At 60.0% G+C, this 57,671-nt stretch carries 51 protein-coding genes (2 of these 51 cut by a window edge); 26 read left to right on the top strand and 25 right to left on the bottom strand.

Annotated features, from left to right (window positions below):
* Positions 1-1,146, bottom strand: partial view of a methyl-accepting chemotaxis protein gene (locus RV1423_RS30865; protein WP_051516395.1) — the 5' portion only. It extends 945 nt beyond the left edge of the window; 1,146 of the gene's 2,091 nt are visible here — the first part of the coding sequence; its start codon is at positions 1,144-1,146; its stop codon lies off the left edge, out of view.
* Between the two features lie 108 nt (positions 1,147-1,254).
* On the opposite strand from RV1423_RS30865, the gene RV1423_RS00520 reads away from it, so the two are divergent.
* Entirely contained in the window at positions 1,255-1,797 is a 543-nt protein-coding gene (locus tag RV1423_RS00520; RefSeq protein WP_051516393.1) for a GNAT family N-acetyltransferase, read from the top strand.
* 7 nt (positions 1,798-1,804) lie between these two features.
* Here the strand turns inward: RV1423_RS00520 and RV1423_RS28840 are convergent, their stop codons facing one another.
* Both RV1423_RS28840 and RV1423_RS00510 read right to left on the bottom strand, forming a co-directional pair.
* Complete coding sequence (locus RV1423_RS28840; protein WP_081768625.1) at positions 1,805-4,282, bottom strand: aldo/keto reductase; 2,478 nt, start codon at positions 4,280-4,282, stop codon at positions 1,805-1,807.
* Positions 4,283-4,300: 18 nt separating this feature from the next.
* On the bottom strand, positions 4,301-5,236 hold the full coding sequence (locus RV1423_RS00510) for a glycosyltransferase family 2 protein (RefSeq protein WP_034292484.1): 936 nt from the start codon (positions 5,234-5,236) through the stop codon (positions 4,301-4,303).
* Between the two features lie 588 nt (positions 5,237-5,824).
* On the opposite strand from RV1423_RS00510, the gene RV1423_RS00505 reads away from it, so the two are divergent.
* From RV1423_RS00505 to RV1423_RS00495, 3 genes are read left to right on the top strand one after another with little or no spacing between them, the layout of a single operon-like run.
* Positions 5,825-6,631 (top strand): WecB/TagA/CpsF family glycosyltransferase, encoded by an 807-nt coding sequence (locus RV1423_RS00505; protein WP_231502001.1) that lies wholly within the window; start codon positions 5,825-5,827, stop codon positions 6,629-6,631.
* Entirely contained in the window at positions 6,628-8,034 is a 1,407-nt protein-coding gene (locus RV1423_RS00500; RefSeq protein WP_051516389.1) for an undecaprenyl-phosphate glucose phosphotransferase, read from the top strand. Before RV1423_RS00505 ends, RV1423_RS00500 begins: the two co-directional genes overlap by 4 nt.
* A 14-nt stretch (positions 8,035-8,048) precedes the next feature.
* Complete coding sequence (locus tag RV1423_RS00495; protein WP_034291976.1) at positions 8,049-9,242, top strand: GNAT family N-acetyltransferase; 1,194 nt, start codon at positions 8,049-8,051, stop codon at positions 9,240-9,242.
* Here the strand turns inward: RV1423_RS00495 and RV1423_RS00490 are convergent.
* From RV1423_RS00490 to RV1423_RS00445, 10 genes are read right to left on the bottom strand one after another with little or no spacing between them, the layout of a single operon-like run.
* Positions 9,199-9,972 (bottom strand): polysaccharide deacetylase family protein, encoded by a 774-nt coding sequence (locus tag RV1423_RS00490; protein WP_034291974.1) that lies wholly within the window; start codon positions 9,970-9,972, stop codon positions 9,199-9,201. The two genes, RV1423_RS00495 and RV1423_RS00490, sit on opposite strands and share 44 nt — an antisense overlap.
* 31 nt (positions 9,973-10,003) lie before the next feature.
* Positions 10,004-11,125 (bottom strand): acyltransferase, encoded by a 1,122-nt coding sequence (locus RV1423_RS00485; protein ID WP_034291972.1) that lies wholly within the window; start codon positions 11,123-11,125, stop codon positions 10,004-10,006.
* A complete protein-coding gene (locus tag RV1423_RS00480) occupies positions 11,122-12,510 on the bottom strand; it encodes a hypothetical protein (RefSeq protein WP_051516388.1) in 1,389 nt (462 codons plus the stop codon). The genes RV1423_RS00485 and RV1423_RS00480 overlap by 4 nt, the downstream gene beginning before the upstream one ends.
* Positions 12,511-12,514: 4 nt before the next feature.
* The gene (locus RV1423_RS00475) at positions 12,515-14,881 is read right to left on the bottom strand and encodes a hypothetical protein (protein ID WP_034291970.1); all 2,367 of its coding nucleotides are present in this window, start codon (positions 14,879-14,881) and stop codon (positions 12,515-12,517) included.
* Entirely contained in the window at positions 14,878-16,251 is a 1,374-nt protein-coding gene (locus RV1423_RS00470) for an O-antigen ligase (protein ID WP_051516386.1), read from the bottom strand. The genes RV1423_RS00475 and RV1423_RS00470 overlap by 4 nt, the downstream gene beginning before the upstream one ends.
* Positions 16,235-17,173 carry a glycosyltransferase family 2 protein gene (locus tag RV1423_RS00465; RefSeq protein ID WP_034291967.1) on the bottom strand — a complete coding sequence of 313 codons (939 nt, stop codon included), beginning with the start codon at positions 17,171-17,173 and terminating at the stop codon, positions 16,235-16,237. The genes RV1423_RS00470 and RV1423_RS00465 overlap by 17 nt, the downstream gene beginning before the upstream one ends.
* Positions 17,170-18,459: a lipopolysaccharide biosynthesis protein gene (locus tag RV1423_RS00460; protein ID WP_231502000.1), complete on the bottom strand. Its 1,290-nt coding sequence runs from the start codon at positions 18,457-18,459 to the stop codon at positions 17,170-17,172. The genes RV1423_RS00465 and RV1423_RS00460 overlap by 4 nt, the downstream gene beginning before the upstream one ends.
* Entirely contained in the window at positions 18,432-19,385 is a 954-nt protein-coding gene (locus tag RV1423_RS00455) for a polysaccharide biosynthesis tyrosine autokinase (protein WP_034291963.1), read from the bottom strand. Before RV1423_RS00455 ends, RV1423_RS00460 begins: the two co-directional genes overlap by 28 nt.
* 18 nt (positions 19,386-19,403) lie before the next feature.
* A complete protein-coding gene (locus tag RV1423_RS00450; protein ID WP_034291961.1) occupies positions 19,404-20,786 on the bottom strand; it encodes a Wzz/FepE/Etk N-terminal domain-containing protein in 1,383 nt (460 codons plus the stop codon).
* A gap of 20 nt (positions 20,787-20,806) precedes the next feature.
* Positions 20,807-21,601 carry an SLBB domain-containing protein gene (locus tag RV1423_RS00445; protein WP_034291959.1) on the bottom strand — a complete coding sequence of 265 codons (795 nt, stop codon included), beginning with the start codon at positions 21,599-21,601 and terminating at the stop codon, positions 20,807-20,809.
* Between the two features lie 595 nt (positions 21,602-22,196).
* On the opposite strand from RV1423_RS00445, the gene RV1423_RS00440 reads away from it, so the two are divergent.
* Entirely contained in the window at positions 22,197-23,246 is a 1,050-nt protein-coding gene (locus tag RV1423_RS00440; protein WP_051516383.1) for an LLM class flavin-dependent oxidoreductase, read from the top strand.
* A 164-nt stretch (positions 23,247-23,410) separates the two neighbouring features.
* Here RV1423_RS00440 and RV1423_RS00435 read toward each other — a convergent pair whose 3' ends face one another.
* Positions 23,411-24,559, bottom strand: coding sequence for a glycerate kinase (locus RV1423_RS00435; RefSeq protein WP_034291957.1), 1,149 nt, complete (start codon positions 24,557-24,559; stop codon positions 23,411-23,413).
* 270 nt (positions 24,560-24,829) lie between these two features.
* Here RV1423_RS00435 and RV1423_RS00430 point away from each other — a divergent pair, with 270 nt between their 5' ends.
* Positions 24,830-25,045: a hypothetical protein gene (locus RV1423_RS00430; RefSeq protein WP_034291955.1), complete on the top strand. Its 216-nt coding sequence runs from the start codon at positions 24,830-24,832 to the stop codon at positions 25,043-25,045.
* Positions 25,046-25,410: 365 nt separating this feature from the next.
* Here the strand turns inward: RV1423_RS00430 and RV1423_RS30520 are convergent, their stop codons facing one another.
* Positions 25,411-25,557, bottom strand: coding sequence for a hypothetical protein (locus RV1423_RS30520; protein ID WP_231501999.1), 147 nt, complete (start codon positions 25,555-25,557; stop codon positions 25,411-25,413).
* Between RV1423_RS30520 and RV1423_RS30515 the strand changes: the two genes are divergently transcribed.
* The 10 genes from RV1423_RS30515 to iscX all read left to right on the top strand — a co-directional run bounded on the left by RV1423_RS30515 (position 25,556) and on the right by iscX (position 32,612).
* Entirely contained in the window at positions 25,556-26,008 is a 453-nt protein-coding gene (locus tag RV1423_RS30515; protein ID WP_231501998.1) for a hypothetical protein, read from the top strand. The two genes, RV1423_RS30520 and RV1423_RS30515, sit on opposite strands and share 2 nt — an antisense overlap.
* A gap of 191 nt (positions 26,009-26,199) precedes the next feature.
* Positions 26,200-26,703 carry a Fe-S cluster assembly transcriptional regulator IscR gene (iscR, locus tag RV1423_RS00420; RefSeq protein WP_034291953.1) on the top strand — a complete coding sequence of 168 codons (504 nt, stop codon included), beginning with the start codon at positions 26,200-26,202 and terminating at the stop codon, positions 26,701-26,703.
* 15 nt (positions 26,704-26,718) lie between these two features.
* Positions 26,719-27,972: an IscS subfamily cysteine desulfurase gene (locus RV1423_RS00415; RefSeq protein WP_034291950.1), complete on the top strand. Its 1,254-nt coding sequence runs from the start codon at positions 26,719-26,721 to the stop codon at positions 27,970-27,972.
* Positions 27,973-28,034: 62 nt separating this feature from the next.
* Entirely contained in the window at positions 28,035-28,439 is a 405-nt protein-coding gene (gene iscU / locus RV1423_RS00410) for a Fe-S cluster assembly scaffold IscU (RefSeq protein ID WP_034291948.1), read from the top strand.
* A gap of 38 nt (positions 28,440-28,477) precedes the next feature.
* Positions 28,478-28,801: an iron-sulfur cluster assembly protein IscA gene (gene iscA / locus RV1423_RS00405; protein WP_034291946.1), complete on the top strand. Its 324-nt coding sequence runs from the start codon at positions 28,478-28,480 to the stop codon at positions 28,799-28,801.
* 196 nt (positions 28,802-28,997) lie between these two features.
* Positions 28,998-29,513 (top strand): Fe-S protein assembly co-chaperone HscB, encoded by a 516-nt coding sequence (gene hscB, locus RV1423_RS00400; protein ID WP_034291944.1) that lies wholly within the window; start codon positions 28,998-29,000, stop codon positions 29,511-29,513.
* A gap of 5 nt (positions 29,514-29,518) precedes the next feature.
* Entirely contained in the window at positions 29,519-30,133 is a 615-nt protein-coding gene (locus RV1423_RS00395; protein ID WP_034292471.1) for a LysE family translocator, read from the top strand.
* Positions 30,134-30,140: 7 nt separating this feature from the next.
* Positions 30,141-32,006 carry a Fe-S protein assembly chaperone HscA gene (hscA, locus tag RV1423_RS00390; protein WP_034291942.1) on the top strand — a complete coding sequence of 622 codons (1,866 nt, stop codon included), beginning with the start codon at positions 30,141-30,143 and terminating at the stop codon, positions 32,004-32,006.
* 22 nt (positions 32,007-32,028) lie between these two features.
* Entirely contained in the window at positions 32,029-32,367 is a 339-nt protein-coding gene (fdx, locus tag RV1423_RS00385; RefSeq protein WP_034291939.1) for an ISC system 2Fe-2S type ferredoxin, read from the top strand.
* A 50-nt stretch (positions 32,368-32,417) separates the two neighbouring features.
* Complete coding sequence (gene iscX, locus RV1423_RS00380; protein ID WP_034291937.1) at positions 32,418-32,612, top strand: Fe-S cluster assembly protein IscX; 195 nt, start codon at positions 32,418-32,420, stop codon at positions 32,610-32,612.
* 69 nt (positions 32,613-32,681) lie between these two features.
* On the opposite strand, the gene RV1423_RS00375 is transcribed toward iscX, so the two are convergent.
* The 7 genes from RV1423_RS00375 to RV1423_RS00345 all read right to left on the bottom strand — a co-directional run bounded on the left by RV1423_RS00375 (position 32,682) and on the right by RV1423_RS00345 (position 41,083).
* Positions 32,682-33,992: a DUF1501 domain-containing protein gene (locus RV1423_RS00375; protein ID WP_034291935.1), complete on the bottom strand. Its 1,311-nt coding sequence runs from the start codon at positions 33,990-33,992 to the stop codon at positions 32,682-32,684.
* 19 nt (positions 33,993-34,011) lie between these two features.
* A complete protein-coding gene (locus RV1423_RS00370; RefSeq protein WP_231501997.1) occupies positions 34,012-35,481 on the bottom strand; it encodes a DUF1800 domain-containing protein in 1,470 nt (489 codons plus the stop codon).
* Between the two features lie 148 nt (positions 35,482-35,629).
* Positions 35,630-36,220 carry a hypothetical protein gene (locus RV1423_RS00365; protein WP_051516381.1) on the bottom strand — a complete coding sequence of 197 codons (591 nt, stop codon included), beginning with the start codon at positions 36,218-36,220 and terminating at the stop codon, positions 35,630-35,632.
* Positions 36,207-38,798 (bottom strand): fimbria/pilus outer membrane usher protein, encoded by a 2,592-nt coding sequence (locus RV1423_RS00360; RefSeq protein ID WP_231501996.1) that lies wholly within the window; start codon positions 38,796-38,798, stop codon positions 36,207-36,209. Before RV1423_RS00360 ends, RV1423_RS00365 begins: the two co-directional genes overlap by 14 nt.
* Before the next feature lie 33 nt (positions 38,799-38,831).
* A complete protein-coding gene (locus tag RV1423_RS00355) occupies positions 38,832-39,545 on the bottom strand; it encodes a fimbria/pilus chaperone family protein (RefSeq protein WP_034291931.1) in 714 nt (237 codons plus the stop codon).
* A gap of 137 nt (positions 39,546-39,682) precedes the next feature.
* Positions 39,683-40,363 carry a DUF1120 domain-containing protein gene (locus RV1423_RS00350; RefSeq protein ID WP_034291929.1) on the bottom strand — a complete coding sequence of 227 codons (681 nt, stop codon included), beginning with the start codon at positions 40,361-40,363 and terminating at the stop codon, positions 39,683-39,685.
* Positions 40,364-40,420: 57 nt separating this feature from the next.
* Positions 40,421-41,083 (bottom strand): DUF1120 domain-containing protein, encoded by a 663-nt coding sequence (locus RV1423_RS00345; protein WP_197034844.1) that lies wholly within the window; start codon positions 41,081-41,083, stop codon positions 40,421-40,423.
* A gap of 336 nt (positions 41,084-41,419) precedes the next feature.
* On the opposite strand from RV1423_RS00345, the gene RV1423_RS00340 reads away from it, so the two are divergent.
* The 3 genes from RV1423_RS00340 (at position 41,420) to RV1423_RS00330 (ending at position 44,125) form a co-directional block, all read left to right on the top strand.
* Positions 41,420-42,577 (top strand): EAL domain-containing protein, encoded by a 1,158-nt coding sequence (locus tag RV1423_RS00340; protein WP_231501994.1) that lies wholly within the window; start codon positions 41,420-41,422, stop codon positions 42,575-42,577.
* 158 nt (positions 42,578-42,735) lie between these two features.
* Positions 42,736-43,419: a response regulator transcription factor gene (locus RV1423_RS00335; protein WP_034292462.1), complete on the top strand. Its 684-nt coding sequence runs from the start codon at positions 42,736-42,738 to the stop codon at positions 43,417-43,419.
* Between the two features lie 10 nt (positions 43,420-43,429).
* Positions 43,430-44,125 (top strand): response regulator, encoded by a 696-nt coding sequence (locus RV1423_RS00330; RefSeq protein ID WP_034291925.1) that lies wholly within the window; start codon positions 43,430-43,432, stop codon positions 44,123-44,125.
* A gap of 88 nt (positions 44,126-44,213) precedes the next feature.
* On the opposite strand, the gene RV1423_RS00325 is transcribed toward RV1423_RS00330, so the two are convergent.
* On the bottom strand, positions 44,214-44,678 hold the full coding sequence (locus tag RV1423_RS00325) for a rhodanese-like domain-containing protein (protein WP_034291923.1): 465 nt from the start codon (positions 44,676-44,678) through the stop codon (positions 44,214-44,216).
* Positions 44,679-45,048: 370 nt separating this feature from the next.
* Here RV1423_RS00325 and glnA point away from each other — a divergent pair, with 370 nt between their 5' ends.
* The 4 genes from glnA to ntrC all read left to right on the top strand — a co-directional run bounded on the left by glnA (position 45,049) and on the right by ntrC (position 49,886).
* Positions 45,049-46,464 carry a type I glutamate--ammonia ligase gene (gene glnA / locus RV1423_RS00320; RefSeq protein ID WP_034291921.1) on the top strand — a complete coding sequence of 472 codons (1,416 nt, stop codon included), beginning with the start codon at positions 45,049-45,051 and terminating at the stop codon, positions 46,462-46,464.
* Between the two features lie 146 nt (positions 46,465-46,610).
* Positions 46,611-47,087 (top strand): DUF4124 domain-containing protein, encoded by a 477-nt coding sequence (locus tag RV1423_RS00315; RefSeq protein ID WP_034291919.1) that lies wholly within the window; start codon positions 46,611-46,613, stop codon positions 47,085-47,087.
* A gap of 156 nt (positions 47,088-47,243) precedes the next feature.
* A complete protein-coding gene (glnL, locus tag RV1423_RS00310; protein WP_034291917.1) occupies positions 47,244-48,317 on the top strand; it encodes a nitrogen regulation protein NR(II) in 1,074 nt (357 codons plus the stop codon).
* Positions 48,318-48,395: 78 nt separating this feature from the next.
* Positions 48,396-49,886: a nitrogen regulation protein NR(I) gene (gene ntrC, locus RV1423_RS00305; RefSeq protein WP_034291915.1), complete on the top strand. Its 1,491-nt coding sequence runs from the start codon at positions 48,396-48,398 to the stop codon at positions 49,884-49,886.
* A 188-nt stretch (positions 49,887-50,074) separates the two neighbouring features.
* Here the strand turns inward: ntrC and RV1423_RS00300 are convergent, their stop codons facing one another.
* On the bottom strand, positions 50,075-51,385 hold the full coding sequence (locus RV1423_RS00300) for an MFS transporter (protein WP_034291914.1): 1,311 nt from the start codon (positions 51,383-51,385) through the stop codon (positions 50,075-50,077).
* Between the two features lie 272 nt (positions 51,386-51,657).
* Positions 51,658-53,304, bottom strand: coding sequence for a propionate catabolism operon regulatory protein PrpR (gene prpR / locus RV1423_RS00295; protein WP_034291912.1), 1,647 nt, complete (start codon positions 53,302-53,304; stop codon positions 51,658-51,660).
* Positions 53,305-53,545: 241 nt separating this feature from the next.
* Between prpR and RV1423_RS00290 the strand changes: the two genes are divergently transcribed.
* The 3 genes from RV1423_RS00290 to acnD all read left to right on the top strand — a co-directional run.
* Complete coding sequence (locus RV1423_RS00290; protein WP_034291910.1) at positions 53,546-54,427, top strand: oxaloacetate decarboxylase; 882 nt, start codon at positions 53,546-53,548, stop codon at positions 54,425-54,427.
* 66 nt (positions 54,428-54,493) lie between these two features.
* Entirely contained in the window at positions 54,494-55,654 is a 1,161-nt protein-coding gene (gene prpC / locus RV1423_RS00285; RefSeq protein WP_034291908.1) for a 2-methylcitrate synthase, read from the top strand.
* A gap of 88 nt (positions 55,655-55,742) precedes the next feature.
* Positions 55,743-57,671, top strand: the 5' portion of a protein-coding gene (gene acnD / locus RV1423_RS00280) for a Fe/S-dependent 2-methylisocitrate dehydratase AcnD (protein WP_034291906.1). It continues 681 nt past the right edge of the window; the window shows 1,929 of its 2,610 coding nt (coding positions 1-1,929); the start codon lies at positions 55,743-55,745; the stop codon falls past the right edge of the window.

The raw sequence follows: 57,671 nt of genomic DNA, 5'->3' as shown, positions 1-57,671 counted from the left end.
GCTGAAGGAACCGACCAACTGCGAAATTTCATCCTTGCCGTGCGACACGCTATGGTGGCGCAAGTCGCCGGCGGCCGTACTCTCCACCGCGCGGCCCAGGAAGTTGATCTCCACCTTGAACGAAAGATAGAAACCGGCCAGCAGATAGGCCGCAATTGTCAGCACCGCCAGCACTGCCGCCATGATCACGTTGCGGCGCAGGCTGTAATGGTCTATGCGTTCGCCGAGTTCGGCATTGAGCAATTGCGTTGCCGCGTTCGACAGTGCTTGCAGGCGTTGCACCGATTGCTGACCGGCGGCGAAGAACTGCTCGCCGGAAGTCTGTTCGAGCGACTTCAGGACTTCGTCGGTGGCCCGGTCGAAGAATGCCGACGTCGCCGGCAAGGCCGCCAGTTGCTGGCTTAGTTGCGTCTTCCATTGCGGTGTGTCGTAGAACAGCGCATCGAGCTTGCCCGACAATTGCGTCAGCGCGAAACGCCCCATGGTCACGGTCGAGGCCAGCATCACGTCTTCGTTGGCTTCCAGCAGGCCGGTGTCGATATACGACGCGCCACGGCCGGAAATCGTCAGCAGGTTTTCATTGAGCGCCGGGATGTTGTCCAGCAAGGTCAGGGCCAGGTAATGCGTGTTGGTTTCAGGATCGAGACGCAGGTTGGTGCGGTCGGCAATCCCGGTTTTAAACTTTTGCAGTTGCGCGATCAGGGTCGAATGTGCCGCGTAGCTTTCTTTGGCCTGGATGTCGTTCTTTGCGGCCAGCGCAGTCCAGTCTTTCTTGATGCCGGCCAGCGCGTCGCTCAGCCCGAGTTTGCTGAAGCGCGAACCGTCGCGCTCAAGATCGGCCAGCGACCGGGCAATGGCGTTTTGGATTTGCGCCGTTTGCGGCTGGACCTTGGCGTTGCCGCCCAACGCCATATGGCGCACGGCGCGATGCTGTTGCAGGAGCAGATTGAGATCTTCGGCTTTGGCCACCAGGCGCAGGCCGGTTTGCTCTGCCTTGGTGAGAGCAATCGACTTTTCCAGTTCGTTGAACAATAATCCGGTCACCAGCAACAAGGGCAGCATGAACATGAGCGTCACGAGCAGGAACTTCGGCAGCAGCCGGAGCTGCTCCATCAATCTGGTGGCAGGCAAGAGTACGGCGTTCATGGAAATCCTTTTGCTCATGCAAGGTGCCGTGCAGTATGTGCAAAGAATATGACCGGTTTGTGAACTTGGCGCGAACGTCGCCTGAAAAGACAGGAAAAGTTGTCGAAGATGAAAAACGATGAAGTGACAAGCAGCATGGCGTGGCGACCGATGCAGGAAAGCGATCTTTCCGCCGTCGTGGCGATTGCCGGGCTGGTGCACCCCGATTATCCGGAATCGCCCGAGGTGTTTGCCGAGCGCCTGCGCTTATTCGAACAGGGATGCTGGATTGCCGTCGGCCATGATGACGGCGCGCGAGGCCATGCCCGCGGTTATGCCATCATGCACCCGGCAGTCCTCGGTCAGCCGCCGGCCTTGAATTCGCTGTTGCATCGCTTGCCGGTGCACGCGGATTGCCTGTACCTGCATGATGTGGCGTTGACCGAAGCGGCGCGCCAGTCCGGCCTGGGCGGTGCATTGGTGGAACTGATCCGACAGCAGGCGCTGAGCAGCGGGTATAGTCATGCGGCACTGATCGCGGTCAATGATTCCGCTGCTTACTGGCAACGGCGCGGCTTCTCGCCGTATGGGAATGCCGACGCCGCGCTGGCGAAAAAAATCGCCAGCTATGACGGCAATGCCTGTTATCTGGTATTGAAAATCGATCGCTGACGCGCTGCTATTGCACGGCGCGCGCCAGCGCCGCCACGCGCTCCACACGCCGGGTCGAGACCAGGATGGAGCCGGTGGCGTTGCGTTGCAATGCCTGACGCAAGACGGCAGCGGCATCCGTTTCCGGCTGCGTGCCGCTGGCCAGATAGCCGTAGGTGAATTGCAGCGCGCGCTGATGCCTGGCAAGCACGTCGGCCTGGCGTTTGTCGAGACTGTCGCGCACCTGCACTACTTGCGCCAGCGACGGACTGGCTTCCAGCATCGCCGCAATCAGCGGCGCTTCGCCGGCAATGCCGAAATGCCGGATTTTGCCGGACTGCACCAGGGATTCGAGCCAGCGCTGCCACTCGTCGGTGGCAATCAGCGCCTGCGCCGGTTCATGCAAAAACAGAATATCCAGCCAGTCGCGGCGCAGACGGCGCAGACTGCCTTCCAGACTTTTTTGCGCGCGTGCGATGGTCCAGTCGGCCACCGGTTTGTTGAGGAACGGCAGCGCCTTGCCGGCGATCTTGCGCAGCAGGAGTTCAGGCACCCCAGGACCGGCGCCGTCGGGGCCGTACAGGCCGACTTTGCTGGCGATGGTGATGTGCTGCAGTGCGCTTGCCGGCAACTCGCCCAGCGATTGTTCGGCGAGTCCGAAACCGTAATAGGGCGAGGTGTCGAAATGCGTGAAGCCGGCATCCAGCGCCGCCGTCAACAAGGCTTGCCGTTGCGATTCCTTGAACAGGTGGTGCAGGCTGGCGGTGCCGAAAGACAGGCGGCTGACGTCGAACGCAGTGCCGGGAATGCGGATGGAATGCATGCGTGGAGTTCCTGGTTGGGAGGGGATGGGCGGTTGTTCGGCAAGAGGACCGGCAAGCCGGTCGGATAATCGCGCCGCCAGACGCGCTGCCAGCGCAACCGCGAGGAAGGTCGGATTGGCCTCGCCGGTGGTGGGAAAAACGCTGCTCGACGCGATATGCAGATTGGCCACGCCATGCACTTGGCAATGTCGGTCGACCACACCCAATTGCGGATCGTCATGCATGCGCGTTGTGCCGACCTGATGGAATCCGTCCGTCGCCTGTTCCATGACATGGCCGATGCGCTGCCCGAGAGGGCGGTGATATTCGACTTTTCCTTTGCCGGCAGCGCGCAGCCCCCGATCCAGAATCTCGTGTGCTTTCAGCACCGACTCGGCATCGGCCCTCAGGTAACGGAAATCGATGGTCAGGCGCGGCACGCCATGTGCATCGCATTCCTGATTCAACGTGACGCGGCTTTCCGGATTCGGAATCTGCTCGGCGTGATAGTTCAGCGCATAAGCGCCGCCCTGGTTGCGCAGCACGAAACCCGGCTTGCGCACCGCGGAGAAATAACGCAGGCGCAGTATCGCGACAACGTCGGTGACCGCTTGCCAGGGGCGGCGCAGGATATTCAGAAAATGTGCGCCGTAACGATGAGGCGGCGGACCCAGATGGCGCAGACGGATCGCTTCCGAAATCATGCGCCGTCCGATTGCGGGAAACGACAAGCCGAGGAAGACCAGCGACAACGTCGGATTGCGATGACGTTCGTCATGGAACGGTGGATTGTCCGCGAAGAACGAAGTATTGAATACGTGGTCCCGGCGCTGCGCCGCTGCGGTCAGGGTGAAGCGGCGCCGGACATACGTCCCGCTGTCGTCGGTGAAAAAATCGAGATCGGAAAAATCGTCCGGCCGCGTCAGCACGATGTTCGCGATGCTGCCGAAAATGTGGCCCATGTAATAGCGTCCGAGCGGCCCGCCGATGCCGCCGAACAATGCCGGATATCCTTGCTGCGCCGACAGCAGCAGGCGCGTGGTTTCCATTCCGCCGCCCGCCAGCACGTAGTGCCGCGCATGCACGGCGACCACGGATTTCTTGTGATGGGCCTGCAGGAATTTGACGCTGCGTTCATCGTCCGCGAAGGCGATGCTGGTGACGGTGGCGTTGAACAGGATGTGGATGCCGGGCGAGGCCAGTGCGCGCGGTCCCAGGCGCGGCGCGAGTTTGGGCTGGCGCGTCCAGCGCTCCAGTTGCGACAGTTCGATGTCGTCCATCTCCGGCCAGCGCAGCGGCGCCTTGCGGAACTGTTCGTTGCCGCAGTCGAGGTAGTCGGCGGCTTTGCCGTACCAGGGCAGGACTTCTTCCAGCGTGAACGGCCAGCCGGAGTGCGGCACGTAGTTGCGCGCTTCAAAATCGATCGCCTCGAACGGCACGCAGCGCCCGCCCCACAGCCAGGAACTGCCGCCCAGGGCGCGATTCGAAGCCAGCTCCATGGGCGCATGGGTTTTTTCATCGAGGATGGCGGCGCGCGACCACTCCTGCGTTGCCGGATTGCATTCGGCACTGCCGGATTCCAGCATCAGCACTTGCAGCCCGTGCGCCGCGGCTTCCATCGCCAGCGCAAGCCCGACCGGACCGGTGCCGACGATGCAGAGGTCAAACGTTTGATTGGCCGGCAGCACTGTCAGTATTGGCATGGCGTTCCGAGTGTAAATTTATTTTTTGCCGACAATGAAATTCTTCAGCCGCGCCATTTGCCACTGGCGCAGATAGCGTCGGAATTCGAGGTTTTCATAACGGGGCAGGCCGCGCAGTCCGGACCAGAAATAGCTGAAGATCATCAGCAGGCCACCGATGATCACTGGTTTTTCGCGCATGCGGTTGATGCCGGTGGCGATGGCGTACAACGGATGGTAGCCCATGTACCAGTTGCCGCGTCCCCAGCGCAGCCGGCCTTCATAGATGTGCTTGTCGGACGAGCCCATGATGCGGTGGTGCCACAACCAGGCTTGCGGATCGTAGTAGCAAAAGGTCTTCCAGCCTTTCATCCATGCTGTGTGGACGTCGATGCCGTCCCACGACAGATGCTGGACGAAGCCGCCTATGTCTTCGAAGGCAGTGCGCCGATAGAGCTTGAACTGACCGGCCACCTGCTCGTCGATGTGGCTCTCTTCAATGTACTGGCCGTTCTCATGGCGATAGACTTTGCCGGACACGGCGGCCAGCCCGGGATCCTCATCAAGTTTGCGGAACATATGTTCCAGGTAGTGCGGACCGAACGACATGTCGCCGTCGAGCTTGGCGATGTACTGGTAATCCTTGTGCTCGATATGTTCCATGCCAAAATTGAACGCAGCGATCACGCCGCCGCCCAGTTTGCGGAAGCCGCGATCCTGGCGCGGCAGCAGGCGGATGAAGGGATATTTTTCAACGTATTCGCGCACGATGTCGGGGGTGGTGTCGGTCGAGCCGTCGTCCACCAGTATCCATTCGAGCGGGCGGCAGGTCTGCGCGACCATGGAGTCCATGGTGAGACGCAGATATTGGGATTCATCGCGCACCGGCGAAATGATGACCAGGGGAACGATGCGTGGATTGACCGCCGGCGGCGCCTCCACTGCTTCGAGAGTTTGCTTGTGGACATCTTGCATGAGCGCTTCCTTCTGCATATTTTCCCAATAGTAAATGGATTTGTTGCGGAGGCCCGTTTTGCTTATGCTTGCGTATGCTGTCTGAAGCATGCAGGCAAATCAAGGATCGATGTAAATACGTCGTCAAAAAACGGTACAAATATAGTAATATTGTCAAAATAATATCAAAATAATGATTGTATATGACTAGAACTAATTTCATAAATAGGCATGGGTGTGAGCTTTCCCTGTTTGGGATGAAGTGCAAGGCGCGAATCGGGATCAAGACTGAACGTCTTGACCACGATTCGTAACGCGGCAATTCGCCCAAACAGGCCGCTCCCTTCGGGTTCTTCCCAGAAAGGGCGCTGGCCGCGTTGCGCTCCTTGCCGCATTGCACATTCGGCACCGCCACGCGACGCGTCACGCCCTTGCATGGCGCATCTGCGCTTGCAAGCGCAGACCGTTACGCAGGCGCGCAGCATGCTGCGCGAAATCCCTGCTACACCCTTGCAAGTGCCCTTTCTGGGAAGAACGTATCTCACGTCTATTTATGAAATGAGTTCTAACTAAATTCGTCGCTTGTTCGACTTCTGATTGCCGGAACGAATGAAAAAACAGACCGCATTTCCCACGTCTCATATGTTCGGGCTCGATATTTGCATAACGAGTTTCAACGGCGCGGTGCATCAACTGACGAATCTGGCCGTCCGCCGCGAGGGGCCACCCGCGATTGTGGTTACGCCCAACGTCGATCATGTGGTCAGACTCGACGCCGATCCCGGCTTTCGCCAGTTGTATGTGCAGGCCGATTACATTTTCGCCGATGGCATGCCGCTGGTCTGGGCCAGCCGCATGACCGATTTGCCGTTGCCGGAAAGGGTCACGGGGTCAGACTTGTTCGTCGAACTGGCGCGGATGGCGGCTGCGCAAAAGTTGCCGGTATTCGTCATCGGCGGTATGCCCGGCCAGGAAGCAATGCTGACAGCAGCGTTTGCCCGCAGGTATCCGGGCCTGCCGGTTGAGCTGTATTGCCCGTCAATGCAATTCGATCCCGCCGGTGCGGAAGGACGGGAAGCGCTGCGCAGGGTCAATGCCGCCAAGCCGGGCATTGTGTTCGTTTGCCTGGGGATGCCCAAACAGGAACGCTGGGCTTTTGCACACCGGGACGAGATGCAGGCCGGCGTGGTGATGTGCGTTGGTGCGGCGATGGAATTCGCGCTCGGTTTCAAGTCGCGTGCGCCGCTGTGGATGCAGAAGAGCGGACTCGAATGGTGCTGGCGCCTGGCGTCCGAGCCGCGCCGCCTGTGGCGCCGCTATATCGTGCAGGGTTCGAAGTTTGCCGGCTTGCTGTGCCGGGAGTGGCGACGGCAGCGTACAATCAATGACAACCAGAGGACAGGGAGCGGCCATTGAGCTTTTATACCGATAAGCGCAACCACCACACCACTTTACTCGGCCTTGCCATCGGTGCAGCTTATGCGCTGGCGATCATTCTGACGCTGGAAATCTGCGTCGCGCTGTATCAATGGGCGGAATTCGCCACTTTCAATTTCGTCGCCGCAGTGGCAGGCGTCACCGGTTTCATCGTGTTCAGCGATTTGCGGCGCTATGCCGTGGACAACGCTTCGCTGATGACACATCGTTTCGGCACCATCGTCCGCTTGTGGATCGGTACCTTTTTCGTTGTGGTGCTGTCGCTTTACCTGACCAAGACTGCTGCCGATTTCTCACGTGTAGTCATGATCATGTGGCTAGTCGCTACGCCCTTTACGCTGACGCTGACCTCGCTGCTGTGCCGCTGGTGGGCCTTGCGCATGTATACCGCCAAGGGCGAGCTCCGCACTGCCATTTTCGTCGGCTTCAGCGAAGATGCGCAACGTTTGGCGGAGTCTTTCCAGACCTCGAAAATGCTTGGCATCACGCCGGTCGGTTTTTTCGACAACCGCCAGGGAACGCAGCGCGTCGGTTCCGAGTTGCCGCGCCTGGGCAGCCTGATGGACGCCATCGGCTGGATCGAACGCAATCCGGTGGATGTGGTGTTCGTCGGCCTGGTGCATGCGCGCTCAAGCGATATCGCGCCGGTGGTGGACGCCTTGCACGACTCGGTGGCGTCCGTGTATTTCGTGCCGGATTCCAAGCTGTTCGGCCTCGGCCACATGCAATACGGCGAGATGGCCGGCACGCCGGTGCTGGTGGCCTATGAGACGCCATTCATCGGGGTGGCGCGGCTGCTGAAACGTTTTGCCGATGTCGTCATATCGCTGTTGATCTTGCTGATCCTCAGTCCGGTCCTGCTGGCGATCGCCATCGGCGTCAAACTTTCTTCTCCCGGACCGGTCGTGTTTCGCCAGATGCGATACGGCGTCGGCGGCCAGAAGATCGTGGTGTCCAAGTTCCGCTCGATGCGCAACGATCCCTTGCCGCAGAATGGCGAGGTCCGGCAGGCGACGGTCGGCGACGCGCGCGTGACGCCGTTCGGACGCTTCCTGCGCAAGACGTCGCTGGATGAATTGCCGCAATTTTTCAATGTGCTGGAAGGCTCCATGAGCATCGTCGGCCCGCGTCCGCATGCGGTCCAGCACAACGAGCTGTATCGCAAGCAGGTCAAGGGCTACATGCTGCGCCACAAGGTCAAGCCTGGCATTACCGGCTGGGCGCAGATCAACGGCTTGCGCGGGGAAACCGATACGCTCGACAAGATGCAGCGCCGCATCGAATACGATCTCTATTACATCCGCAACTGGTCGCTGGCGCTGGATTTCAAGATCATTCTGTACACCGTGCTGGTGGTCTTCAAAGACCGCAACGCATACTGACCGGGGCGCCGCGCATGCCGAAGGCCGTATCCCGACACCTGTTGAGCGAACTGGCCCCGGACGTCGCCGGCCGTTTTGGCGACGGCGTTGCAATATGCGTCCATACTGCGTTCGAGCAAGTTGAAGCGCGTTGGCGCGCGGCGCAAACCGATTGCGCGTCTTACGGTTTCCAGGCATACGACTGGCTGGCGACTTGGCAGCGCACGCTCGGGCAAAGGCAAGGCTGGGAAGTTCTGCTGGTGGAACTGACCGACGCCGACGACCGCACGCTGATGCTGCTGCCGCTCGGGCGCCGACGCAAGTACGGCTTGCGCATCGCAGGTTTCCTCGGCGGCGAGATCACCGACTACAACGCGCCGCTGCTGCGCGCAGATTTCGATGTGTCGGGGTTTGCCGCCTTGTGGCCGGTGATCGTGCGTTTGCTGGGAGGCGTCGATGTTTTCCGCGCACGCCGCATGCCGCAGCATATCGAAGGCGTCGCCAATCCGATGGTGGCGCTGACAGGCATGCGCCAGACCGAACAGGCCCATGCGGCAACGCTGACGGTTGGTTATGAAGCGTTCCAGAAGCAGCGCAGCGCCAAGATGTTCGCCGACACGCGCAGGCAGTTGCGCCGGCTCGGCGAACTGGGCACGGTGCAATTGCTGGTCGATACGCCGGCGCCGCAACGCGTGGAGGTGGTGGCGGCCATGGCCCGGCAAAAAGCGCGGCGCTGGAATGAAACCGGCAGCCGCGACTTGTTCGCGGAAGAGGGCTATCTAGCGTTCTATCAGCATCTCGCGGCGCACGGGCTGGGCGGCGGCGCGATTGTCGTGTCGGCGCTGTATGTCGACGAGCACTTGGTCGCCACGCATTGGGGCATGTGTTACGGCAAGCGCTTCTACTGGCTGATGCCAGGCTATCAGGATGGCGAGTGGGCACGCTATTCGGCGGGGCGTATCCTGCTCGATGCCGTACTCAGGCATTGCATCGACAGTGGGTTGGAGATATTTGACCTGACCGTCGGCGACGAAGCCTACAAGCTGCAATGGGCCGATCACAGCTTGCTGTTGTATGCCGGCCAGCAAGGTCATAGCCTGCGCGGCAAGCTTGTGGTGGCACTCGATGAGGCCTATCGAAGGCTGCGGGCGCAGGCACGCGGCAACGAGCGCCTGCGCGGCCTGGTCAGGCGTCTGCGGCGTTGGCGTACTGCTGCCAGTAATCGATAGCGGCATTGACCGGCAACACTTTGCAGCCGGCGGCAAGCGCCGCCGCGATGGCGCGTTCCAACCGTTCCGGCGTGGTTCCATAGCGGCTCGGCGGATTTTCCACATCATGGGTGTTGACGATCAGCCAACCTTTCTGGCGGGAGGTGCGCTCCAGCAGTGTTTCATAATCCTCGGCATCGACCGCAATGTCGTACAGGCGATGGGTTTTCAGCGCATTCAGGTCGGCGTAGTCTTCATGCGCGCCGCCGCCGGTGATGCGGCTGGAGCGGAAGCGTTTGCTGCAGATGCGTTTGGCGTTGTAGGCGTAGGCGCCGAACGGATAGGCAAAATCCAGCGTCGCGGAATCGACGCCGAACTCGGCCAGGAAGGCGGCGTTGCGGTCGAGTTCGCGTTCAAGTTCGGGAGCCGTCAAGGTATCGCAACGGATGTGCGAATAGCTGTGGCAACCGAGTTCGTGGCCGGCGGCCAGCAGCGCCAGCAAATGGTCGCGGGTGTGGCAAGGCTTGCCTTCTTCGAGGCTGCCGGTGAGGCCGCCCGCGACGTAGAAGGTGCCGCGCGCGCCATGCCGCTCGAGCGTGCGTGCGCCGGCTTCGCAGGCCGATGCGGGAGCATCGTCGAACGTGAAGCTGACCACGCCGATATCAGCGCACAACGGCAGCATTTCCTTGTAGGCGTGCTGCGCCAGTCGTCGGCTGATGCGCAGGGCAAGTTTTGAGGCGGAATCTGGCATGGGCGGTTTTTCCGGAATCCCCTGCACCCCGTCAGTCGGCAACGATATGCGCACCGAAACGACGGCGCCAGCGCAGGAAAGGTTTCTCTACAAAATTGTAAGACGCAACGGCCAGCGCAAATGATAGCAGCACTGCGGTCGCGGCGAATGCGGGGTAGGCCTGCCAGCCGATGCGTTGCGGTCCGAGGCTGCCCGGTCCCCACCAGATCTCCGCGGTCACGATGGCGATCGGATGATAAAGATAGAGCGAGTAGGACCACTTGCCGACGCGCCGCGCCGCGCCGGTTTCCAGCAATCGCGTCAGCGGCGCCAGCGCATCGGTAAAACAAAGCGCCGTCACCAGCGGCATCAGCGCCAGCCCTTGCAGCGAATAGCGCAGCGTGTCGCGAAAACCCGGATGCCGCGCCACGAAGCAGATCAGCAGCAGGAGCAGGCAGACCGCTTGCACCAGATGGCTGGCGGAAAAGCGCCGCCAGTGTTTCTGCGTGTCGTTGGCCAGGATCAGGGCCAGCCAGGCGCCATAGAGGATGGAATCGATGCGCGTGTCGGTGCCCATGTAGATGCGGTCGCTGCTGCCGCCGTTGTGATGCAGGACGACGCGCCACAGCAGCACCAGCGCCACGCCGCCGGCCAGCGCCCAGGAAAAACGGCGCAGGCTGGCTGCACCCGCCAGCAGCGCCACGCAGATGAAAGGGAAGACCAGGTAGTACTGCTCCTCCACCGCCAACGACCAGAGGATGCTGAAAGGATCGAAGCCGTCGCGGCCCTGCCCGAAATGGAAGTAAATGCCGTAGTAATTGGCGTAATAAAACAGCGCGGCCGAGACCTTGCCCCAACTCATGATGCCACCCGCGAGGCTGAACGCCAGCGCACCCAGGACGATGGCGACCAGCAGCGCTGGATAGAGCCTGACCAGGCGGCGCGCATAGAATCGTCCGATGGCGATCCTGCCGTTCTGCGCATGTTCGGCCAGCAGCAGGCGCGTGATCAGCAAGCCGCTGATGAAAAAGAACACTGTCACGCCAAAGCCGCCCGGGATCGCCGAGCTGAAACCCAGATGTGCGACCAGCACCAGCAGCACGGCGAATGCGCGCAGGCCGTCGAGACCGGGGATATAGTCGAAGGAAGGCCGTGCACTGGCGGTCAGGGTCATCGCAGATCCTCAATCTGTTGGCGAGCGCGGTTGTAGCCTTGTTGGTTTTCGTAGATGAACGGCCCGGTGATGTTGTCGAAAGTGTAGTTCAGGCTGGCTTGGATGGTGCTGCGCCGGTAGTAGATGTCGCCGCCCGATCTGGACGTGGTCTGTTCGCGTACGGCGTCGAGGCGGAAGGCCAGCCGGCGCGTGATGTCGTAGTCGTAGCGCAAGCCCAGCCGCAGCAATTGATCGTTACCGCCGGTCGGCGTGCTGATCTGGCTGGTGGCGAAGCCCTGGGATTTTTGCGATTCCAGCGATGCCAGCAGCGACACCCGCGTCTTCGGCGTGGCCTGCCAGACGGCGCGGCCCTGTATGCCCTTGGTGATGACATACAGGCGGCTATCGGCCTCGTCGTTGGCTTGCGGACGATCCCAGATGCGGCCATAGAAGGTCGTCTTCGGCGAGTAATGCCAGTCGATGCCGAGTTCGGCCGACACCAGTCGGCTGTCGTGGTCCGTCCGAGTCCTGAAATGCCGTGCGATAGTGCCGAGGTGACCGACGAAAATTGTGTTCTCGGTATAGCGCCAGGCGGTGTCTGTGAATAGTTCGGTATCGGTGTAGCGCGAGTCGAACTCGGCGATCTCGTCGGCTGTGCGGTTGGGAAAGCTCACCTTGTTGCGCCTTACGCCGCCCGAGAAGGTCGATTTGGTGCCGGAGGTATAGCGGATCGCCGCCTGGATGGCATTGCTGTTCATGTTGTACATCTCGACCCGGCCGGGGATCATGTAGCTCAGGGTTTGCTGGGTCCAGGTCAGCGGCACGTCGAAGCGGTTGGTGACGCGGTAGGCGACCTCGATGTTGTCTTCGCGGATATGCGGAAACTCCGGTTCGACGTTGGAAATGTCGCGCGGGGGCGTGCTGTTGCTGCGCGCTATTTCGCCGCCGAAATAGCTGTACAGCCGGTCGTCGGTGCGATGACGGATGCGGCCGCGCAGCAGGTCGCTGTATTCCCAGTTGTAGATGCCTTCGAATTGCTTCTTCGCCTTGTTCAGGCTGTAGGGGCCGCCGCCATTGATCTGCTCGCTGTAACTGCTGAAACTGCTGCCGTAATGCATCTGCGACACCGACGCAGTCAGTTGCAGATTGGTGCGCTCGGTCGGCAGCGGCAGGAACAATGCGCCGCGCAGATCCGTCGACCACGCCGAGTCCGACGTCTTGAGCTTGTTGTTGCTGTTGTTCGGGAACAGGAAGGGATTGTCGATGCGATACCAGCTCAGGCCGCTTTGCAGTGCGTATTCGGCGGTGGCATTCGCTTGCGGCGCGCCAACCAGTAGTGTCGCGAGCGTTGCGCATGCCAGCATGCCGATGCCGCGGAGTCTGCCGGCGGTCCGGGTTGAGGGCATGACGTCATTCATCGGCAACCACCTCGTACCAGGGGCTGGCCTGGGCAATATCGGCCTGGACGTGGATCGTAGCGAGGCCGTTGTTCAGACTGACGCGATTGCCGCCGAGCGCGGCAAGGCGCTTGCCGCTGCCGTCCAGCGGATAGACCGAGATGCGCCTGGCCTGGGTGCGCAGGCTGATGCGCGCTTCATTGCGCTCCATCCAGACCGGACCTTCGACGTCGCGCGGTCCCGACGGCTTGTCGTTCATGCCGGCATCGGGTTCCAGCGTCCACCATGTGGCTTCGCTCTTGTAACGGACCAGTTCTTTCGGGCGCGGCGGCATTGAGCCTGGCTGATTGCCGGTGATGGCGCTGGAAGCGGAGATCAGGATTTGCCGCGACGCAGCCAAAGGACGATTGTCGAGCGCCGTCAGCAGCACGCCGGTGAAGCCGCGGCTCTTGCCGAGCAATTCGATGGCGACGTTGTCGTCGCCGACGCGGCGTTTCATGAGAAAGCCGAAAAAGCCCCGCGCTTGCGGCGTGCGCAACTGGATAGTGCGTTGTTGTGCGTCGAATTCGAACTCGCCGTTAGGAGCGCGTAGCGGCGTTACCGGCGCAGCCTGTGTCGCCAGTTTCGCGGCGCCGCTGAGATCCATGCCCAGGCGCGCCTGCGTTGCCAGTTGGGGCGTGATGCCGTAGCGCACCGACAAATGGGTTTCGAACGCGCCGGGCTCGCGTGCGGCTGCGATCGCGCGGCGTGCATCGGGAGCCAGCGGAATGGCGATCTGGTTCGGCAGGGTCGCCATCAGGCCGCTGCGGAACAGCATCGCGCTTTGCCCGAAGGCGGCATATTTTCCCCAGTCGCCGCTGAGCGTGAACGCCGACGGCGTCGTCGCCCAGTTGTCGCCGTCGAGGTAGTCGAAGAAGAACAGGCCGTCCCAATCCTGGGCGGCGGCAAAGGCCGCCATCAGCGGCAGGATTTCGCTGCCTTGCTTGTTGGGAAAGGGCTGATTGTATTCGCTGACGACGAAAGGTTTGCGCAGGTCGCGGCGCAAGGCCAGCGCCAGCAGTCGGCTCAGTTCGCCGTCGCTGGCCGAACTGTTGCGGATGCGCCAGTCGTTGCGGTCCCAGGCCGGACCGGGGAAGTCGGGATGGTCGATGTAAAAGTGCTCGTCGAGATAATCCATCTGCGTTTGCGAATCGAAATTCAGTACGCCGCCATATCCCATTTGGGTGCCGGTCACCGGCACCAGCGCATCGGTTTCGCTTTGCACCACTTGGCGCATACGGTTGAAATAGGCGCGGTCGGTGTCGGCCAGGAACATCAGGAAGTCGCGCACGCGCAGCGCTTCTCCGGAAGTGTTCGGCGTGCCGGGGTCGCCTGGTCCGAGGATTTTTTCTGTGAGCGACTTCAGCTTGCCGTCGAGGCGGTCGCGCCATTGGCCGACTTGGGAAGCGTCGGTCGGCGTCAGCAACTGGATCGTCGAATCGCTGGAGACGCAGGTATTCCATGCGGCGCAGGCCTTCGCGGTCGAACCGTAACGTTTGACCAGCCAGTCCTGCCATTGCTTGCGCAGCTCGGCTTCATATGCCCTGGGGACGGCGTCGGTCCACTCGCGGCGTTGCCACGCGGCCAGCAGTGAAGACTCGTTGTTGATCTCGACCATCGCCAGCGCCGGATTGTTGCGCAGGCCGAGGCCGCGGATCAGTTGGCGCGCATACTCTTCCTGCAAGGCCACCATGCGCGGATAGTAGACGTGCAGCGGCGCGCCCAGCGACGTTGCTTCGGCCTTGCCGTCCAATGGCGGCAACTGGTCGACGGCGGGGCGGAAACGGTAGCCGACATGCAGGTTGAGATCGACGTAGATGCCCTGCTGCTTCAGCGCGGCGATGAAGTTGCGCAGCCGCGCGACAGCGACCTGGTTGAAGCTGGGATAGGGCCCCGGCGTGAGCAGGCTGCGCGGCGGACTGTCCTGGGTGCCCGGGCTGCTGTCCATGTGATGCAGACGCACCGCATTGATGCCGAGCTTGCGCAGGCGCAGGGCCAGCCGCACGGCATCGGCGTCGGAGGGGAAATTGGTGGCGAAGCTGAGGTTGATGCCGTACAGGCGCACGCGCGTGTCGTCGGCGGTGTTCGGAAGGTTGTCGGCGCCGACGCGATAGAAGTGGCCGTTGCGCACGAAAATGCGCGCCCCGGCGTCGAGCGGGCGGTTCATCCCTGATCGGTCGGGCGCGCCCGCGAGCTTGTCTTCGTCGATGGCGAAGTTGAAATACTGGATGCCGTTATCGCCGCCGGTGAAGCCGCCGGCAACGGTTTGCGTCATTGCCGGCGCCGATGTCGCCAGGCAAGCCGCCAGCAAGAGCATACGCCACGTCGTCGCGCGGTTCATGACGATACTCCGTTGGCATCATTGCCGGGTTCCTGGGCAGGTTTTTCCCGTTCCGCCTGCTCCATGCGATACACGGTCAGGCGTGCCGAAATCTCCGTCGAAGAATAGAGAAAGAAGATGTTCTGGAACAGCACGCCGCGGAACATTTCACTTTCCGACAAGTTGCTGATCAAGATCAGGATCAACATGGTCCAGTGGAAGGCCGCTTCTTCGCGGTCGATGCGCGTCAGTTTCACCAGATTCAGGATATGGACGATGAATACGCCGGCCAAGATCACGAGGCCGACGATGCCCAGTTCGTTGAGGATGTCGACGTAGCCGTTGTGCGCTTGCAGGGGAATCCAGTGCAGGATGTTGATGATGCCCTGCGACGGACTTCCTTCTCCCAGCCAGAATGCGCCGTAGCCGATGCCCAATATCGGATGTTGTCGCACTTCCAGCATCACCAGGCGCCAGATGTCGGTACGTCCGGTGAGGTCGCTGCTCTTGTGGAACAGTGCGCCGAATGGTGCGAACAATTCATCCCATTCGGGCAGGCGTCCCTGGACGACATAGAAAATCTGCAGGCAGAGCAGGGCGATGACGACCAGGCCCAGCGTCACTCGCCGACCGTCGAATTCGCCGGTCAGGTAACGTCGGCGCGCGAGCAGATAGATGCCGGTACCCAGCGTCGCTACCAGGATGGCGGTGCTGCTCTTGGCCATGATCAGCATGAACAGGCTGAACACGATGCCGAAATAGCAGAGCGAGCGCGGGAAGGTCGTGCCCAGGCTTTCCTTGATCCATAGCACGATGCACAGAGCGGAGATCGCGCCCAGCGTATTTTTTTGCGACACTACGCCGCGCCAGGCGCCTCCCAGTTCATAATCGACGCCGATGCTCGGCAGCACCAGCGACACCACGAAAGACAACGCCATGAGCGTCATCAACGTGCCCAGCATGGTGCGGATCAACTGATGTTTGCCGCCGACCGGCGGCGAGATCGCGATGCCGACTAGCGTCAGGCCGATCAATTGGACGCTGCGTTTGAGCGTGACCACCGGATAGGGCGACCACAGCATGGTGATCAGGCAATACAGGATGATCGCAATCAGCAACGGATTGAGATTCTGCGCATGAAGCAGGCTCCAGCGCCAGTTGCGCCGGGCCAGCCAGGCGCCGATCAGGAACACCGATCCGAACTGGATCTGAAACACCAGCGAGCCCTCGGCATAACTGCCCTGCGGATCGATATTGCCCCAGTTCAAACCGGGCGGCAGCAGCGAGAACGTCATGCTCAGGACGACCAGCAGGGACACGACGAAGGTATTGATATGGCCGAATGTCGATGCCGGCCTCGATGGAGCCAATTGTTCAGTTGCCGTATTCATGATAGCGATGGCCCAGAAGGGCGCTTAATTTGCCGCATTGCGCCAGCGTGATACGCAGCCAGCGGATCGACGCGATGCGGGAAAAAGGAAGGGCCAGTAGCGCCACACCGGCGGCGACCGGCAATTGGACCAGAGCGCGCGCGCCGAGTCGGGTTGCGCGCAGGAAACGTCGCATGCCGCCGAGGCGGGCGATTTCCGAGAGCACATATGTTTGCCCCAGGCGATACGAGCGGCGCAGCAGCCAGTTGAGATTGGCGCGCTGCGCCGGCACTTCTTCGCTGACAGTGGCTTCGTCGCACCAGACGAATCTGGCGCCGTGCGCAAGCATGTCGCGAAACAGCATGGTGTCTTCCGCGCCGGTGCGGCCGAAGTCGGCGTCGAAGGGACCGCCTTCGGGGCCCGCCACAGCCATCAGCTTGCTGCGCCGGATCAGTACGTTGCCGGTGCGCGCATCTTTGGTCGTGATGACGCTGCCGGTGGCGAAGCGGCGGCGATTGAAGAAATCGCCGCGGCGAATCCAGGCCGGCGTGTCGTCGCGGTAGCGCGGCAGCACCGGTGCGAATACGGCGTCGGCGTCGTAGCGGCGCTGGGTTTGCGCCAGCTTGCGTATCCAGTCGGCGTCGGGCGTTTCGTCGTCGTCGATGAACAGCACCCATTCACCCTGCGCCGCATGGACGGCGGCGTTGCGCGCCCGGGCGATGTTGGGCGTGGTTTCGTGGCGCGCATGCAAGGGCATGGCCATGCGGCTTTGCCAGTCGCGCAAGAGTTCTGCTGCGGAGCCGGCCGGATCGTTGTCGACCACCACGACTTCCACACGCAGGCCGTCGCAGACCTGTTCGGTCAGTGCCGTGAGCAGGCGGTCCAGCAGCACAGGGCGGCGGAACGTGCAAATGCAGATGCTGATGTCGACAGGAGCGGTCATGTGTTCTTGCGCCTCAGCATGGGCAGGAAGACGGCCCAGATCAGCAGCAGGTCGAAAACTTCCACGATGATCAACGCCAGGATGGCACCCCAGGCGCCGTACAAGGGGATGAAAACGGATGCCGAAATCAGCATGACGATCAGGCAGGCGACGCCGCTGACCAGCAGCAGCCGGTATTGGTCGTTGCTGGTCAGCCAGGACGAGCCGATCCAGCGCGCCGCGTTGATGGCGAAGTAGCCGCCCCAGGCCAGCACCATCGGTTCGAGGCCGTGATACTTGACACCCAGCACATGCGCCTGCAGCCAAGGCAGCGCCAGCCACAAGACGACGACGTAAAGGACGGTGACGATTTCGATGCCTGCCACCGACGCCCATGCGAGGTGGTCGAGATGCTTCCAGTCGCGCGCTGCAGACAGGCGGCTCACCATCGGCCGCGCCACCCGCGACCAGGCCAGCACCGACAAGGAAATCGGCATCAGCAGCAGGCGCGAAGCATTCAGATCGGCGGCCGCCGCCACGCCCAGCATAGCGGCGGCAATATAAAGATAACTGTAGTTGGTGGCCCATGCCACCAGCGCACCGGGCAGGGCCCAGCGGCCGCGCTGCATGACTTCGGCGACGGCGGCGCGGAATGATGCCGGTTCGTGCGCCTGTCGGGCGTAGCCATGGTCGGTGCTGCGCCACATGCCGACAATATTGGCCAATCCCATGACGAGAAAAATCGCCGGCACAGTGAGATAACCGACCAGCAGCAGGATGCCAACGCCGATCGCCGCTGCCAGCGCATAGGCGATGTCGGTGTGCAGTACGCGGCGCGGACGTGCTTCGATGAAACTGATGCTGCGGTGGTATTCGCGCTGGGCGTTGGCGAAGAGATAGACGGCGAAGGCGATGCCGAGCAGGAGCGGGTGCGCGTCGATCCCGGTCAAGTCGGCGACGAAGGCGCTGCCGGCGCCGAACGCCAGCGCCAGGCCGATGCTCAGTTGCCATTGGAAGCGCAGCAGCAAGGTCGCCAGCCGCGCACGCTCGTCCGGCGATCTGCCGGGCGCGATGGTGGTCAGGGGACCGGTGATCAGCGCTTCGATCACGGTGGAGGCGAAAATGCCGGCGACATACAGTTGCGAGTAGACGCCATAGGATTCCTTGGTGGCCAGGCGGATCAATACCAGGCCAAGCGCAAAGTTCAGGCCGCTCAAGAGGGCCTGGTCGATGAGCGAGGCCAGCGAGTGGATCAGCAGCTTCCTGCTGCTGACGCTGCCTACTTCCGGTGCGGGCCGTTCAGCCATTTGCGCAGACGGCGCCATAGTTTTTTGCCTTTGCCCTCAAGCTGCTCCAGCGCGTCCGGTTCCGTGAACTCGTTGTAGACCGTGCCGATGATTTGCGCGCCGGCTGTTTTCATTTGCGCCTGCGTCTGGCGCAGGTCGTCCAGACGGGAGTAGTGCTGGCGCGCCACCAGCAGGCACATGCCGACCTGCTGGGAAATGGTTTGGGCATCCGAGGAGGTCTGCGCCGCCGGCGTGTCGACGATGAAGACGTCGAAGTCGTCGGCCAGTTGCTTCATCAGCTTGCTGAGTGCAGGCTGCAGCAGGATTTCCAGCGGGTTTGGCGGTTGGGGACCGGCGTTCAGAATGTGCAGGTGCGGAAAACCTTCTGCCAAGCCCCCGGCCGAGATGGCGGTGCGTCCTGCCAACATGGTCGACAAGCCGGTTTTGTTTTCAAGGCCGAACAGCAAATGCTGTTGGGGCGAACGCATGTCGGCGTCGATCAGGAGGGTGCGCTTGCCCATTTGCGAGAACGCCAGCGCCAGGCTCGCGGCCAGATAACTTTTGCCTTCGCCTTCGGCGGAACTGACGATGGCGATGGAGATTTTTTCCTGGTGGCTCAGGCGAATCGACAGTTCGGCACGGATCTGGCGGATCGCTTCGGCCTCCATACCGAACGGCGCGAGCGCGATGTCCAGCGAATCGTCGAGGCCGTCGGTCGGCACTAGCGCAGTGGCGTAGTTGAATTGTTTGGACAGCACCGCCTGCACGTTCTGTTCGGTCAACAGGCCGAGGCGTACGGCAGCCTCGCCGAAGCGGATATTGGCTGAATTCTGCAATTCGACGACGCGGGAGACCTGGTCTTGCGTGAGCAGGCCCGCTTCGACGAAGCGGGAGCCCATTTTGTCGGCGCTGGCTGCGTTTTCTGGTGTGGAGTTTTCTGTTGCCATGGTCTTGGATGCCGAGTCTTAGCGAATTCCGATATGGCCGATTAACGGGAGGTGAAGGCCGCGCAACAGATCGTCTGCGCAGCGCACGCGTCGCTGGCCGAGTTCATACAACAGGGCCAGGCAGAAGCCCAGCGCCAAGCCTACCAGGATGCTGGCGACGATATTCTGCAGCAGCAGCGGTTTGGAATGTGTGCTTGGCGCTTCGGCCACGCGCAGCACGGTCAGGTCGAAGGTGTTGATGTTGCTGGCCATCAGGATCTCATCGTACTTCGCCAGCGCGGTGTTATAGACGCGCTCCACGCTGTCGAGCTGGCGCTGATAGGAAGTGATGATGTCGCGATGTTTCTTTTGCTCAAGCAGCCTGACGCGCTGGGTATCGACCTCTTTCTTCAATGCTTCTTCCTGCATGGCCAGGCGGCGCGTATCGATTTGCTGGGCGTCCAGCGCACTGCGCGCTTCGTGCGCAATGCGCGCATTGATGTCGTCGCGTTCACTGATCAGCGCCAGGGTTTTCGGGTGGCGCGGGCCGAGTACGCTCTGAATGTCGGCCAGGCGCTTGTTGACGTCGCTCAGTTTGGATTTCAGGTCGTTGATGTTGGGGCGTTGCGCGATCTCAGGCAGTTCGTCGACGCGCACGCCGCTGCGCACCAGATTGTCGGTGGCGTTCTTGCGCGCCTGCGCTTCCTGCTGCTGGTTCTGGACGGCGATCAGCGAGGTCATCAGGTCGCCGAGCTGGCGCGATTGCAGGTCGTTGCGTTCATTGGGGTCGAGGATGCCGACATCTTGCTGGTACTTGGTCAGTTTTTCCTGAATCGCGTCGGCTTCCTTGCGCAGGTGTTCGAGTTGGGCGTTGTATTGCTCGCGGCGCGCACGGGCCGAGGCCGAGGAAATCTGCTGGTTCAGATCGATGTAGGCACGCACCACGGCGTTGGCCAGGTCGCGTGCCTGCTCCGGCGTGCCGGCGGCATATTCGACTTCGATCACGCGGCTTGAGCGGCGCGTGATTACTCGCGTCTGGTCGTTGATGCGCTTGACCAGTTGCGAATGGGCGCGCGCTTCGCCCTGGCGTTCGACCGCTTCGCGATAGGCGGCGGTGCGTTCCAGGTCCAGGGTTTCGATGACTTTCTCGGCGACGGCCTGGCTCTTGACCATGTCGAGCTGGGTCTGCATGTAGCTCTCATCCATCATTGGCGAGAACAGGCGACCGTTGATCGGATCGTTGCCCTTGTAGTCGAGGAAGACGTCGGACGATGCCGTATAGGTTTTGGGCAGCAACAAAGTGACAACGATGGTGATCGCCATCGTCGCCAGCAGCGTCTTGAATATCGTGCCGCGCCGCGCTGAGATCATTGACGCCAGTTGTCTGGACGACAAACCGGTTTCGGGAGCCTGCAGGTTCACGCTATAGCCTTGATGTTTGATCAGAATAGACTCTCATTAACGTAGACGACGTCGCCGGGCAAGACCGGATCCGCCAATTTCGCCTTCATCTCTTGCACGCCTTTTTCAGGAACTTCGCGATTGATGTAGATGCGGCGCTGCGAGGCGCGCTGGGTCATGCCGCCGCCGAGAGCAATTGCGCGCATGACGTTCATGTCCTGTTCCATCGGGTAGGAGCCCGGGCGATTGACTTCGCCGTGGATGTAGAAGACTTTTTTCTTGTTGACGTAGACGACGTCGCCGACGTTGAGCTCAACGTCCAGCGGGGTGCGTTCGGTGGCGCCGGTTTCGCCCAGCATGATCGGAATGCGTGTGTCGCTTTCGCCGCTGTTGCTCTTGTCGGTCTTGCGACGCAGCAGGGTCACGGTCTGGTCGGCTTGCGGTGTCAGACCGCCGGCGGTGGCCAGCAATTCCAACACGCTCAGATGGCCGGGAATCGGATAACGGCCGGGCCGGCTGACTTCGCCCAGCACCGACACCATCTGGCTGCGCAATTGGACGACTTCTACCGATACTTCCGGATTTTTCAGATATTGGCCCTTGCGCAGACCGTCGGCGACCTTGGCCGAGATTTCGCTGGTGGTCAGGCCGTTCACCTCAATGCCGCCGATCAGCGGCAGGGTGAGGATGCCTTTGTCGTTGACGCCGACTTCCGCCGACAGGTCAGGCTGACCGAAAACGGTCACGCGCAGCACATCGCCGGAGCCGACGCGGGTGTTGGTGACGGCGGATGAGGGAAGCGCCAGCGTCGATAGCACGCCCGGAGGCGCGGACATCAGTTCGCCCGTTCTGGTCGGATCGGTAGGCGCCTGAGCAAGCGCGGAAGCACTCGTCAGGATAGTAAGGAAAGCGGAAATGGATAAAGCGAATCGGCGCAAACTTGACTCCCGTGACTGATATTACAAAACGGTTGCGTGTATGGCACGTCGTTCAACAATAAAACGTGAAATCAGGAGGGCAAAGTTTTGTAAATATGACAACTTAAGTTGTGCATGTTAATCGAAAACTCGCATTTTTCAAAAAAATTCTATTTGTATTTATAAAATTTTGTGAATCAAGTGGTTTTAACGATAAATATTTATTTCAAGAGGGAAATTTTTACCTGATTTCGCCGATAACCCGTCTCCACGCACGGATGTTTGCACGAACTGTGCTGAGAAGGGGAAATATCGACTGTATGGCCAGTTAAGCATATAAATTGCGCGATATCAATTCAATATTGCAATATTGCACTCTTTGGAATGTATGTGCTTTGCCGTCGGATGCAACGTGGACGAAGGTCGGGATGAGTGGCTGAACATCGGAGGGCATAAAAACGTTTTGGCGATTTCGTCTATGCTTGGCGGATTGTCTTTTTGCCAGAGATTTTTCATGTCCGCTTCAACCGCCTCCATTTCCGCCAACTCCGTTTCCGCATCGCTGCGCCTCAGTGTGCTCGACCAGGCGCCCGTTTCCGAAGGCATGAGCAGCGCGCAGGCGTTGAAGAATTCGCTCGATCTGGCGGTACTGGCGGATCGGCTCGGTTATTACCGTTACTGGGTTGCCGAGCATCACGGCACCCAGTCGCTGGCCTGCGCCAGCCCGGAGGTGCTGATCGGTCCAATCGCGGCGGCGACCTCGCACCTGCGCGTCGGCAGCGGCGGCGTGATGCTGCCGCATTACAGTCCGCTCAAGGTGGCGGAATCCTTCAGCATGCTGAGCGGCCTTTATCCGGGGCGCATCGACCTCGGCCTGGGGCGCGCGCCGGGCAGCGATTCGCTGACCGCGTCGGCTTTGCAGCGCGATCGCCGCCAGCGGCCGCAGGATGATTTTCCCGAGCAACTGAACGAGTTGCTGGCGTATTTGTGGAATGAGATGCCGGCCGATCATCCATTCGCGCGTTTGTCCGCCTTGCCGGGCAGCCCGGAGTTGTTGCAACCCTGGATGTTGGGCTCGTCGGCGCAAAGCGGGATCTGGGCTGCCGAGCTGGGGATGCCGTACATGTTCGCCGATTTCATCCAGGCCGCCGGCGAAACCGTGGCGGCGCGTTACCGGCGCGACTTTGTGGCGTCGCCGCACTGGTCGGAAGCACGGCAGGGCGTCGCCTTGCAGGTGATCTGCGCCGACACCGATGCAGAGGCGAAACTACTGGCGGCCAGTTACGGCATGCGCCTGATCCATATGCATAGCGGCCGCCGTCTGGACAAAATTCCTTCGGTCGAGACTGCGTTGCGCTTTTTCGAGCAGCATGACCTGCCGCCATCAACCTTGCCATCCGGGCGGCGCGCAGTTATCGGTTCGCCGGCCAGGGTGCGCGAGCAGATCGAGGAACTGGCCGAGGCGTATGGCGCGGACGAAGTCATGATCGTGACCATCATTTACGATCACGACGCGCGCAAGCGCTCGTATGAGCTGATTGCCCGCGAATTCGGCCTGGTCTGAGAAAAATACGGATGCGCTGAGAAATGCATCCACTTTTGCCAATTCAATAAATCTATTTAAAATCAATTGGATAGTGAGAATTCCTCAAGCTTATCCACAAAGTTACCCCCATTTTTTGTGGGTAACTTTGCAGGGCGCATATCTTCACGGTGCTGACGTCGTTTTCAGCGTTCTTTCCGGCCCGACAGCCACAGGCGCGTCATTTGTTCAGCGCTGTCCCTGAGCAGACCCGTGGCATTGTCGATGGCGTCCTTCAGCGTCGCCGGGCCGAATACGATGGAAAAACACCCCGAGAAACTGGTTTGCAATTGCGCCAGCGAGGCGCGGTCGATACCGCCGGACAGCAGCGATGTCGAGACGCCGGCCAAGCGCGCCCGCTGGGCGGCGATGAAGGGAGCCTTGCCGTGCAGGGTCTGGGCGTCGCTGCGGCCTTCGCCGGTGATTAGCCAGTCGGCGTCCTTGAGCGCGGCATCCAGCCCGATATGGTCGGCGACGGTTTGCGCGCCCGACTGGAATTCCGCGCCCAGCATCAGCAAGGCATATCCCAAACCGCCCGCCGCGCCGGCGCCCGGCGAGTTCGCTTCGCTACGGCCGGCGGCTTGTTCGTACAAGGTCGCAAAATGGCCGAGCAGGGCGTCCAGCGGTTTGATCTGTTCCGGTTTGACGCCTTTTTGCGGACCGAAGACGGCGGTGGCGCCATCATCGCCGCACAGAGGATTGTCGACGTCCGACATGGCGACAATATGAATATCTTTCAGGCGCGGATCGAGGCCGCCGACGTCGACGCGCACCAGCTTGCCGAGTTGCGAGGGCACCGGCTCCAGTTCCTGGCCGGCGGCGTCGTACAGTTTCAGGCCGAGTGCGACCAGCATGCCGATGCCGCCGTCATTGGTGCTGCTGCCGCCGAGGCCGATCAGGAAGCGCCGCGCGCCGTTGTCGAGCAACGCCAGCAGGGCGTCGCCGATGCCGAGCGTCGACCGGTTTTCCACCGCGACGGCAGTGCCTGCTTCATCGGTCAGGCCGACGATTTCCGCCGATTCGATCACTGCGCTGCGATCGGCGAGCATGCCCGTGGCCGCGGTGCGCACCGCACCCGATGCGCCGCGCACCTGCAAGCGCCGGACTTCGCCACCGGCGTGCAGCAGCGCGTCCAGTGTGCCTTCGCCGCCGTCGGCAATCGGACACAGGCGCACGACAGCGTCCGGCGCAGCGGCGAGGACGCCGGCGCCGATGGCTTCGGCGACTTCCTGGGCGCTCAGCGAACCTTTGAAGGAATCGGGGGCAATCACGACGATCGGGGGGGAGGCGGTCATAAAAGGTTTGTCGGTTGGCGAAGCTCGGCAAGGCGGCACGTGCATGCGGTCGGCATGATGCGGCTTGCGGTCTCCTGAATGATTGAATTGGTTTTATTGATGAAGGCAGATTATATAAGCAACTTGGGCAACTTCGCGCTGTGCTATGCAGGCGTGAAATCGCTTTGCATATTTCTCGCCGGTACACGAGGTAACAAATAGTAATCGCGCTGGCGAAGCCGGGGGAGCGAGAGGATTATCCAGAAAGAATAGTTCTCGCAGGAGGGCATCATGAAACGTTTGTTATGGATTATCCCGGCGCTGATGCTGGGCGGCTGCGTAGCCGTTCCTTACGATCCGTATTACGCGTCGCCGGCGCCTGTCTATGTCGTGCCGTCGGCTTCGGTTTATTACGGCTATGGCTGGGGCGGTGGATACCGACATGGTTGGGGCGGCGGCGGATACGAGCACGGCTGGGGCGGCGGCGGTGGTTATTGGCGCCATTGAGTACTTTCCTGTCGGGCAAGTTTGCGTCCGGCGCTTCAAGCCAGTAGCATTATGAATGATGGATCCAGGCCCGGTGCGCGTTGCATCGGGTATCATGGGCGTTAAAAAGTTGGATCCGATTCGTTGTTGCTGCATGGTATGGCGATTTCTACGACATTTTCCCGATCTACTCCCAAAACGCGCACTCGCAACAGAGCCATTGTCGGCGTCAGCCTGTCGGTTCTGATCCATGTGTTGCTGTTTTTTGTTTTGCAGCCGAGTCTGCAAAAAATCAATGTACAGGCAAGTTCTTCCCATGAACCGCTTGAGGTGACTTTCGTCCAGACTCCGCCCAAGCCGTCGATCGTCAAACAACCCGAATCGCATCAAAAAGCCAGGCCGGTCAGGAAGCCCTCGCCGCAGCCGAGGCAGGTCGCGCGCGCCAGGACAAGTCCGGCGGCGCCAGCGCGGCAAGCGCCGCCGGTCGCGGAGTCGCCGACCGCCATTACCCGGGCGCCGCCGGAAATGGACATGTCAACCATGCTCAATGCCGCGCGTGAACGGCGCCGTTCCGCCGAAGATTCTGCCGCGCGCGAAAACGCTGAAGCGCGCGCCGCCGAGCAGGGACCGTCCGCGAACGATATCGCCCGCGCCAATATCGCCTTCCAGGAACGCAGGGCCAGTGGCGGCACCAATGGCGTGTTTGAGATAGTCAGCAAGGGACCGCGCGTGGCGCAATACATATTCCGCGGCTGGACCACCGACGCGCGCCACAGCAAGAGCCAGACCATTACCGTCGACGCCGGCCTCAACGGCGATGTCGAAAAGGCCATTATCGACAGCATGATTGCGCTGATCCGTCAATACTATACCGGCGACTTCAACTGGGATTCGCAAAGGTTGGGTCGCGTCGTTTCACTGTCGGCACGCCAGGCCGATACGGCGGGCCTGCAGGCATTTCTGCTGCGCGAATTCTTCGGCTGAGTTTTCTCTTTTGGTGTGGGTAAAACCCTTTATCCATGTGCCTTTCCGCGCTATATCCCATCCTCTTTTCATACCTCTTGCACGGCCGTTTTCCAGTACCTGACAAGATTACTCAACTTTGATATACTTGACGTAAATATTCGGGAATTCAGGGAGTGGGACTGAAAAAACTGTTCTGGAGTTGAAATTTCATGCGATTGACTACTAAAGGCCGTTTTGCCGTGACCGCAATGATTGATCTGGCTTTGCGCCAGGGCAACGGTCCCGTCACGTTGTCCGCCATCAGCGAGAGGCAGGAAATTTCTTTATCATATCTTGAGCAGTTGTTCGGCAAGCTGCGGCGCCATCAGATCGTCGAGTCCGTGCGCGGTCCCGGCGGCGGTTATAACCTGGCGCGCAAAGCCGGCGATGTATCGGTCGCCGACATCATCATTGCCGTCGACGAACCCCTGGATGCAACCCAATGCGGCGGCAAGGAAAATTGTCATAGCGTCAACCATCCCGGCGGCTCCCGCTGTATGACGCATGACCTCTGGTCGACGCTGAATGAAAAGATGGTCGAATACCTCGACTCGGTCTCCCTGCAAGACCTGGTCGACCAGCAGCACCAGAAAGAACAGAAGCACCCGGAACACAGAACTCTCACTACTGAACAAAGCGTGGTTGTCATGCACCGCCCTCACGCAGCGGTTTGATTGGAGCTAGAACAAATGAACGCACCACTGGAAAAAAGCCTGCTGGACACGATCAAGGCGCCGCATTTTCCAATTTATATGGATTACTCCGCGACGACGCCGGTTGACCCGCGCGTGGCCGACAAGATGATTCCTTTCCTGCGCGAGCAGTTCGGCAATCCGGCCTCGCGCAGCCACATGTACGGCTGGACGGCAGAGAAGGCTGTGGAAGACGCGCGCGAAGAAGTCGCGAAGCTGGTCAACGCGGATTCGCGCGAAATCATCTGGACTTCCGGCGCCACCGAAAGCAACAATCTGGCGCTCAAAGGGGCTGCGCAGTTCTACAAGACCAAGGGCAAGCACATCATCACGGTCAAGACCGAGCATAAGGCTGTGCTGGATACCGTGCGCGAGCTGGAACGCCAGGGTTTTGAGGCGACCTATCTGCAACCGCAGGACAACGGCCTCGTGACCGTCGAGCAAATCGCCGCTGCCGTGCGTCCCGACACCATCCTGATCTCGGTCATGCTGGTCAACAACGAAATCGGCGTGATTCAGCCTATTCCTGAAATCGGCGAATTCTGCCGCGCGAAGGGCATCATTTTCCATTGCGATGCTGCGCAGGCAACCGGCAAGGTCAAGATCGACCTGGAAAGCTGGAAAGTCGACCTGATGAGCTTCTCGGCGCACAAGACTTACGGTCCCAAGGGCATCGGCGCGCTGTACGTCCGCCGCAAGCCACGCGTGCGCATCGAAGCGCAGATTCACGGCGGCGGCCATGAGCGCGGTCTGCGTTCCGGCACGCTGGCACCTCACCAGATCGTCGGCATGGGAGAAGCTTTCCGCATCGCCCGCGAAGAAATGGACTCCGAACTGGTGCATATCCGCGCCATGCGCGATCGCCTGGCCAAGGGCCTGCAAGAGATTGAAGAAACTTATATCAACGGCGACATGGAGCATCGTGTGCCGCACAACCTGAACGTCAGCTTCAACTACGTCGAAGGCGAGTCGCTGATCATGGCCATCAAGGACATCGCGGTATCGTCCGGTTCGGCCTGCACCTCGGCCAGCCTGGAACCGTCGTATGTGTTGCGCGCCCTGGGCCGCAGCGATGAACTGGCGCACAGCTCGATCCGTTTTACCATCGGCCGCTTCACGACTGAAGAAGACATCGACTTCACGATCGACCTGATCAAGAGCAAGGTCGGCAAGCTGCGCGAATTGTCGCCGCTATGGGATATGTACAAGGACGGGATCGACATCAGCACGATCCAATGGGCAGCACACTGACAAAAGTGAAAAACGCCCTCATCAAGCAATCTAAGGGCTGATATCTCTCAAGGAGCATCAAAATGTCTTACTCGGAAAAAGTACTCGACCACTACGAAAACCCACGTAACGTCGGCGCCTTCGAAAAGGGCGACGAGACCGTAGGCACAGGCATGGTCGGCGCGCCTGCTTGCGGCGACGTCATGAAGTTGCAGATCAAGGTTGGCGCCGATGGCGTGATCCAGGACGCCAAGTTCAAGACTTACGGCTGCGGTTCGGCGATTGCATCGTCGTCGCTGGTGACCGAATGGGTCAAGGGCAAGACGCTGGATCAGGCCCTGTCGATCAAGAACACCCAGATCGCTGAAGAACTGGCTCTGCCGCCGGTCAAGATCCACTGCTCGATCCTGGCGGAAGACGCCATCAAGGCGGCGGTGCAGGATTACAAGGCCAAGCACGGCAACGTCGAACAAAAGGCTGCGGCCTGAATAACGAAGCAAGTGACGGCACTCGAAGGGCAAGCATCATGGCAATCACACTGACTGAAAAAGCTGCAAAACACATCAGCCGCTATATGGAGCGTCGCGGCAAAGGCATCGGCCTGCGCCTCGGCGTGCGCACGACCGGCTGCTCGGGTCTGGCCTACAAGCTGGAATATGTGGACGAGGAGACGCCTGACGATCAAGTGTTCGAATCGCGCGGCATTCGCGTCTTTGTCGATCCCAAGAGCTTGCCGTATATCGACGGCACAGAACTCGATTTCGCTCGCGAAGGCCTCAACGAGGGATTCAAGTTCCAGAATCCGAACATGAAGGACGAATGCGGCTGCGGCGAAAGCTTCCGCATCTGACGTGCGAGAACGCGCCGCGATCACCGGCGCCGGCATCGTCAGGGTATCGAGTTGATCTGATCTAGTGCTTAGCCAGAATCGCGTTCTAGTATCGTTTCAGCGATAGCCTCTGAAGAGTAGTTCTGCCAAGCCTGTTGAAGTCCGGACAGGCTTTTTATTTTCTTGATTATTTGCACTCTCCCTGTTTGCACAACGTATGCAAAATCATTTCGCGCTTTTCCAGTTGCCGCAACGCTTTGCCATCGACCTGACGGCATTGGAAAAGGCATACCACGGCGTGCAGAACCAGGCCCATCCGGACAAATTTGCACATGCGACCGGCGCTGAAAAGCGCGTCGCCATGCAATGGGCCACGCGCGCCAATGAAGCCTACCAGACCCTCAGGAATCCTCTCAAGCGCGCCACCTATCTGTGCGAGCTCAATGGCGTCGACCTGCAGACCGAATCCAATACGGCGATGCCGCCGGTATTTCTGATGCAGCAGATGGAATGGCGCGAAGAGCTTGACGACGCTCGTGCCGGCAGGGATCTTGCCGCACTCGAGCGGCTCGACAACGCGTTGCGCGGCGCCAGAAAAGATGCGGTGGCCCGTATTGAAATGCTGCTCGACGCCGATGATTTCGCCGGTGCCGCGCAAGTGGTGCGTCAACTGATGTTCCTGGAAAAATTCGGCGAAGAGATCGGCAACGTCTTCGCCCTGATCGAAGGTTGAGCGCCATGCCTGATGTCTTCCTGTTTCTGATCGCCGCCATGATGTTGACCCTGGCGCCGGGACCCGACAACATTTACGTGCTCACGCGCGGCATCGCGCAGGGCAAGAAGGCAGGGCTGGTTGCCGCGCTCGGCTTTTCGTCGGGCTTGTTCTTCCATACCTTGCTGGCGGTGCTCGGTTTTGCCGCCGTCATCAAGGCGTATCCGGCGGCCTATCACGCGCTGCAATATGCCGGCGCCGCCTATCTGGTCTATCTCGGCATCCGCACCTTGCGCGCAGCGGCATCGATGTCGCTGGAAGCGACAATGGCGCCGGTCAGCCTCTCGCGCATATACTGGCAGAGCGTCATCGCCAATATCCTCAATCCCAAGGTGACGCTGTTCTTCATTGCCTTCTTGCCGCAATTCGTCAACGAGCGTGCCGGCCATGTCGCCTGGCAGATGTTGTTGCTGGCGCTGATCTTCATCATCCAGGCGCTGGCGATTTTCAGTGCAATTGCATTTTTCTCGGGCATTGTCGGCGCGTATTTCCAGCGCCAGGCACGTGCCGCTCTCTATTTGAACAGGCTTGCCGGCTGTGCGTTTGTCGGATTGGGTATCCGCATCGCTTTGCCGGAATAATTTAACTATGGCTCTTCTCCAAATTTCCGAACCGGGCATGTCCACCGCGCCGCACCAGCACCGGCTGGCGGTCGGCATCGATCTCGGCACTACCAATTCGCTGGTCGCCACGGTGCGCAACAGCATTCCCGAAGTCCTCAGCGACGAAGAGGGCCGTAGTCTGTTGCCGTCCGTCGTGCGTTACCTCCCGAACGGCCACGCCAACATCGGCCATAAGGCCCAAGCTGCACAGACCACCGATCCGAAGAACACCATTGTATCGGTCAAGCGTTTCATGGGACGCGGCCTGAAGGACATCGCCTACGTCGAGAACCTGCCTTACGATTTCCAGGATGCACCGGGCATGGTGCAACTGAAGACAGTGGCAGGAGTGAAAAGCCCGGTGGAGATTTCCGCGCAGATTCTCGCCACCTTGCGCCAAACTGCCGAGGACGCGCTGGGCGACGATCTGGTTGGCGCAGTGATCACGGTGCCGGCATATTTCGACGATGCGCAGCGCCAGGCTACCAAGGATGCGGCGCAACTGGCCGGCCTGAATGTCCTGCGGCTGCTGAACGAACCGACGGCGGCGGCGATTGCCTACGGCCTCGACAACGGTTCGGAAGGCACCTTTGCAGTGTATGACCTGGGCGGCGGCACCTTCGACATCTCGATTCTTAAACTGACCAAGGGGGTCTTTGAAGTCCTGGCGACGGGCGGCGATTCGGCGCTGGGCGGCGACGATTTCGACCAGCGCCTGTTCTGCTGGATTTGCGAACAGGCGCAACTGGCGCCGCTGTCGGACGAAGACACACGCATTTTGCTGGTCAAAGCGCGCGAAGCCAAGGAATTGCTGTCGTCCAAGGCGCAGACGCAAATCGATGCGGCGCTCAATTCCGGCGAAGAAGTGCATTTGTCGGTGACTGCTGAAGAATTTGCCGCGCTGACCCAGCATCTGGTCGCCAAGACCATCACGCCAAGTCGCAAGGCATTGCGCGATGCCGGCTTGTCGGTGGATGACGTCGACGGCGTCGTGCTGGTCGGCGGTGCGACGCGCATGCCGCATGTGCGCAAGGCTGTCGGCGAATTCTTCCAGACCACGCCGCTGGCGAACATCGATCCGGACAAGGTCGTGGCATTGGGCGCCGCGGTGCAAGCCAACCTGCTGGCCGGCAATCGCGCCGCCGGCGACGACTGGTTGCTGCTCGACGTGATTCCGCTGTCGCTCGGCATTGAAACCATGGGCGGCCTGGCGGAAAAGGTCATTCCGCGCAACTCTACGATACCTTGCGCGCGCGCGCAGGAATTCACCACGTTCAAGGATGGCCAGACTGCGATGGCGGTGCATGTGGTGCAGGGTGAACGTGAACTGGTTTCGGACTGCCGTTCGCTGGCGCGCTTCGAGTTGCGCGGCATTCCGCCGATGGCAGCCGGCGCGGCGCGTATTCGTGTGACCTATCAGGTCGATGCCGACGGCTTGCTGTCGGTGTCGGCGCGCGAGATGACTTCCGGCGTGGAAGCTGCGATCACGGTCAAGCCTTCCTACGGTCTGGCCGACGACGATGTCGCACGCATGTTGCAGGAGTCCTTCCAGTCGGCCGATGAAGACATGAAGCGCCGCGCCCTGCGCGAAGAGCAGGTTGAAGCCGAACGCATCGTGCTGGCCACGCAGTCGGCATTGAATGTTGACAGCGCCTTGCTGAACGAACAGGAACGCGCCGACATCGCGGCGCTGATCGCTGTCGTGAAGGAAAAAGCCCAGGGTGACGATCATCTGGCGATCAAGGCTGCCGTCGATGCGCTTGCGCACGGCACTGAAGAGTTCGCCGCCCGCCGGATGGACCGCAGCGTTCATGCGGCGCTGGCCGGCAAGAAGTTGGATGAAGTTTCGTAAAGATCACTAAAGGTAAAATACCGTGCCCCAAATCGTCATACTGCCACACGCCACCTTTTGCCCTGACGGCGCCGTCATCGACGCGCCGGCCGGCAAAACCCTGTGCGACGCCATGCTCGACAACGATGTCGAGATCGAACACGCCTGTGAAAAATCCTGCGCCTGTACCACCTGTCACGTGGTGATCCGCGAAGGTTTCGACACGCTCAATGAGCCCACCGACAAGGAAGAAGACTTGTTGGACATGGCCTGGGGCCTGGAAGCGAATTCGCGTCTGTCATGCCAGGTGGTCCTGGGCGACGACGACCTGGTCGTCGAGATCCCGAAATACACCATCAACCATGCCAGTGAGAACCACTGATTCCAACGACTGGCTTTGATGGGCGACCGATCAACATTAGCGAGGCAGCCATGAAATGGACCGATATTCAGCGTATTGCTGAAGCACTCAATGACAAGTTTCCCGATATTGATCCCAAGACCATACGCTTTACCGACCTGCATCGCTGGGTGATGGAGCTGGAGGGTTTCGACGACGACGCCAATCGCGCCGGCGAAAAAATCCTCGAGGCGATTCAGGCCGCGTGGATCGAAGAAGCGGAATAATCTGTCGGCGATGCACAAGCCAAAAAGGAGCGATGCCGCTCCTTTTTGTTTTTGGATGACAGGCAGTCGTTACACCAGAATGTTCGACACGTGTTGCATGCCTGTTGTGTATTGCGGGAATATCTGCTGCAAGGCGCTGTCCGGAATACGCATATGTTTTTCCGCCAGCGTCGACATCACCGCGCGAAAATCGGTCGTGATCGCCAGATCGCGGCCTTCGTTGAGCGCGGCTTTTTCCAATCCCGGCCATTGGCCGTAAATCGTGCGCCCGCGCACGTTGCCGCCCAGCAGCCACATCACGTTGCCGCGGCCGTGGTCGGTGCCGCCGTTGCCGTTCTCGCGAAAGGTGCGGCCGAACTCCGAGATCACCACGATCACGGTGTCGTTGAAGGCAGGGCCAAGCTCCTGCGCCAGCGTTGCCAGGCCGGTTGCCAGGGGACTCAGGCGTCCCGCCAACTGACCGGCGCCGTTGCCCTGGTTGGCATGCGTGTCCCAGCCGCCGACAGCGAGGAAGCCAAGGCGTATCCTGGGATCGCCACGCATCAACCGGCCGAGGCGGGCAGTATCGATGGATAAGCCATTCGGCAGCGCTGCGCCGTTGTTGGCCATGCGCTGCTCGTTGCTGCTCATCTCCGCCATCAGTTCCTTGCGTGCCGCAATACCATCGCGGTAGGCCTTGCTTAAGGCATCGTCGCCGGCATACAGGGAGGCATACACCTGGCTGGTTTTCGGCTGGTCGATCAGCGTCGGCCGCGCCGCATCGCGGCCGGTCGGCATGTTGGCGACGACTTGCCGGCCGCTGAGGATGCGCGGGATCGATTCGCCCAGCGTCAATGCCTGCACCGGAGAGTCGGAAAAAGGCAGTTGTCCCTGCAGGCGATTCATCCAGCCGTCGCGCGTAGTGTGCTGTCCGGGCGTACCGGTTTCCATATAGTCCTGCGCTTCGAAATGGGAGCGCGAGCCGTCGGGCGAGCCGGACGCATGCACGAAGGCCAACTGGCCGTTTTCCCAATACGGCATGAGCGGACGCAATGCCGGATGCAGGCCGAAATAGCCGGTCAGGTCGATAGTGCCGTTGTTCTGGCCGGGACGCGCCACCGCTATGCTGGGGCGGGCCTGGTAATACTCTCTGTCGCCGTGCGGCACCACGACGTTCAAGCCGTCGACGGCGCCGCGCAGGAATACCACCACCATGCGCGGCGTGCCGTCGTCGCCGACATGTGCACGTTGTTTAGGTGTGCCGTAAGCCAGCGGGGCATTGCCGCCGGTCGTTGCGGATTTGCCGGCCGGCGCCACTGCGCAGCCGGACAGGCCGAGCGGAATCAGAATGGCGCTGCCGCCTGCCAGGCCCATATAGTTGATGAATTGGCGACGTTTCACGATGACTCCCGAATGTTCCCTAGCGTTTCATGAAGGCAGGTCCGCCCAGGATGAGGCCGACTTGCAGATTTGGTGGCGACGTGGCGATCGTCGTGACGGCGTTCTGGTCCAGCATCGGCGCCAGCGTCTGGATCAGGCTGACAGGGTCGACGGCTTCCGCATAGGCCGGCGGCGGCGTGTTCTCGGGACGGGCAATCGGCGACTTGCCGTTGCCGAGGCTATTGGCGAAGTTGATTCGGCGCAGCAGAGCGTCCGGATTGAGCCATGCTTCCTCCGAATATTTATAACCTTCCGGGGTCAGCCAGCCATACAGCGGCATGCCGAACTGATTGAGCGTACCGCTGACGGGCTTGCCGTTGACGACGGGCGTGGCGGTGGCGCGCAATGCCGAGACGACAAATTGGTAGGGCGTCTTGAACTGGCTCTGGTAATTCTGACGCGACCAGAATTGCGGGCTGTCGAACAATGTCCGCAGCACTTCCCGGATGTCGCCGTTGGTGGCAAGGAAACGTTGCGAGAGTCGTTCCACCAATGCGGGATCGGCGCGGTCGGCCACAAAATATTGCACCAGCTTGGTCGACACAAAGCGTGCGGTGGCGGGCTGGCGCGCCAGAATATCGAGGGCGAGTTCGCCTTCCTGCTGACCACCGGGCACAATCGTGCGTCCGAGGAATTGCTTGGCGGCGGCGTCGTGACGCAAAGGATTGAAAACGAAGGTGGCGCTTTCCGATCCTTGTTTCATGTCGCGCACGTCGATGGTCCAGCCGCTCAGGATGCGCGCCAGCGCGATAACATCGGTTTGCGTATAACCGCCATTGACACCGAGAGTGTGCAATTCCATCAGCTCGCGCGCGTAGTTTTCATTGAGTCCCTTGAAACGTCCTTGGGCCTGCCGCGTACCGGCGCCGCTGCTGAGCCAGTTGTCTAGGTAGTACAACATGGCGGGATGGTGCGCGACGGCGCCGAGCAACTGGCGGAAGTTGCCGAGGGCATTCGGACGGATGGCGTTCTTTTCATACTCTGCATTCCAGTAGCGCACCCATTCCTTGCCCTCGAAGACGTTGAAGTGATTGAACCAGAATTCCGTCATGACTTCCTGCAATTGACGAGGACTTTCCGTGGCCAGCCACAGCCGAGCCAGGTGACTCTGCGGAGTGATCTCCTGGGCGGCGCGTTGGCGCGCTGCGTTCTTGTCTTCCGGACTGGCCGTATTCGGCGGGAAAGAAGGCGGTCCATACTGGACGTACAACTGTTGCGTCGTCAGGTTGTAAGTGGACAAGCCGTCGAGCTTGCCTTGCAGGTCCGCCGGGAATGGAATGCGTTCCGGATGGAGCTGATCGTCGATGTAGCGTTTGACGCCTGATTTCTCGACTGTCGCGACGTCGCCCGGACGAGGACCGTACGCCAGCCGGTTCAACACATGCAGGGCCTGTTCCCGCGTATTGAGCGCTTGCGCGCAGACCAGGCCGCATAGGCTCAATGCAAGCATCCCGGCCAAACCATGTCTGCATGAGGTTCGCATGACGTTTCAGGGTGAAAGAAAGATGCATGAAGTATGGCATCCTCGTCCGGGGCCGCTGTAATAAAGTGTAAAAGCAGACAGTCTTTGCTGACAAAATGCTGTCAACGACGGTTGCTTAGTTCTCCACCAGTTCAAAACTCCCGCTGCCGCGCCACACAGTCTGATCGGTCACGCGACTGGCGGTGCCGGAGACCCTGGTGTCGATTTCCACCTGAACGGAAAAATTTGTGCCTTTGACGGTGCGCTCATCGACCACAGGTACGACGCCAATGCCCGGCGCGAGCACGGCGGTGTCGGCCATGTTGTCCGGCTGCTGCCCGGTGGCGTTGACGTTGCCCAGTTTGACGCGCCTGCCGTCGACTTGCGCGGTCGACAAGCTCAGTGTGAAACTGCCGCCGTTGCCGAAACGGAAATTGTTGGCGTCGCCTGCAGCGCCGCGGAAATAGAGCGTCATCAAGGTCGGCTGGCGGCAAGTTGCCGACAGCGTCATGCTTTGTTTGCCGAGCGCGAAGGCGGTGGGGGAGACCTGACGCTCAAGCAGCTCCGCACGCGTCACCTTGCCGTAATCGATGACGGTATTACTGATCTGCATCTGGCAATTGTCGTCGGGGGCGGCGATTGCGGCATGCGGCAGCAGCACCGCAACCAGGATGCCAAGTGTGATCGCCAGTTTGTTGCGCCGGACAGGAAATTCAGGAGTGAGCATAAGGCGGACCTTCCATATGGGCATGCAGAGAAGGACCGCAACGGGCCTCCGAGGTTTCAAAGAACTTTTCCGGATCTGCCTTGGCCGGCAGCTCATATTGTAAGGTGCATTGATTGCCGTCGGGCAGCGAGACGTGCAGCTTGGAATTGGGCACGCCATTGATGAGAAATATCTGGCCATCGTCGACGACCGTGGTGACGAACTGGCTGTCGTCGTCCAGCACGAAGGCGCCCTTTGGCAGCGGCTCGCCATTGGCTCCCTTGGCGTTGAGCAGAATGCGGCGCACCTTGATGGTATCGAAGGTGACGAAATTGACGGAGCCGCGTCCCGGCTCAACGATTTTGTAGCCATTTTTGATATCGACATTGCGCGGCAGGCTCTTGGTGGCGATCTCAAGCCGGCTGCTGGTGTAGGGCGCCATTTGCGAAATGACCGCCTGTCCCCAGGGATCGGTCCAGACCGGGCCGTAGGGTGTGCTCACGCGGATCCCGGATTCGTCGCCCACGGACAGGATGCCAAAAGTGTCCTGCACCGGATAAGGCGATAGCGTCAGGCCGTTCTGGTGCAACACCATGCCGCCACGTATGCCGCCATTGTAGGAGGTAGCGCCGGAGCCGGCGCGCGCGTAGCCGAGATTGACCTGGGCATAGCGCGGCAACAGGGAGGCCTGGGCAGACAGATCGGTTTCCTGGCTTTGCGCATTGCGCTCTGCGGACATGGTGTAATTGGCGTATTCGTTGACTGTCTCGTTGTAAGACGCCCCCAGGCGTTTATAACCGCTGCTGTTGTTGACGTAAGTGCGTATGCTGCGCGATCCCAGCGGGATGCTCAGCGTGAGATAGAAGATGTTGGCAGGCAGGGAATTGATGCTGTTGCCGTTGGTATTGCTATCAGTATTGCTGTTGTTGCCAAGATTGTGTTCTATGTTGAATGAGACCGTGCCGAACGAAAACGTCTGGCCCCATGCGCCGGTCAGGCGCTGAGTGGTGACGCCGCTAAACAGCGACGACCGGGAATACGACAGGTTGAACGCACCCAGGGTCATGCTGCTCCAGTTCACCGACGTCGTGTACTGGCCTCGATAACGGTTGCGCTCCATTTCTGTCGAATTGACCGACGTGTCCACCGTGGTGTCGGCCAGGTCGCGATAGCCGAGAGTCTGTTGGGTTGCGGAAAAACTGCCGGAGATCGACGCGCCCAGCAGGCTGCTACTCGACAGGCTGATTTGCGTGCCGTGCACGCCTTCGTTGGTGGCGTTGGACAGGCGCTGTTGCAGGCTGATGCTGGTGTTGTTCAGCACGCTCGTGTCCATGCCCCAGGCCGCGGCCTGATAGGAGGTGGCAGCCATCAGGCCGGCGTTGACATTGCTTTCCTTACCGACTTTCCAGCCGCCTGAGCCGGTGATGATCCAAGGCTGACGCGCGTTGCTGCTGCCCAGGCTGCGCTGCCGGCCGATGGCGAACGAATAGCCGCGCTGGCTTCCCAAGGAGCCACTATGCAGCGACGCGGCCGGAACGATGAAGCGGCGTTGCGCGCCATTGGCCTCGACGATCGTGACTTCGAGATCGCTGCCGCTATTGAGCAGCGGCAGGTCGGACAAGGCGAATGGCCCGGTCGGCACAATGGTCGTGTAAATCAGCGCGCCGGCCTGGCGCACTTCCACGCGCGCTTGCGACTGGACGATGCCTTCAACCATCACATTGTTGCGGTTCAGGCTCATCAGGGCGGTTTCGGGAATGATCTGGGCGCCGGTGATTGCTCCTCCGGATACCGCTGAATTGGCAATGTTGATCTGGCCGGCCTGGAAGATGGACTTGTAATCCATCAGTGTGTGCTGGGCGTAGGCATAGACGTGCTGGCGTTGTGAATTGTTGTCTTGCGCCGTGTACACTTCGCGGCTGCGCACGATCCAGTCGCGGAAGTTGAATCCCAGCTCGGCATTGGCCGACATAAAGCGGCTGCTGCTGCCTGCGTACTTGTTGTTGACGCCGATCAGGTCATAGTTGAGCAGCGCTGCGGTGCCGCCGCTGCTGTAACCGGCGAAGTCGTCTTCCGTCGGGCGCAGCGCCGTCGTGGGCACGATGAGCGAAACTTCTTCTTTGCCCGGGCGCAATTCGATCTGCGTTTGCGGGTATGCCTCTTTGTAGTCATAACATGCAGCGACCGGCTTTGCCGCCGAAGCGCCGGAATTGCCAGAATTGCCAGAATTGCCGGATGTCGCCGGCTTCTCGGTTTTGCTCAGTTGGGATGGGACGATGAGTCCACCTTTGTCGAGCAGTTCCCTGTCGAAGCAAAGTTCGCCTTTGGCATTAAAGCGCGCATCGACGCGGCCGCGTTTGGCGCCATTGACGAACAGCGTGACTATCTGTGTGCCGGGACGGAAACGCGCGGCTTCGCGGAAGTATTCGGCGAGTTGCGGATCGATGCCGCGTTCTTTCAGCATGTTCAGATCGAAACCGCTGGTGTCGGCTGCACGCGAGGGCAGTGCAACCATCCCCGCCAAGCCGGACAGCACAATCATGCATGTCCGCGGGAAAGCGACGGCAGTCGCGCGTTTCCCGTTGGTTTTGTTATTCATTTTCCCTGCGGCGCGGGTAGCTGAAACGGAAGCTTATTTGTTCAGCGGCGCATCAAAATTATCCACCGAGAAGCCGTATACGGTCGCGGGCGCCAGCCTCACTGTCGTCGATGCCGCCGCGCGGCCGGCCGGGACCGGCACGGCGATGACTTCACCAGGCAGGAAATAGGTCTTGCCGAGATCGACTTCCATCTGGTTGGGCAACAGCGTCACGGTCTGCGCCAGACGCACCACGTAAGCGCTGTCGTTCTTTGCCACCAGTTTGTCGCCTTGCAGCGACCAGTTCAGCAATTTCCAAGGTTCGCGATTGATGGCGAGGTTCTTCGGATGAATGATGACCGGCAGATTCTGGCGGACATTCATCGTCACCTTGACGCCGCCGTCTTTCGATTGCTGCGGAATGCCTTCAAAGATGACGCGTTTGAGACGCTGGGTCTTGAGTGGTTCCTTGGTTTGCAGGATGAAGCGCACCAACTGGGTTTCGTCTGGTTCGACGCGCGCTACGGGTGGCGTCACGACCAGCAGGTTTTCCTTGTCTTCGGGCAGGTTCTGGATCGAAGTGTAGAGCAGGGTGGCGGCGGCGTCGGTATTCTTCACATTCATGCTGGCTTCGCCGTCGGCTTCGTTGACGATGACAACCGAAGTTTCCGGCAACATGCCGCTGCCATGGGCCGCGTTGACAAGAAAAAGGCTGGAAAGAAAAGCTGAGACAACAAGCGAGACTGGATTCCCTGATTTAGCACGCATTTTGACCTCCCGACATTGTGAGTTTAATCCGCCCAGATCCTATGAAAAATCGCTGCAAGTGTATTTTGAGAATATTCTCAAAACATGGCGCTTTTCAAAACGTCGAATAAGGAGGCAAAACAGCGGCGGCGCGACTCTTAAAGATAGGACAATTCCAGAGTGGCGGAACCGTCCAGCAAGACCTCTTGCGACAAGGAAAGATTTTCCGGCTTGTTGATGTATGGCTGGACCGTGACGGTGCCGGAAATGTTGCGCAACGATGCCACATTGTTCCCGCCCGACATGCCCCAACCGAAACTGCGGTTCTTTGCAACATGCCCGCCGGCGGATTGCTGCCAGGTGATGCCGTTGTCGGTGGAATACAGCAGTTGTGCCGGCTGGTAGTCGCCGGTATAGGTCGAGGGCTGAAAGACGATGGAATAACCGCCGATGCTTTTGCCGACAGCGGTGCCGAGGCCGAAATTGAAGCTGTCGTTGAGCGTGCTGTCGCCCGAACCGGCAGCAACGATACCGGCGACGACGGAACTGGTGCGATTGTCGATGGCTCTCACGCTGACTTTGGCGGCGGCATCGCAACTGATCGTGAAAGACAGGGATTTTGCCGGTAACGGCGTGACGGCTCCGGGTGTCAGCGCGCGGGCCGGGATGACGCCGTAATCCGCTACGCCGCCGCCCGACAGCATCGGCGTACAGGCCGCAGGAGTAATGACGCTGACGACTTGCATCTCCACCATGGAGGACGCCATTGCGGTCGCAGGCAATACGGCCAGTGAGAGTTCAATTGCGGCAGCCGCTGTCGCCAGAATGGTCTTTTTCACCAGTGTTCCTCATCGTTTTTGTCCATGCCGGAATTGTCGTGAGCGGCAAGGATCGGTTCAGAGATACAGCAATTCGAAAGTGATGGATCCATCGAGCTGAGAACCGTCTTTTACCTGGGTATTGTCGGAACTGTCGATGACTGCCTGTATGCCCAGCGTGGCCTGGAACTCCAGCGTGCCGCCGGGGTGGATCTTATGTTCGGCGTCCCAACTGTAGAGGACATTTTTGCGCAAGGCGTTGTCGCTTGTCAGCGTCCAGCGGGTGGCGTTGATATTGGACGCCGATTCCATCAGGAGCGGCGGCGGCAACGCCGGGTGTGCAGATTCGAACGAGATGATATAGCCGCCGGCATTGCGGCCGGTTTGCGTTCCAAGTCCGAAGAGATGTTTCTTGTTGCGATGGCGCGCCGAAACCGCTTGCATTTGCGGTATGTCGGCGCTATCGCGATTGTCGATCAGCCGGATGGCGACGCGCGACGGCAGTGCGCATGAAACGGAAAGAGCAACGGATTTCTTGGCGAGGATCTTGACGACGCCATGCTCGGCAGATGACACCGGGCCGTAATCCACCACTCCTTGGTCGGAGAAAGCCGGCAAGCAGGCATCGGGAACGATGGTGCCAATGACGCGCAATTCCGTCGCATGGACTTCGGACATTGCGCTCAGGACTAAAGTCGTCGCGCTGCGTATCAGCAATGTCAATAGAACGTCCCATTTCATGCTTTCCTCGCGATGCATTTCACTGAATGATGTCAGGATAATGGCGGCGCTGTTCTTATCCAATAAAAACATAACAAACACGGGAAAATATTCTTTTGTTTGTCTCGTGCTCGTCATTTTTCAGTGCTCTGCCAGAAAATAACCTGACGGCAATTGAGAGTATTCTCATATACGTAAACATGCAAGATGATCACAATCTCAACACGTATTTTATGGATGTTGAGCCGCAGCGGCGGCGTTGCCGAATCGGAGTTGAAAATGAGAACAATAGCGGATTTATTCGTTTTGGTTGTCGAGGATGAGCCTTTGCAAAGAGCATTTGTCGTTGAAAAATTAATGGAATTAGGATGTACGAATGTTCGCGATGCCGCCGACGGCGTGCAGGCGATGGAAATACTGGCAGCGAGCCCGGCGGATCTGGTTTTTTGCGATATCGGCATGCCCAATATGGATGGTTCGCAGTTCGTGTTGGCGCAGGATGAGACTTCGTACTTGCGCGGAAAAGGGCTGCCGATGCTGGTGTGGATGAGCGTTCATGCGGACGACGTCCTGGAGTCGCATCTGCAGATGGCCCGTTCAGCCGGATTTCCGTTTGTCGAGGCGATCTCCAAGCCACTTACCCCGGCGCTTCTGGAGAACGCCCTGATCATGGCGCTGGCCGTGGCGAACTCGAATGCCGCATCAAAAAAAGTCGGGAAAACCACACGTGCGTTCTCCGACGATATCCTGCGAGCGATCTGCGACACCAGCGAATTCGAGGTGTGGTACCAGCCCCAGATTTCATTGAAGAACAAGGCTATCGTCGGCGCCGATGCCATGGTGCGCTGGAGCCACCCCAAGTTCAGCTATCTTCTGCCGAACCAGTTCATCAGCCTGATTGAAAAGCAGGGGCTCGGGCTCATGCTGTTTTACCGCACGGTCAACCATGTGTTGAAAACGCAACAGAAGCTGGAAAAAATCGGATGCAGCATTCCCATTTGCGTCAAGGCTTCCGCGTTGACGCTGGAAACGCCTGAAATTGCCGACTATCTCTACGAGCGCATTCAGCGCCATCACGTTTCGCCGGCGCTGATCACCGTCGGCATTTCCGAGCAGGAACCGCCGCAGCAGCCGCTGAAGCTGGCCGCTTCGCTCAACCGTTTGCGTCTGCGCGGATTCGGCTTGTCTATCGATGACTTCGGTTCCGGCATTTCGACGATGAAGCTGCTCTCGCAAATGCCGTTCACGGAGATACGCATCGATCGGCATTTCGTGCGCCAGTTCCTGCGCCAGCCTCAATGCCGCGTCATTGTCGAATCCATCATCGGCATCGCCGAACGCCTCAAACTCAAAGTGACTGCGGAAGGAATCGAGAACGCCAGGCAAATGGAAATTCTCGCGGCAATGGGTTGCGTACGTGGACAAGGATACGTTGCTGAACCAATGAAGCAGGAAGAGTTTCTGAGCAAGGTTGGCGCCAGTCAATTGTTTAATAGTGGGCTCATCAATGCCTGAGTCGCCTATTGTGGTTTTACTATTTTTGATACACTCAGCCATAGTTCGTTTGGTCGAGTGTGCCGACTTCATCGTGATCGTATCCAGGCGAAGCAATCCATCCCTACTGTGGTTCAGTGTTTTTGCTGCGTAATGATCGCCTGCGAAAGGATGCAATGATGACATGGGCTGCAACGAAAGCAATTCGGATTGCCCTGTTGGACGACCATGCTGTTGTGCGACACGGACTTGCCACCCGTTTGACGGAGGAGTCCGATTTTCAGGTGGTTGGCGCTTTTGCCACCAGCAAGGACATGATGGCAGCCTTGCGCGCTTTGCCTGCCGATATTTTGTTGATCGACTATTCGCTGGGTGCCAGCGACATTGATGGTCTCAATTTGATACGGGCGCTCAAGGTGCGCTTCCCGGACAGCAAAATCCTCGTATCATCGTCCCACTACAATCCGGCGACAGTCGCATTGGCAATGCGCGCCGGCGCACGTGGATTCGTCGGCAAAGGGCAGGAGTTGTCGGAGCTGATCGCCGCGGTGCGTTCGGTCGCCGTCGGACGCGTACATCTGAATCCCCTCATGGCGGCGGAAATTTCGTCCATGCTATCCAACAGCAATCAGGAAGAGGAGTCTGCCGCAAGCGACTCGCTGACTGACAATACCGAACTTTCGCCGCGCGAACGCGAAGTATTGCGCTGCTGCCTCGAGGGAATGAGCGTGACGCAAATCGCTGAAAAATTCGCCCGCAGCGTAAAAACCATCAGCGGCCAGAAACAGTCGGCTTTCCGCAAGCTCGGCGTACGCAACGATAACGAACTGTTCAAGATTCAGCATCAACTCCAGGACATATAGGGTTCCCATCATGAATGGCATATCTCCGACACCGGTGCTCCAGATTCTTATTGTCGACGACTCGGCAACCAGTCGCGCCGTCATTGAAAAGCAACTGAAAAAATTGGGCTGCAATGTCGTGGCCGCGAAGGATGGCGCTTCCGGTCTGGCCGCAATGGAAAAGGATGAGTTCGATCTGGTGCTGCTCGATTGCCAGATGCCGGACATGAGCGGTTACGACGTGGCTACGAGCTTTCGCGTAAAGGAACGGGAAGAGGAACGAGCCCATACGCCCATCATCGCGATTTCTGCGGAGACCGATACGGCTCATATGCAGTTGTGTCTCGACAGCGGCATGGATGGCGTACTCGGCAAACCGCTGCCTGTTGAAGAACTGAAAAAAGTACTGTCGCTATGGTGCGATGTCGATGTCTCGTCGGTGTCGCCGATGACGCAGGAAGAAATGCGCAGTGTCGACCTCAATGTCTTGTTCCGTTCCACGTCGCTGGATGACCTCAGCGCCATGCAATCGTCGGCAAGCCAGGCGGATATGGCGGCTGTGGGCCGGCTGGCGCACCGCATGAAAGGTGCGGCATTGACCATGGGCGCGGCCCAGATCGTCGCTACCCTGGAGCGTATCGAGGCGATTGCAACCCACCGCACGCAACCCGCCGCGGGCCTGGCTGCCGAAGTCGAGACTTTGCAGCAGCAACTGCAAACCATCTGAAACCGAAGTCTGATGTCTGCGGCCGCGCGCCTGTGCGGACCGCGGTTTTTCTAGGTTCGCGAAGTCGAGGGCAGGCACTTCTTGTTTTTCATGCGCCGACCCATGGGAGTCCGGCTTTGCACCATCCTTCGATGGTCTTGCGATGCCCGGCGCTGTCTTTGTTTCCCTCAAAACCTTCGAGAATGTCATAGCAGTGAGCGTAGCCATTTTCGGTAGCCAGTTTTGCCGCATGGCGCGACCGTACACCGGAGCGGCAGAGGAACAACAATACTGTTTGCTTGTCGGTTCCCGCGCCCAGTTGTGCCAGGAATTGCGGATTGGGTGCATTTTCCGGATAGAGATTCCATTGCACCGCAAGATGTTGTGCTGCGGGGATGACGACCTGGCCTACCCAGTCTCGTTCCGCCTTGGTGCGCACATCCACCAGCCTGACCGCAGGATCGCCCTGAAGCAAGGCGAAGGCTTCTTGCGGCGTCACGGCGCCGGCGTAGGGAAACTGGCCTGCCTGAGCGCGTTGGCTGGCGGTGGAAAGAATTTCGTTCGTGGTAGTCATTTGATGTGTCCTGAAAAGTTGTTGGAAACGCATGGAAGATATTTTTAAATTAACATCGATCTCCCTATTGCACCAAAATAATGCGCAAAGACAAATTTGAATCATATTGGTGCATATAATTTGATTTGCACCATGTTTGCCCATTATTGAGCGGGCTATGCACTGCTCGGAAACGCACGCCAGCCAATAACTCCCTAAAATATGCCATACGCCCCGATGCCAGGGTGCCGATGGCATGGAATCTGCTATCATTCTCCGCTGAGTTCTGGCGCACTATCTGTTGTATTGCTGCACACATCAAGTCGCACGTAGTCGGCTCATCACCCAAATTGTACAAATTTATACTACTTCCTCGTTTTAGGAGATTCGCATGGCAAGGACGGCCGCAGAGGTTTTGAAGTTGGTGAAAGACAATGAAGTCAAGTTTGTTGATTTCCGTTTTGCCGACACCCGGGGTAAAGAGCAGCACGTAACGGTTCCTGTTTCCCATTTCGACATCGACAAGTTTGAAGGCGGCCATGCATTTGACGGCTCCTCGATCGCTGGCTGGAAGGGTATCGAAGCTTCGGACATGTTGCTGATCCCTGATCCAAACACCGCCAACATCGACCCGTTCATGGAAGAAACCACATTGTTCATGCAATGTGACGTGATCGAGCCATCCGACGGCAAGGGTTACGACCGTGACCCACGCTCCATCGCCAAGCGCGCTGAAGCTTACCTGAAGTCCTCGGGCCTAGGCGACACCGCCTACTTCGGTCCTGAGCCTGAATTCTTCATTTTCGACGGCGTGCGCTGGGGTGCGGACATGTCCGGTTCCTTCGTCAAGATCGAGTCCGAAGAAGCATCGTGGAGCACCGGCGCCAAGATCGAAGGCGGCAACAGCGGCCATCGTCCATCGGTCAAGGGCGGCTATTTCCCGGTTCCTCCGGTCGACAGCTTCCAGGACATGCGTTCGGAAATGTCCCTGATCCTCGAATCCCTGGGCATCCCGGTGGAAGTGCACCACCACGAAGTGGCTGGCGCAGGTCAAAACGAGCTGGGCACCAAGTTCTCGACGCTGGTCGAGCGCGCCGACTGGACGCAAACGCTGAAGTACGTGGTCTGGAACGTCGCGCACACCTACGGCAAGACGGCTACCTTCATGCCGAAGCCGCTGGTCGGCGACAACGGTTCGGGCATGCACGTCCACCAATCGGTCTGGAAAGACGGCAAGAACCTGTTCGCAGGCGACGGCTATGCCGGCCTGTCTGAATTCGCGTTGTTCTACATCGGCGGCATCATCAAGCACGCCAAGGCGCTGAATGCGATCACCAACCCGGGAACCAATTCGTACAAGCGTCTGGTTCCAGGTTTCGAAGCGCCGGTCAAGCTGGCTTACTCGGCACGCAACCGTTCCGCATCGATCCGTATTCCTCACGTTGCGAATCCTAAAGGCCGCCGTATCGAAACCCGCTTCCCGGATCCGCTGGCCAACCCGTACCTGTGCTTCTCGGCTCTGCTGATGGCAGGTCTGGACGGCGTGCAAAACAAGATCCACCCAGGCGAAGCAGCGTCGAAGGACCTGTATCACCTGCCGCCGGAAGAAGACAAGCTGATCCCGACCGTCTGCGCATCGCTGGACGAAGCGCTGGATCACCTGAACAAGGACCGCGAGTTCCTGACCCGCGGCGGCGTCTTTACCGACAGCATGATCGATGCTTACCTGGATCTGAAGGCACAGGAAGTTCAACGCTTCCGCATGACGACGCATCCAATCGAATTCGACATGTACTACTCGCTGTAATCGTCGATTCTGCATTGATAAAAAAGGGAAGCTTGCTTCCCTTTTTTTATGCTTGTTCTGTTTTTACCGCGATGCCGGCGTCGCGTTTGTTTGCGGGAAGTTCTTGTCATACACTTGTCGGCATTCCGTTTTTTGGTCTTTGGCAGATGAAACTCTTTGTACTCCCGATGCTGTTGGGCGTGGCCTCCTTGCAGGCCGCGCAAGCGCAAAACGATGTCTATGTCTGTACCGATGAAAACGGCGCCAGGGAATACAAAAATACCGGCACGACCAAGGGATGCAAGAAGCTGGATTTGCCGGGCTTGAGCGTTGCACCGCCGGCCAGGCGTGTCGCGGACAGCAAGGCTGCGACTGCGTCGGCAGCCGGTTTTCCCAAGGTCGACAACAGTACGCAAAAGGCGCGCGATAACGATCGCAAGCTGATTTTGCAGGATGAATTGAGGGACGAGGAGAGCAAGCTGGCGAGCCTGAGGGCGGATTTCAACAACGGTGAACCGGAGCGTCGCGGCGATGAGCGCAACTACGCCAAATACCAGGAGCGTGTCGCCGGCATGAAAGACAATATTTCCCGGACGGAGCGCAACATCCAGGCGCTGAAGCGGGAACTGAGCAACGTCCGCTAAGCCCGGAAGACTACCGGTTCAGGTCGGTAATCCAGTCGTTTCGCAGGCTTGCCCAAATCTTGCTTAGCTGAAGAGAAGCTGACAAGTTCATTCTCACGGTCAAAAGCTGCGGAGGAATGATTGTTGCGGCATTTACACAGGCATTTACCGGAACGCATGAAAACAACCCTACCTTCACTGGATGGTCTCGACCTGCTGGCATCGGCGGTCATCATTCTCGACGCCAACGGCGGCATCGTGTACGCCAACGCCGCCGCCGAAAATCTGCTGGAAAGCTCCTTCAAGGTGCTGTCTCAGCAAAAGCTGACCGAACTTTTCCTCAATGGCAAGGAACTGGCCAGCCTGTTTTACCAGGCGGTCCAACACCAGTTCGCCGACAAGCGGCTCGACCTTGTGCTGGAGCGCGCCGGCCGCGAGCCCTTGCAAGTCCATGCCATTATCACCGCGCTCGACAGCCCCGACACGCCGGTGTTGCTGGAGCTGCGTGAAAACGTCCAGCAACTCAAGCTCGACCGCGAAGAGCGGCTGCTCGACCAGAGCCAGGCCAACAAGGAACTGATCCGCAATCTCGCGCATGAAATCAAGAATCCGCTCGGCGGCATCCGCGGCGCGGCACAGTTGCTGGAACTGGAGTTGCCGGAGCGTCACCTCAAAGAGTTGCGCGAATACACCCAGGTCATCATCAAGGAAGCCGATCGCCTCCAAACGCTGGTCGATCGCCTGCTGGCGCCGCACCGCCGGCCGCACATCGTCGGCGACGTCAACATCCATGAAGTCTGCGAGCGCGTGCGCAGCCTGATCCTCGCCGAATTTCCCAACGGCCTGACCATCCGGCGCGACTATGATTTGTCAATTCCCGAGTTTCGCGGCGACAAGGAACAACTGATCCAGGCGCTGCTCAACATCGTCCACAACGCTGCGCAAGCGTTGGCCGAACGCATCCGCGCCGGTGATGCCGAACTGGTTTTGCAGACGCGCGTCATGCGCCAGGTGACGCTGGCCAAGGTCCGTTACCGGCTGGCACTAGACTTGCATATCATCGACAATGGCCCCGGTATCTCACCAGACATCCAGGACCGTATTTTTTACCCGCTGGTATCAGGGCGGGAAGGAGGTAGCGGCTTGGGGCTGACTCTGGCTCAGACATTCGTTCAGCAGCATATGGGGGTGATCGAATGCGAGAGTCGGCCGGGATATACGGATTTCAGAATATTGATACCGCTTCCCTGATGCGTCGCGTCAGAGAAGGTCTGGACAAACCAAGGCATGGTCGAAAGCCGCTTACTACTTGCAGGAAAAGATAACACTATGAAACCGATCTGGATTGTTGACGACGACGAATCGATACGCTGGGTATTGGAAAAGGCCCTCGCGCGAGAAAATCTCGCCACACAAAGTTTTTCCAGCGCACGTGACGCCATGCAAGCCCTGCAGACCGGCACGCCGCAAGTATTGGTTTCCGATATCCGCATGCCCGGCGCGTCCGGCCTGGAGTTGCTCCAGACCGTCAAGGCCAAGCATCCCGGCATTCCGGTCATCATCATCACCGCATTTTCGGATCTCGATTCGGCGGTGTCGGCGTTCCAGGGCGGCGCCTTCGAATACCTGGCCAAGCCGTTCGACGTCGACAAGGCCGTCGAACTGATCCGGCGCGCGCTGGAAGAAAGCCTGCGCGAAACCGATGTCGAGCAATCCTCGGCCAACGCGCCGGAAATCCTCGGCCAGGCGCCGGCGATGCAGGATGTCTTCCGCGCCATCGGCCGCCTGTCGCAATCGAACGTGACCGTATTGATCACCGGCGAATCCGGCTCCGGCAAGGAACTGGTCGCACGCGCCTTGCACAAGCATAGCCCGCGCGCGGCGCAGCCCTTCGTTGCGCTGAACACGGCGGCGATCCCCAAAGACTTGCTCGAGTCCGAACTGTTCGGCCACGAGCGCGGCGCTTTCACCGGCGCGCAAGCCATGCGCCGGGGCCGCTTTGAACAGGCCGAGGGCGGCACGCTGTTCCTTGATGAAATCGGCGACATGCCGCTCGACTTGCAGACGCGCTTGCTGCGCGTACTGTCGGACGGCCACTTTTATCGCGTCGGCGGCCATCAATCGCTCAAGGCCAACGTGCGCGTCATCGCCGCGACCCATCAGAATCTTGAGCATCGCGTGCGCGAAGGCTTGTTCCGCGAAGACTTGTACCATCGCCTCAACGTGATCCGTCTGCGTCTGCCCAGCCTGCGCGAACGTCGCGAAGACATTCCCATCCTGGCGCGTCACTTCCTCACGCAAAGCGCGCGCCAGCTCGGCGTCGAAGCCAAGCGCCTGTCGCCGCAAGCGATGCAGTTCCTGTCGCATCTCGAGTTGCCGGGCAACGTGCGCCAGCTTGAGAACCTGTGCAACTGGATCACCGTCATGGCGCCTGGCCAGACGGTGGAAGTGAAGGACTTGCCGCAAGATCTGATCGAAGAGCGCAGCAGCAACTTCCAGCCTACGTCGATGCAAGCGGCCCCGTCAACGGCGCCAACGGAATCGCATGGCGCCGCAACAGCAAGTATCGATGGCGACATCGGCGGCGCGGATCGCAACTGGATCAGCCTGTTGGAAACGGAAGCGGCGCAAATGCTGGCGGAAGAGCGTCCTGAAGTCATGGACATCCTCGGCCGTCAGTTCGAGGCGACGTTGATCAAGATCGCGCTGAAACACACCCACGGCCGCAAGAACGATGCGGCAGTGCGCTTGGGCATCGGTCGCAACACGATCACACGCAAGATTCAGGAACTCGGCATTGGCGGCGCCGAGGACGATTGAGACAAAGAAACGTAAGGGGAAGCGGGAAGCGGCAGGGGGTAGGGAAATAAAATAAATCGCGGTGGACGTCTCGCCAGAGCGCGTGCAGATGCGATGGAAATCAACAAAATAATAAGGGCCGGCTTCGTTATCGAAACCGGCCCATTTTTTTATCGACCGCGCAATGCGGGTCGACGAAGCATGGGGAATTAACGCACCTTCAGGCGATAACGCGCCGCCATCGAAGCGATGAAACTCAGCGATGCACCCAGGATCACGAAGAAGCTCACCGACAATTTGTTGCCGGTTGCCTGGATGAGCCAGGTAATGATCAGGCCGGCAAAACCGCCGAAGATCATCACTGCGATGTTATAGCTCAGCGACATGCCGGTGCCGCGCGTCTGTACCGGGAAAACGTCGGCCAGCAGCGCCGGCATCGAAGCGAAGTAGATTGTCATCAGCACGCCGATCGCGATCTGCAGCAGCAACAGGTTGACGAACGTGGGCGCGCCGGTCAGGAACACGAACATCGGATACGTGAACACCACGAACGCCAGGCTGCTGCCGATCATGAACGGCGTACGGCCATACTTGTCGGACAGCTCGCCCACCAGCGGCGACGCCACCATCATGATCAGTCCCGAGACGATGGTCGCCGCATACGACGACCATGCCGGCATGCCCAATTGCTTGATCGCATAGGTCGGCATGTACAGCGCCAGGTAGACCGATACGGTCGCCATGATGACGCTGCCGGTGCCGATCAGCAGGCGCATTTTCTGATGCGCGAAGGTGTCGCGCAGCGGCGTCTCGGTGCGTTCTGCGGTGGCGAATTCCGGCGATTCATCGAGGTGGCGACGGATATAGAAACCGGCCGGGCCGATCAGCAAACCGAACAGGAAAGGCAGGCGCCAGCCCCAGGAATGCAATTGCTCCGGGGTCAGCCAACCATTCAGCGCGGCGCCGAACACCGCCGCCAGCAACAGGCTCAGGCCCTGGCTGGCAACTTGCCAGCTCGAGAAAAATCCGCGGCGATGCGGCGCATGTTCCACCAGGAATGCCGTGGAACTGCCGAACTCGCCGCCGGCCGAAAAGCCCTGGATCAGGCGCGCCAGCACGATGCCCGCAGGCGCCCACAGCCCGATGCTGGAATAGGTCGGCATGAGGGCGATCATTGCCGTGCCGATCGTCATCAAGACGATGGACAGCGACAGCGCCGCCTTGCGTCCCACCCGGTCGGAATACGCGCCGAGGACGACGGCGCCGAGCGGACGCATGAAGAACGACACGCCGAAGGTCGCGAAGGTCAGCAGCAGCGAGACGGTGTCATTGTCGGTGGGGAAAAACAGCTTGGCGATGACCACGGCGAAGGCGCCGTAGATCAGCACGTCAAACCATTCCAGCGCATTGCCGATCGATGAGGAGATGACCGCACGCCAGGTCTGGGGGTGAAGTCCGGCCGGCGCTTCAAGGCTGGCTGGGCTGGCTGGGCTGCTTGTTGCAGGGCTCTTATTGTTCATGTGTTTTCCCGATGGTGAGATTGTTGATATGAATGTCGGCGCCGAGGCGATTCGGCGTCATGCTGTTTGAGCATGAACAATGCGTAAACAATATCCCGTTGATGGCGGCGACCGGACGAGAATACGTGCATGCGCGCGCGGCTGTCAATCGTGTTTCGCTGCGCAGGGCCGAGCGTCGGATGCGATTCCTGAATGATGGGAATCGTTGCCTCCTTAATCCGCTTGTGGACCAAAATCGAAGGGGGAGGCGTTATCGAATGTGCCGCAGCGGGTTAACTTTTTTCGCCCAGTTTGCGCCACAAAGTTGTGCGGCTGATGCCGAGATATTTGGCGGTGGCGGCGCGGTTGCCGTCGAACCGCGCCAGCACTTGTTGCAGCGATTCTTCGGAAGTTGGGGCATTGATCGAACCCCGACCGATCGGCATCGATGCGGCAAGCGTTGCGGACGCGTCATCGGGCAGAATTTCCGGCGCGATGCGTGCAATCAGGTTCGGCGTCAGCGCCTGCAGCGGCTCGGCCGCGAGAAACAAGGCCAGGCGTTCCATCAGGTTGCGCAGTTCGCGCACATTGCCGGGCCAGCCGTAGCGCGCCAGCAGCGGCGCGCAGCGCAATATCTCGGCATGCAGGTTGGCATGCGGACGAATGTCCATCGCCGCCAGCGCATTCTTCAGGCACCACTCCGCCAGCGGAGCGAGATCGTCCGGTCGCTCGCGCAACGGCGGCAGCGTCATGCGCAATACGCTCAGGCGATAGAACAGGTCGGCGCGGAAGCGACCCTCCTTGACGCGGTTGTCGAGGTCGCAATGCGTGGCGCTGATGATGCGCACGCTGACCGGTATCGGCCGCGTGCCGCCGACGCGTACCACTTCACGTTCTTCGAGTACGCGCAGCAGGCGCGTCTGCAGCGGCAGCGGCATCTCGCCGATCTCATCGAGGAAGAGGGTGCCGCGATGCGCCGCTTCGAACAAGCCGGCGCGGCCGCCGCGGCGCGAACCGGTGAAAGCGCCTTCCTCATAGCCGAACAACTCCGACTCCAGCAGCGACTCCGCCAGCGCGCCGCAATTGACCGCGACGAAAGGATGGTGCGCCTGCACCTTGCCCTGCATCTGCGGATGCGCGCGATGGATGGCTTGCGCCGCGAGTTCCTTGCCGGTGCCGGTTTCGCCCTGGATCAGCACGGTCGCGGGCGATTTGGCGAACAGCGTGATCGACTGCCGCACGCTTTCCATCGCCGCCGAGTCGCCGCGCAAGTCGTTGATGTGATGTTTGGCGCGCAAGGTGTCGGCCACCGGAAAGCTGCGTCCGCGCGTCGACTCCAGTTGCGTCAGACGGGCCAGTTCCAGCGCGTCGTCGAAAGCCTGACGGATGGATGCGGCGGAATACACGAAGATGCCGGCCAGCCCGGCTTCCTCGGCCAGATCGGTGATCAGGCCGGCGCCGACGATGGCTTTGATGCCGGCGGCTTTCAGTTCGTTGATTTGCGAGCGCGCGTCTTCCTCGGTGGCGTAGGTGCGCTGCACGATGTTGAGGCCGAAGGTGCTCTGGAATTCGCTCAACGCCGGCATGGTTTCCTGATAGGTGATCAGGCCGATGTCGGGGGTTATCTTGCGCGCCCGCGCCAGCGCCTGCATCACGTCGAAGCCGCTGGCCTTGGCGATGATGACCGGCACCGACAGGCGGCTCTTGAGGTAGGCGCCGTTGGAGCCGGCAGCAATGACCGCATCGCAACGTTCGGTGGCGAGGCGTTCGCGAATATGCCGTACGGCATCTTCGAACCCCAGCGGAATCGGTTCGATGTCGGCCTGGTCGTCGAACTCGAGCGTGATGTCGCGAAACAGCTCGAACAGGCGCGACACCGAAACAGTCCAGATGACCGGTTTGTCGCTTTGATCACGGGATTGAGGCGAGGGACGCTTCATGTTTCATGTTTCATATGAATGTTTCAAACGTTTCAACTGTAACACATTACAGGAACGCCAGGCAGCCGAAAAATTGATGTTGTCGAGAGGAAAGTTCGGATAACTCGTTGATTTAACGATGCTTGTTCTGAAACGTTCATTTCTGTCGCGATGCAACATCCAGAGGCGATCCGCATGGCACGCGCATTGCAATAAGCAGAGGCATCCACATCGCTGAAACACGCAACTTCAAGGACTCCGTATGACCAACACTTCTCAAACCACCAAACAAATCCTGCGCGACAAGGTCAACGCACGAAAGGGCCTGCTGGTTCCCGGGGCCTTCAATGCGTTGTCGGCGCGGGTGATTGCCGATCTCGGTTTTGAAGCGCTCTACATCACAGGCGCCGGCGTGACCAACATGTACTTCGGCATGCCGGATCAGGGCTTCATCGGCCTCAACGAGCTGGCCGACCACACCGCGCGTATTCGCGACGCGGTGGAGATTCCGCTGATCGTCGACGCCGACACCGGCTTCGGCAATGCACTCAACGTGCGTCACACGATTCGCACGCTGGAACGCGCCGGCGCCGACGCCGTGCAGTTGGAAGACCAGGTGTCGCCCAAGCGTTGCGGACATTTCAGCGGCAAGGAAGTCATCTCCTGCGCCGAAATGGTCGGCAAGATCCACGCCGCCGTCGATGCGCGCAGCAATGACGGCATGCTGATCATGGCGCGCACCGATGCGCGCAGCGTGCACGGTTTTGAAGATGCGCTGGAACGTGCGGCCCGCTACAGCGAAGCTGGCGCCGACATCCTGTTCGTGGAAGCGACCGAAACCGCGGATGAGATCCGCCGCCTGCCGCAAGCGCTCGACAAGCCGCAACTGGTGAATCTCGTGATCGGCGGCAAGACACCGATCTTCAACGCCGACGAGCTGGGCGATCTCGGTTACGGCATCGTGCTGTACGCCAATGCCGCGCTGCAAGGCGCCGTGGCCGGCATGCAAAAGGCGCTGACGGTGTTGCGCGACAGCCATCGCCTCGATGAAGATCCGAATTTCGTGACGCCGTTTGCCGAGCGTCAGCGTCTGGTCAACAAGCCGATGTTCGATCTGCTGGAAAAAAAATACGCGGAAAAATAATCCAGATTCGGTACAGGAATTCCACCTTTTCGTTACAACCATTCATACATCAGCAGGGAGATACGCATGAGCGAAACACAAGCACCGGCACCAGGATTCAAACCAAAGAAATCCGTTGCCCTGTCCGGCGTTACCGCCGGCAATACTGCACTGTGCACCGTCGGCAAGACCGGCAATGACTTGCACTATCGCGGCTACGATATTCTCGACGTCGCCGACAGTTGCGAATTCGAAGAAATCGCCCACTTGCTGGTGCACGGCAAACTGCCGACCAACGCCGAACTGAGGGCTTACAAGACCAAGCTGAAAGCGCTGCGCGGGCTGCCGGCCAACGTCAAGGCGGCGCTGGAATGGTTGCCGGCGGCGTCGCATCCGATGGACGTGATGCGTACCGGCGTTTCCGCGCTGGGCTGTGTGCTGCCAGAGAAAGACGACCACAATACCCCAGGCGCGCGCGACATCGCCGACCGCCTGATGGCATCCCTGGGCTCCATGCTGCTGTACTGGTATCACTACAGCCACAACGGCAAACGCATCGAAGTCGAAACCGACGACGATTCCATCGGCGCGCATTTCCTGCACCTGTTGCATGGAGAGAAGCCGTCTGCGCTATGGGAAAAGGCCATGCACACCTCGCTGATCCTCTACGCGGAACACGAATTCAACGCCTCCACCTTCACCGGCCGCGTCATTGCCGGCACCGGCTCGGACATGTACTCCGCCATCACCGGCGCGATCGGCGCGTTGCGCGGACCGAAGCACGGCGGCGCCAATGAAGTTGCGTTCGAAATCCAGAAACGCTACGACAATCCGGACGAAGCGGAAGCCGACATCAAGCGCCGCGTCGAGAACAAGGAAGTCGTGATCGGCTTCGGCCATCCGGTCTACACGATCTCGGATCCGCGCAACAAGGTGATCAAGGAAGTGGCGCGCAACCTGTCCAAGGACGCCGGTTCGCTCAAGATGTTCGACATCGCGGAGCGTCTCGAAACGGTCATGTGGGACATCAAGAAAATGTTCCCGAACCTGGACTGGTTCTCGGCCGTGTCGTATCACATGATGGGGGTGCCGACCACGATGTTCACGCCGCTGTTCGTGATCGCGCGCACCTCGGGCTGGGCGGCGCACATTATCGAGCAGCGCATCGACAACAAGATCATCCGCCCATCGGCCAATTACGTCGGCCCGGAAGATTTGAAATTCGTGCCGATCGGCAAGCGCAAGTAATTTTTGCCGGCATTCCAATCATCCCAGCCTGCCGTGCCTTCAAGCGGCAGGCTGTCACTCTTACCTATGTTTCCTTCGGGACTGAGCCATGAATACCGCAAACCGCAAGCCATTGCCTGGCACCAAGCTGGATTATTTCGACGCGCGTGCCGCGGTTGAGGCAATCAAGCCGGGCGCCTGGAACAAGCTTCCCTACACCTCGCGCGTGCATGCCGAGAACCTGGTGCGTCGCTGCGATCCGACCATTCTCGGCGAGTGCCTGGCGCAGATCATCGAGTGCAAGCGCGAGCGCGACTTCCCGTGGTTTCCGGCGCGCGTGGTCTGCCACGACATCCTCGGCCAGACCGCGCTGGTCGACCTCGCCGGCCTGCGCGACGCCATCGCCGACCAGGGCGGCGATCCAGCCCAGGTCAACCCGGTGGTGCCAGTGCAACTGATTGTCGACCACTCTCTGGCGGTCGAGTGCGGCGGCTTCGATCCGCAGGCGTTCGAGAAGAATCGCGCCATCGAGGACAGGCGCAATGAAGACCGTTTTCATTTCATCAACTGGACCAAAATGGCGTTCAAGAACGTCAATGTGATCCAGCCCGGCAACGGCATCATGCACCAGATCAATCTGGAAAAGATGTCGCCGGTGATCCACAACGACAACGGCCTGGCTTACCCGGACACCTGCGTCGGCACCGACAGCCATACTCCGCATGTCGACGCGCTGGGCGTGATCGCCGTCGGCGTTGGCGGCCTGGAGGCCGAGAACGTCATGCTGGGTCGTGCTTCCTGGATGCGCCTGCCGGAAATCATCGGCGTGGAACTTTCGGGCAAGCCGCAACCGGGCATCACCGCGACCGACGTCGTGCTGTCGCTGACCGAATTCCTGCGCAAGGAGAAAGTGGTCGGCGCCTACCTTGAGTTCCGCGGCGAGGGCGCCTCCGCGCTGACGCTCGGCGATCGCGCCACGATCTCCAACATGGCGCCTGAATATGGCGCGACCGCGGCGATGTTCTTCATCGATCAGCAAACCATTGACTACCTGAAGCTCACCGGCCGCGACGACGACCAGGTGAAGCTGGTCGAGACCTACGCCAAAGAAGCCGGTCTGTGGGCCGACAGCCTCAAGTCGGCGCAGTACGAGCGTACGCTGAAGTTCGATCTGTCCACCGTAGTGCGCACACTCGCCGGCCCGTCCAACCCGCATCGTCGCCTGCCGGTGTCGGCGCTGGCCGAGCGCGGCATCGCCGTCGATCTGGACAAGGCGCGCGCACAGGAAGCGCAAGGCCTGATGCCGGACGGTGCCGTGATCATCGCCGCCATCACCAGTTGCACCAACACCAGCAATCCGCGCAACGTGATCGCCGCAGGCCTGCTGGCGCGCAACGCCAACAAGCTGGGCCTGACCCGCAAGCCGTGGGTGAAGTCGTCGCTGGCGCCTGGTTCCAAGACCGTGGCGCTGTATCTCGATGAAGCGGGCCTGACCGGCGACCTCGAGAAACTGGGCTTCGGCGTGGTCGCGTTCGCCTGCACCACCTGCAACGGCATGTCCGGTGCGCTGGATCCGGCAATCCAGCGGGAAATCATCGATCGCGATCTGTACGCGACCGCCGTGCTGTCCGGCAACCGCAACTTCGACGGCCGCATCCATCCTTACGCCAAGCAAGCCTTCCTGGCGTCGCCGCCGCTGGTGGTGGCGTACGCGATCGCCGGCACCATCCGTTTCGACATCGAGAAAGACGTGCTGGCCGTGGTCGACGGCAAGGAAATCCGCCTGAAGGATATCTGGCCGAGCGATGAAGAGATCAATGCCGTGGTCAAGGCGTCGGTGAAGCCGGAGCAGTTCCGCAATGTCTACACGCCGATGTTTGCCGTGCAGCGCGACAAGGGGGAGCAAGTCAGCCCGTTGTACGACTGGCGCCCGATGAGCACTTACATCCGTCGTCCTCCATACTGGGAAGGCGCCCTGGCCGGCGAACGCACGATGACCGGCATGCGCGCGTTGGCAGTGCTGCCGGACAATATCACC

It is taken from the genome of Herbaspirillum sp. RV1423 (genome assembly GCF_000577615.1).
Taxonomy (GTDB): domain Bacteria; phylum Pseudomonadota; class Gammaproteobacteria; order Burkholderiales; family Burkholderiaceae_D; genus Herbaspirillum.
Note: the sequence above shows the minus strand (reverse complement) of the source record. Positions and strands in the feature narration are given on the sequence as shown.

Bases quoted from the DNA above. Each gene is read 5' to 3' on its own strand.
- RV1423_RS00520 (WP_051516393.1), top strand. From the start codon at position 1,255: ATGAAAAACGATGAAGTGACAAGCAGCATGGCGTGGCGACCGATGCAG.
- RV1423_RS28840 (WP_081768625.1), bottom strand. From the start codon at position 4,282: ATGCCAATACTGACAGTGCTGCCGGCCAATCAAACGTTTGACCTCTGC.
- RV1423_RS00510 (WP_034292484.1), bottom strand. From the start codon at position 5,236: ATGCAAGATGTCCACAAGCAAACTCTCGAAGCAGTGGAGGCGCCGCCG.
- RV1423_RS00505 (WP_231502001.1), top strand. From the start codon at position 5,825: ATGAAAAAACAGACCGCATTTCCCACGTCTCATATGTTCGGGCTCGAT.
- RV1423_RS00495 (WP_034291976.1), top strand. From the start codon at position 8,049: ATGCCGAAGGCCGTATCCCGACACCTGTTGAGCGAACTGGCCCCGGAC.
- RV1423_RS00490 (WP_034291974.1), bottom strand. From the start codon at position 9,972: ATGCCAGATTCCGCCTCAAAACTTGCCCTGCGCATCAGCCGACGACTG.
- RV1423_RS00485 (WP_034291972.1), bottom strand. From the start codon at position 11,125: ATGACCCTGACCGCCAGTGCACGGCCTTCCTTCGACTATATCCCCGGT.
- RV1423_RS00480 (WP_051516388.1), bottom strand. From the start codon at position 12,510: ATGCCCTCAACCCGGACCGCCGGCAGACTCCGCGGCATCGGCATGCTG.
- RV1423_RS00475 (WP_034291970.1), bottom strand. From the start codon at position 14,881: ATGAACCGCGCGACGACGTGGCGTATGCTCTTGCTGGCGGCTTGCCTG.
- RV1423_RS00470 (WP_051516386.1), bottom strand. From the start codon at position 16,251: ATGAATACGGCAACTGAACAATTGGCTCCATCGAGGCCGGCATCGACA.
- RV1423_RS00465 (WP_034291967.1), bottom strand. From the start codon at position 17,173: ATGACCGCTCCTGTCGACATCAGCATCTGCATTTGCACGTTCCGCCGC.
- RV1423_RS00460 (WP_231502000.1), bottom strand. From the start codon at position 18,459: ATGGCTGAACGGCCCGCACCGGAAGTAGGCAGCGTCAGCAGCAGGAAG.
- RV1423_RS00455 (WP_034291963.1), bottom strand. From the start codon at position 19,385: ATGGCAACAGAAAACTCCACACCAGAAAACGCAGCCAGCGCCGACAAA.
- RV1423_RS00445 (WP_034291959.1), bottom strand. From the start codon at position 21,601: ATGTCCGCGCCTCCGGGCGTGCTATCGACGCTGGCGCTTCCCTCATCC.
- RV1423_RS00440 (WP_051516383.1), top strand. From the start codon at position 22,197: ATGTCCGCTTCAACCGCCTCCATTTCCGCCAACTCCGTTTCCGCATCG.
- RV1423_RS00435 (WP_034291957.1), bottom strand. From the start codon at position 24,559: ATGACCGCCTCCCCCCCGATCGTCGTGATTGCCCCCGATTCCTTCAAA.
- RV1423_RS00430 (WP_034291955.1), top strand. From the start codon at position 24,830: ATGAAACGTTTGTTATGGATTATCCCGGCGCTGATGCTGGGCGGCTGC.
- RV1423_RS30515 (WP_231501998.1), top strand. From the start codon at position 25,556: ATGTCAACCATGCTCAATGCCGCGCGTGAACGGCGCCGTTCCGCCGAA.
- RV1423_RS30520 (WP_231501999.1), bottom strand. From the start codon at position 25,557: ATGTCCATTTCCGGCGGCGCCCGGGTAATGGCGGTCGGCGACTCCGCG.
- iscR (WP_034291953.1), top strand. From the start codon at position 26,200: ATGCGATTGACTACTAAAGGCCGTTTTGCCGTGACCGCAATGATTGAT.
- RV1423_RS00415 (WP_034291950.1), top strand. From the start codon at position 26,719: ATGAACGCACCACTGGAAAAAAGCCTGCTGGACACGATCAAGGCGCCG.
- iscU (WP_034291948.1), top strand. From the start codon at position 28,035: ATGTCTTACTCGGAAAAAGTACTCGACCACTACGAAAACCCACGTAAC.
- iscA (WP_034291946.1), top strand. From the start codon at position 28,478: ATGGCAATCACACTGACTGAAAAAGCTGCAAAACACATCAGCCGCTAT.
- hscB (WP_034291944.1), top strand. From the start codon at position 28,998: ATGCAAAATCATTTCGCGCTTTTCCAGTTGCCGCAACGCTTTGCCATC.
- RV1423_RS00395 (WP_034292471.1), top strand. From the start codon at position 29,519: ATGCCTGATGTCTTCCTGTTTCTGATCGCCGCCATGATGTTGACCCTG.
- hscA (WP_034291942.1), top strand. From the start codon at position 30,141: ATGGCTCTTCTCCAAATTTCCGAACCGGGCATGTCCACCGCGCCGCAC.
- iscX (WP_034291937.1), top strand. From the start codon at position 32,418: ATGAAATGGACCGATATTCAGCGTATTGCTGAAGCACTCAATGACAAG.
- RV1423_RS00370 (WP_231501997.1), bottom strand. From the start codon at position 35,481: ATGCTTGCATTGAGCCTATGCGGCCTGGTCTGCGCGCAAGCGCTCAAT.
- RV1423_RS00365 (WP_051516381.1), bottom strand. From the start codon at position 36,220: ATGCTCACTCCTGAATTTCCTGTCCGGCGCAACAAACTGGCGATCACA.
- RV1423_RS00360 (WP_231501996.1), bottom strand. From the start codon at position 38,798: ATGAATAACAAAACCAACGGGAAACGCGCGACTGCCGTCGCTTTCCCG.
- RV1423_RS00355 (WP_034291931.1), bottom strand. From the start codon at position 39,545: ATGCGTGCTAAATCAGGGAATCCAGTCTCGCTTGTTGTCTCAGCTTTT.
- RV1423_RS00345 (WP_197034844.1), bottom strand. From the start codon at position 41,083: ATGAAATGGGACGTTCTATTGACATTGCTGATACGCAGCGCGACGACT.
- RV1423_RS00340 (WP_231501994.1), top strand. From the start codon at position 41,420: ATGGAATTAGGATGTACGAATGTTCGCGATGCCGCCGACGGCGTGCAG.
- RV1423_RS00335 (WP_034292462.1), top strand. From the start codon at position 42,736: ATGACATGGGCTGCAACGAAAGCAATTCGGATTGCCCTGTTGGACGAC.
- RV1423_RS00330 (WP_034291925.1), top strand. From the start codon at position 43,430: ATGAATGGCATATCTCCGACACCGGTGCTCCAGATTCTTATTGTCGAC.
- RV1423_RS00325 (WP_034291923.1), bottom strand. From the start codon at position 44,678: ATGACTACCACGAACGAAATTCTTTCCACCGCCAGCCAACGCGCTCAG.
- glnA (WP_034291921.1), top strand. From the start codon at position 45,049: ATGGCAAGGACGGCCGCAGAGGTTTTGAAGTTGGTGAAAGACAATGAA.
- RV1423_RS00315 (WP_034291919.1), top strand. From the start codon at position 46,611: ATGAAACTCTTTGTACTCCCGATGCTGTTGGGCGTGGCCTCCTTGCAG.
- glnL (WP_034291917.1), top strand. From the start codon at position 47,244: ATGAAAACAACCCTACCTTCACTGGATGGTCTCGACCTGCTGGCATCG.
- ntrC (WP_034291915.1), top strand. From the start codon at position 48,396: ATGAAACCGATCTGGATTGTTGACGACGACGAATCGATACGCTGGGTA.
- RV1423_RS00300 (WP_034291914.1), bottom strand. From the start codon at position 51,385: ATGAACAATAAGAGCCCTGCAACAAGCAGCCCAGCCAGCCCAGCCAGC.
- prpR (WP_034291912.1), bottom strand. From the start codon at position 53,304: ATGAAGCGTCCCTCGCCTCAATCCCGTGATCAAAGCGACAAACCGGTC.
- RV1423_RS00290 (WP_034291910.1), top strand. From the start codon at position 53,546: ATGACCAACACTTCTCAAACCACCAAACAAATCCTGCGCGACAAGGTC.
- prpC (WP_034291908.1), top strand. From the start codon at position 54,494: ATGAGCGAAACACAAGCACCGGCACCAGGATTCAAACCAAAGAAATCC.